Genomic DNA, 57,671 nt, shown 5'->3' on the forward strand with positions numbered 1-57,671 from the left:
GCAGCGCCCGCGCGCGCGCCGGCGCCGCCGCGACGCGCCCCGTCGGCGCAGGATGCGCCGCCTGCGGGTGCGCCGGCCGCGTCAGAGCGCGAACAGACGGTGCGCGTCGACACCAAGCGCCTCGACGCCATCGTCGATCTGGTCGGCGAACTGGTGCTCGCGCGCAACCGCCTCAAGACCCTGCGCGCACGCCTGCGCGACGAGGATCTCGACCGCGCGGTCACGACGCGCGGTCATGCGCACGCGCATGCAGCCGGTCGGCAAGGTGTTCTCGCGATTCCCGAAACTCGCGCGCGACGTCGCCCGGGCGCTGGACAAGGAAGTCGAACTCGAACTGCACGGCGCCGAGACCGAGCTCGACCGCAACCTGGTCGAGGCGCTGGCCGATCCGCTGATCCACCTGGTGCGCAACGCCATCGATCACGGCATCGAGATGCCCGCGCTGCGCGAGGCCACCGGCAAGCCGCGCGCCGGCACCGTGCGGCTGATCGCGCAGCAGCAGGGCGATTACGTCGGCATCGAGGTGCAGGACGACGGCGCCGGCATCGACCCCGAGCGCCTGCGCACGAAGGCGATCGAGAAAGGCCTGATCGACGCCGAAGCCGCCGCGCGTCTCGGCAGCGAGGAATGCCTGAACCTGATCTTCCTCGCCGGGTTTTCCACGCGGACCGAAGTCAGCGACATCTCCGGCCGCGGCGTCGGCATGGACGTGGTGCAGTCGCGCATCCGCGAACTCGCCGGTCAGATCCAGGTGCATTCCGAACTCGGCCGCGGCAGCCGCTTCTCGCTGCGCGTGCCGCTGACGCTGGCGATCCTGCCGGCGCTGCTGGTGCACACCGCCGACGACGCCTATGCGCTGCCGCTGGCCCGCGTGCAGGAAGTGCTGCACGCGCCGGCGCACACGGTGAACTGGTTCGACGGCCGCGCCGCGCTCGACCGCCGCTCGCACACGCTGTCGCTGCTCGACCTGCGCCACTGGCTGGGCCAGCCCGCCCTGCAGGCGCCGCTGCTGACGATCGTGGTGCTGCAGCGCGGCGACAGCCGCTTCGGCCTGGTCGTCGACGAGGTCCGCGGCCGCGAGGAAGTCGTCATCAAGCCGATGCCCAAGGCGCTGCGCGGCCTGCCCGGCTACTCGGGCGCGACGCTGATCGGGGACGGCCGGCTGGCGCTGGTGCTCGATGTCGACGCGCTGCGCATCGCCTGACGGCGCGCGCATCGCGACCTTTCCGTTCAAGTCGACGCCCCCCTCGCCGATACCGTCAGCATGGATATCTTCAGCATCGTCGGACTCGTGCTCGCGCTCATCGCCCTGGTCGGCGGGAGCGTGCTCAAGGGCGCCGGTCTCGCGGCACTGTGGTCCCCGGCGGCGTTCGTCATTGTCATCGTGGGCACGGTCGCGGCGATCCTGCTGCACACGCCGCCCGACGTGTTCAAGCGCGCGATGCGCATCGTCAAGTGGACGATCAAGCCACCGGTCGGCGACCGCGGCGCGCTGGTCGCGCAACTGCTGGAGTGGAGCAACGTCTCGCGCAAGCAGGGCCTGCTGGGGCTGGAGCCGTACGTCGAGGCGCAACCCGATCCCTTCCTGCGCAAGGGCCTGCAGATGCTGGTCGACGGCGTCGAGCCCGAGGCGATCCGCCACATGCTGGAAATCGAACTGCACGGCGAGGAGCAGCAGGATCTCGCCGCGGCGAAGATCTTCGAGAGCATGGGCATCTACGCCCCGACCCTCGGCATCGTCGGCGCAGTGCTCGGCCTGATCGCGGTGATGAAGAACCTCGCCGATCCCAGCAAGCTCGGCCACGGCATCGGCGCGGCGTTCACCGCGACGATCTACGGCATCGCCTCGGCCAACCTGTTCTTCCTGCCGGTCGCGGCCAAGCTCAAGAGCGTGATCCAGCGCCGCTCCGGCGAGCGCGAACTCGCGATCGAAGGCCTGATCGCCATCGCCCAGGGCGAGAACCCGCGCAACATCGAAGCGCGCCTGGCCGGCTTCCTGCACTGATGGGACGCAAGCGCCACCACGAGGAACACGCCAATCACGAGGCCTGGGCGATCCCCTACGCCGACCTGATGACGCTGCTGCTCGCCTTTTTCGTCGTCATGTACGCGATGTCCTCGCTCAACGAGGGCAAGTACCGGGTGCTGGCCGATTCGCTGGCCAATGCTTTCAGCGGCACGCCGCGCACGATCGATCCGATCCAGGTCGGCGAGAACCGCCTGCGCGACGCCAGCCTGACCGAGCCGGTGCCGATTCCCGGGGGCGCCGGCCACGGGCCGGGTTCCTCGTCGCGGGTGCTCGATTCGCCGCTGACCCCGATGCTCGAATCGAAGATGCGCAGCGACCGCATCGGCGACCAGCAGGCCGACGCCGCGTCGATCGCCGCCTCGCGCCGGCAGCTGGCGCGCATCGCGGTCGAGCTGGAAGCGGCGCTGGCCGAGATGGTCGAAGCGAAACAGATCACGATCCGCCGGTCCGAGCTGTGGCTTGAGGTCGAGATCAACAGCGACATCCTGTTCCCCAGCGGCTCGTCCGCGCTGGCGACCGGCGCGCGCGACCTGCTCGGCAAGCTCGCCAACGTGCTGCGCGACCTGCCCAACCCGGTGCGCATCGAGGGCTATACCGACGACCAGCCGATCAACACCGCGCAGTTCCCGTCGAACTGGGAACTGTCGGCGGGTCGCGCGGCCAGCGTCGTGCATCTGTTCGTGCGCGAGCGCCTCGCGCCCGAGCGCCTGGTGATGGTGGGTTACGGCGAATACCGGCCCAAGGCCGACAACGCCAGCCACGACGGCCGCAACGCCAACCGGCGCGTGGTGCTGATGGTGCTCGCGACCCCGGACAGCGAACGTGGCCGCCCGATCGGCGCACCCGCCGTCGCCGCGGCGCCGGCGGCACCGCAAGCCGCACCCCAGGCGCCCGCGGTCGCCGTCGTGATGCCGCCACCCCCGCCTCCCCCACAACCGACCCCGCAAGGAGAGACCTGATGCGCGTCTGGGCGATCGCCAACCAGAAGGGTGGCGTGGGCAAGACCACCACCACGCTGGCCCTCGGCCGGGCGATGGTCGCGCGCGGCCTGCGCGTGCTGCTGGTCGACCTCGATCCGCACGCCTCGCTGACGCTGGCCTTCGGCGTGCCGGGCACGCCGCCGCCGGCCGGCGTGGCCGACCTGTTCGGCACGCCGCCGTCGAGCCTCGCCAGCCTGATGCGCCCGTCGAGCACCGAGGGCCTCGATTTCGTCTGCGCGCAGACCGCGCTGGCGACGATCGAACGTCGCAGCGCGACCCAGCCCGGCCTCGGCCTGGCGATGTCGCAGGCCATCACCCGCCACACCGGCGGCCACGACGCGATCCTGCTCGACTGCCCGCCGACACTGGGCCTGCTGATGGTCAATGCGCTGGCCGCCGCCGACCGCGTCATCGTCCCGACCCAGTGCGAACCGCTGGCGCTGTACGGCCTGGCCGGCATGGTCCGCACCGCGGAGATGGTCGAGCGCTCGCGCCAGCGGCCGTTGCCGGTGTCGGTGATCCCGACGATGTACGACCGGCGCACGCGCATCGGCCGCGACACGCTGGCCCAGCTGCAGGACGAATACCGCGACCGGATCTGGGACCAGGCCGTGCCGGTCGACACCCAGCTCAGCAACGCCGACGCGCTGGCGCGCCAGGTCGTCGACGGTGCGCCCGCCGGACGTGCCCTGTCGGCCTACGGCCGCGCGCTCGACTGGCTGCTGGCCGAAGAGAAGGCCTTGGAGCTGGCGGCGTGAACGCGGCCGGCGTCGTCGACGACTATCTCGGCGTGCTGCTGTCCGGCGCGACGGCGGAACCGGCGCCCGTCGCAGCGCCGCTGCGCGCGGTGCCGGCGGCTACGGTCGACGTCGTGGCCGCACCGATGCCGCCGGCAGCCGCACCGGCCCCGGCGACGCCGCCACCCGCGCCTGCGGCACCGCCGGTCGACACCGGACACGCCGCGACCCCGCCGCTCTCGCGTCCTGCGCTGCCGCCGCGTCGCCTGCCGCCGCGCGGCCGTGCCGGCGAGGCGCAGAATTCCGATGCACCGGCCGCGCCGCTGCGCCGCGCCAACGAACGCAACGGCCGCTGGCTGCGCCTGCGCTGCGGCGACCAGGTCTACGGCGTGGAACTGCTGAAGATCCGCGAGGTCGTGCTGCCGACGCCGTTGCTGCCGCTGCGCGGCGCGGTGCCGAGCGTCGCCGGGATCATGAACCTGCGCGGCCAGGTGGTGCCGGTCATCGATCTCGGCGTGCAGCTGGGCGAACCGCCGATCGGCGAGTCGGCGACGACCCGCGTCGTCGTGCTCGAGGAAGGCGGCGACGTGCTCGGCCTGCGGGTCACCGCGATCGAGGATGTGGTGCTGGTGGCCGATGCCGATGTCGAAGGCACACACACCTCGCGCCTGGCGCCCGTCGGCGGCCACCGCATCCGCGGCATCGCGCGACTCAACGGCGCGGTGATGCTGCTGCTCGACGCCGCCCGGCTGCTGTCGGCGACGCTGCACACGCCGCGCTGAGTCCCTCGGCCCGCTCACGGGCCGTCGGCTAAAGCTCGGCTCACCGGTGCCGCTAATGGCAACGGACCCCCACCGCGGAGACGCGATGAACACGTTGGACCTCGGCGAAGATCTCGGCATCGAAGCGAGCGCGGAACTGCATGCGCGGCTGGCTCCGCACCTGGACGATGCGGTCGAGATCGTACTCGACGGCGCGCGCGTCTCGCGCCTGCACACCGCCGGCGTGCAGGTGCTCTGCGCCTTCTTCGCCAGCCGTCGCAGCAGCGGCCGCGCGACGTCGCTGCAGGGCTGCAGCGATGCGCTGCGCAATGCCGCCGCCCTGCTCGGCGTCGGCACGTCGCTGGGCCTGACCGGCGACGCCCCCCTCATTTCAAACGCAAGCACAGTGGAGAACCCCGCATGAGCGCACGCATTCTGGTAGTGGACGATTCGGCCTCGATGCGCCAGATGGTGTCCTTCGCCCTGACCTCCGCCGGCTTCACCGTCGACGAGGCCGAGGACGGCCAGGTCGCGCTGGGGCGCGCGCAGGGACAGCGGTTCAACGCCGTGGTCACCGACGTCAACATGCCGAACATGGACGGCATCGCGCTGATCCGTGCGCTGCGCGGGATCCCCGACTACAAGTTCACGCCGATGCTGATGCTGACCGCCGAGTCCGCGGCCGACAAGAAGGCCGAAGGCAAGGCCGCCGGCGCGACCGGCTGGCTGGTCAAGCCGTTCAATCCGGACCAGCTCGTCGCCACCGTCCAGAAGGTCCTGGGCTGAGTCAGCCCCGCCCTCCCGCACTCCGATCGCAGGCCGAGTTCCCATGAGCATGGACATGCAGCGCTTTCACGCCACCTTCTTCGAGGAAAGCCGGGAGGGACTCGAAGCGATGGAAGCGGGCCTGCTGCAGCTCGAGCAGGGCGACCGCGACGCGGAACTGATCAACTCGATCTTCCGCGCGGCGCATTCGATCAAGGGCGGCGCCGCGACCTTCGGCTTCGACGCCGTCGCCGCGCTGACCCACGTGCTGGAAACGCTGCTCGACGAACTGCGCGCCGGCAAGCGCGCGGTCACCGGGCCGGCGATCGACGCGATGCTGGCCTCGGTCGACGTGCTGCGCGCCCTGCTCGGCGAAGCGGAGACCGGCCAGCCCGCCGATCCGCAGGCCTCGCAGGCCGTGCAGGCGCGGCTCAATGCCGTGCTCTCGGGCACGGAGGCCCCCGGCCCCGTCGCCGTGGAAGCGACGGCGCCGCCGCAGGCCGACCCCAGCGGCTGGCAGATCGGCTTCACGCCGGCGCCCTCGCTGTTCATGAGCGGCAACGACCCCCTGCGCATCATCCGCGAGCTCGATGGCCTGGGGTCGCTCGCCGTCGCCTGCCGCACGGAACGCCTGCCCGCGTTCGCGCAGCTCGATCCGCTCGAGGCCTACCTCGCCTGGGACCTGGGCCTGGTCGGAGCGGTGCCGCGCAGCGCCGTCGACGAAGTCTTCGCCTGGGTCGAGGACGACTGCGAACTCGACATCCAGCCGGTGTTTCCGGCAGCGGCAGTCGATGCCGGCGTCGCCACCGAAGCCGATCCGGCGAACGCCGCGCCCGGCGCGGCCGATGCGCGTGGCCCGCAGGAACCCGCCGAAAGCTCGATCCGCGTCAGCACCGACAAGATCGACGGCCTGATCAACCTGGTCGGCGAACTGGTCATCACCCAGGCCATGCTCAAGCAGGTCAGCAGCAATCTCGATCCGGTGCTCGCCGAGCGCCTGTTCGAAGGCCTCGACCAGCTCGAACGCAACACGCGCGACCTGCAGGAAGCCGTCATCGGCGTGCGCATGCTGCCGGTCGAGGCGGTGTTCCGCCGCTTCCCGCGCCTGGTCCGCGACCTGTCGGCGCGGCTGGGCAAGCAGGTCCGCCTGCGCACGCTCGGCGAAGGCACCGAGCTCGACAAGGGCCTGATCGAGAAGATCGCCGATCCGCTGGTGCACCTGGTGCGCAACTCGATCGACCACGGCCTGGAACTGCCCGATGCGCGCGTCGCCGCCGGCAAGGACCAGACCGGCACGATCACGCTCGCCGCCTCGCACCAGGGGGGCCACATCGTCATCGAGGTCGGCGACGACGGCCGCGGCCTGGACCGCGAACGCATCCTCGCCAAGGCGGCCGAACGGGGCCTCGCGGTTCCGGAGAAGCCGACCGACGCGCAGGTCTGGGACCTGATCTTCCAGCCCGGTTTCAGCACCGCCGATGCGGTCACCGACCTGTCGGGGCGCGGCGTCGGCATGGACGTGGTCCGCCGCAACATCCAGGCGCTGGGCGGCGAAGTGCAGCTCGAAAGCGTGCTCGGCCGCGGCACGCGCGTCGTCATCCGCCTGCCGCTGACGCTGGCGATCCTCGACGGCATGACGGTCGCCGTCGGCGAGGAAACGATGATCCTGCCGCTGTCGCACGTCATCGAGGCGCTGCAGCCGCAGGCCGAGGACATGCGCACGATGGCCGGCGACGGCCGCGTGCTGCGCGTGCGCGGCGAATACCTGCCGCTGGTCTCGCTCAACACCTATTACCGCTACGGCCAGCCGCGCCGCGAGGACCCGCTGGTCGTCGTCGTCGAAGGCGACGGCCAGAAGCTGGCGCTGGAAGTCGACGAGCTCGTCGGCCAGCAGCAGGTCGTGGTAAAGAACCTCGAGAACAACTACCGCCGCATCGACGGCGTGTCGGGTGCGACGATTCTCGGCGACGGCCGCGTCGCGCTGATCGTCGATGTCGGCGGCCTGGTGCGCTCGTTGCGGGTGCCGCAGGCCGCGTAACGGGGCGTCGCGTCCCGCCAGTTCCCTCCGTCATTGCGCAGTCCGCCACCAGCCGGGACCGGTGGTGGACCCAGTCGCACATCCGGAGACCATATCCATGACACCTCACGCCACCCTTTCGCTGGCCCTGCTGGCCCTGCTGGCGCTCGCCCCCTTCGCCGCCACGGCCGCATCCGACGGCGTCAGCGTCTGGCCGCCGAAGCTCACGACCGCCGCGGGCACCGAATTCGCCGCGACGGGCAACGTCGCCTACGACGGCAACACGTCCGACGGCGACGACTTCGACCGGGGCGCGACGCGCCTCGACGACGCGCACGGCTGGCGCCGCCGGGAATTCGGGGTGTCGCTGAAGCGCAAGGGCGTCTACGAAGCCGGGGTGGCGTTCGACTTCGAGGCCAAGACCTGGATGGACGTGTCGCTGCGGCTCGACAGCCAGGCCTTCCTGGGGCGCGATGCCGGCCGCGTTCGCGTCGGGCAGATGAAGCTGCCGCTCGGGTTCGAAGGCAACACCGCGACCCGCAATGCCAGCTTCATGGAGAACAGCCTCGCCACGCAGGCGTTCTACCAGGGCCGCCGGATCGGCCTCGACTGGGCGTTCGAGCGCCGGCACTACCTGGTCAACGCCGGTTATTACGGCCAGGACCTGCAGGGCAACAATCCCGGCAACACCCTCGCCGCCCGCGCCGCCTGGACGCCGCGCAAAGCGACCGGCGACGTCCTGCACCTGGGCGTGTCGGCCACCCGTGAACGCCTGCGCGGCGAGACCAACGGCCTCGGCGTGGAAGTGCCGCCGTCGGTGCGCTGGCGAGCCAAGCCCGAAGCGTCGCTGGCGCCGTTGCGGCTGGTCGATTCCGGCGCGCTGGCGGGTGTCGGCGACATCCACCGCAGCGGCGTGGAAGCACTGTGGATCCGCGGCCCGGTGTCGCTGCAGGGCGAATACCTGCGCCAGACCAGCGAACGCAATGGCACGCTCGGCGACTATTCGACGGACGGCTACTACCTGTTCGCCAGCTGGCTGGTGACCGGCGGATCGCGCAGCTACAGCGGCGGCAACGTCAGCAATCCCGGGCCCGGCTCGGTCGAGCTGCTGCTGCGCCACAGCCACATCGACCTCGACAGCGACGGCATCGCCGGCGGCCGCGAGCGCAACTGGACCGCGGGCGCGAACTGGTATCCGTGGCGGCACCTCAAGCTGCAGGCCAACGTGGTATTCGTCGACGCCACGCGCGGGCCCCGCACCACCCGCGGACACGTCGGCGAGCTGCGCGCGCAGTTCAGCTTCTGAGCCGCCGACGCGGCGCACGCGCGACCCGCGTGTCCGCGCCACGCGGCGGGTTCGCGCACGGGTCCGACGACGCCGGGCGCACCGCGCCTCAAGCATTCCTTCACGCGGCCGTTACTGGAGTGCAGACCCGCCACACGCACCACCACGCGTACGCATCCCGCACTGGCGACACGGGGCATCCGCCTGTCTGCGGATTGATCGTTCCATCGCCCGTTCCCGGAGATGTCCCATGCAGTGGTTCCAGAATCTCGCCATCGGCCGCAAGCTCGCCGTCGCCTTCACCCTGACCTCGCTGATGACGATCGCACTGGGCGTGTTCGCCCTGCTGCAGTTGCGCGCGCTCAACACCCAGTTGCAGAACGTCAGCGGACACGACGTCCCCGCCATGCAGTACACCGGCGAAATCCGGGCGCAGCTCGGCGAGTTCCGCACCTTCGAAATGGCCCAGCTGACCCGACTCGACGAACCGGACGCGATCCTCGATTACGACAAGCGCATGGCCGACAGCAAGGCCATCGTGCAGGCGCAGCAGGCGCTCTACGAGGCGCTGCCGCTGACGGCCGACGAACGCACGCTGTATGCCGACGTGACCGAGAAGCTGGCCGCCTACTTCGGCGCGCACGACGAGATCGCGGCGGCGCTCGCCGCCGGCGATCCGGTCGCGGCGCAGGCCGTGTCCGACGACAAGTCGCGCCCGATGCGGCGCGACCTGTTCGCCTCACTCAAGGAACTCGGCGAGCAGACCACGACCAAGCTGCACGGCGACATCGCCGAGACGGACGCGCTGTACAGCACGAGCAGCCAGGCGATCCTCGCCGGCATCGTGGCCCTGAGCGTGCTCGCCGGCCTGATGGGCTGGTTCATCGCACGTGCCATCGTCGTGCCGGTGCGCGATGCGGTGCGCGTCGCCAACGACGTGTCCGCCGGCAAGCTCGGCGGCGCGATCGACACCACGCGCCGGGACGAGGTCGGCCAGCTGCTGGGCGCGATGCAGGCGATGCAGACGCAGGTGCAGTCGGTGATCACCGCCCAGAGCGACATGGCGGCCCGGCACGACGCGGGCGAGATCAGCTACCGCATGGACGACAGCCGGTTCCCCGGCGAGTACGGCCGCATGGTGCGCGACACCAACACGCTCGTCGGCGCGCACATCGACATCGAGATGCGCATGGTCGACATCATGCAGCGCTACGCGATCGGCGATCTCACCGTCGACATGGAAGCGCTGCCCGGCGAACAGGCCCGGCTGACCGAGGCCATGGTCACCACCAAGCGCAACCTGCTCGCGATCAACCACGAGATCCGCCATCTGGTCGATGCCGCGGCCGGTGGCGACTTCACCGTGCGCGGCGACGAGGCCGCGTTCCAGCACGACTTCCGCCTGATGGTCGAAGGCCTCAACGGCCTGATGGGCACGACCGACGCCAATCTCGCGGCCGCGTCCGCGCTGCTGCAGGGCATCGCGCGCGGCGACCTGACCGTGCGCATGGACGGCGAGTTCCACGGCGTGTTCGCCGCGATGCGCGACGACGCCAACGCCACAGTCGCCCAGCTGACCGGCATCGTCGCGCGCATCCAAGGCGCCTCCGATGCGATCGGGACCGCATCGTCCGAGATCGCCGCCGGCAACGACGACCTGTCGCGGCGCACCGAACAGCAGGCGGCGAACCTCGAAGAGACCGCCGCGTCGATGGAAGAGCTGACGTCCACCGTGCGCCAGAACGCAGACCACGCCCGCGAAGCCAACCAGCTCGCCATCGGTGCGGCCTCGGTCGCGTCGCAGGGCGGCGACGTGGTCAGCCAGGTCGTCACCACGATGGCCGACATCGAGAAGTCCTCGCGCAAGATCGGCGACATCATCTCGGTCATCGACGGCATCGCCTTCCAGACCAACATCCTCGCGCGCAACGCCGCGGTCGAAGCGGCACGTGCCGGCGAGCAGGGGCGCGGCTTCGCGGTCGTCGCCTCTGAGGTCCGCACGCTGGCACAGCGCAGCGCGCAAGCCGCCAAGGAGATCAAGCAGCTGATCGACGACTCGTCGCACAAGGTGACCGATGGCGCGTTTCTGGCGGGTCAGGCCGGCAAGACGATGGGCGAGATCGTGTCGTCGGTGCAGCGCGTGACCGACATCATGGCCGAGATCGCCGCGGCGTCGCAGGAACAGGCCGCCGGGATCGAGCAGGTCAACCAGACCATCACCCAGATGGACGAGACCACGCAGCAGAACGCCGCGCTGGTGGAAGAAGCCTCGGCCGCCGCGCGTGCCATGGAAGAACAGGCCGCCGGCCTGACCGAGACGGTCTCGGTCTTCCGCATCGACACGACGACGGTGCGGCTCGACACCGTGGCGCCGGCGGACCGGGACGCGCCGGTGATGCGGGCCGCTGCCTGAGACGGGGACGCGGGCGTGCTGCGCCCGCGTCGCCGGCAGGTGTTCTGAGCGAGTGACACGGAAGGGGGATCACCCGCGCGCATCGGATCGACACCGCAACGGAATTCACACCGTCAGCACGTTGCCGTCCGAGACATGAATCACATTGTGCGTTCCACCGGCATCTCATTCAGAGCGCGTCCGCCGCGCCGTTATGGGATCCGACCGGTATGCCCGACGGTCGGCAGCGTGGCTGCACGCATCGGGTGCTCACGATGGATTCCTCCCCATGAACTTCGGCAACCTCCGGATCGGCCAGCGGCTCGCGATCGGGTTCTCCTGCGTCATCCTGCTGATGGTGGTGCTCACCGCGATCGGCATCCACCGCGTCGGTCGCATCAGCGACGGCCTGCACACGATCAACGACGTCAACAGCGTCAAGCAGCGCCACGCGATCAACTTCCGCGGCAGCGTGCACGACCGTGCGATCGCATTGCGCGACGTGGTGCTGGCCGACGGCCCGGACGCCGTCGCCGCGGCCGAAGCGCAGATCGACACGCTGGCCGGCTTCTATGCGGATGCCGCCGCGCCGCTCGATACGCTCGTCGCAGGCTCGACCGACCAGCAGGAACGCGTGCTGCTCGACGGCATCCGGGCGATCGAGGCCGAAGCCCTGCCGCTGATCGCCCAGGTGCGGGCCCTGCGCGAGGCCGGTGACGCCGCCGGCGCGCAGCAGCTGCTGATGGCCGAGGCCGCGCCCGCGTTCGTCACCTGGCTGGCGCGCATCAACGCCTTCATTGATCTGCAGGAAGGCAAGAACCAGCAGGAAGCCGCCGCCGCGGTCGCGACGGCCGACGGATTCGCGCTGCTGATGCTGGCCCTGGCCGGCGTGGCGCTGGTCGCCGGCGGCACGATCGCCTGGCTGCTCACGCGCGGCATCACCCGCCCGCTCCGCCAGGCGCTGGACGCGGCGGACCGCGTCAGCCGCGGCGAACTGGCCGCACCGATCGAACGCGGACGCGGCGACGAGACCGGCGACGTGCTCGCCGCGATGCAGCGCATGCAGGACCAGCTGCGCGCAGTGATCGCCGCCCAGCGCGGGATGGCCCGCGAACACGACGCCGGCACGATCAGCTACCGCATGGACGCCGCCGCGTTCCCCGGCGAGTACGGCACCATGGTCGCCGGCACCAACGACCTCGTCGACGCGCACATCGCGGTCAAGATGCGCCTGGTCGACGTGATCCAGCGCTACGCGGTCGGCGACCTGCGCCAGGACATGGACCGCCTGCCCGGCGAGAAGGCCGTCATCACCGAGACCATGGACACCGCCAAGGCCAACCTCACCGCGATCAACGGCGAGATCCGCCGGCTGGTCGCGGCCGCGGCGCAGGGCGACTTCGCGGTGCGCGGCGATGCGGCGCGGTTCGAACACGACTTCCACGACATGGTCGACGGCCTCAACCGCCTGATGCGGACCGCGGACGGCAACCTCGCCAGCGTATCCGGCGTGCTGCAGGCCATCGCCCGCGGCGACCTGACCGCGCGCATGGACGGGGACTTCCACGGCGTGTTCGCCGCGATGCGCGACGACGCCAACGCGACCGTCGCCCAGCTGACCGGCATCGTGTCGCGCATCCAGGACGCTTCGGGCGCGATCGGGACGGCATCGTCGGAAATCGCCGCCGGCAACCACGATCTGTCGCAGCGCACCGAGCAGCAGGCGGCAAACCTCGAGGAGACCGCGGCGTCGATGGAGGAACTGACCTCCACCGTCCGCCAGAATGCCGACAACGCCCGCCGCGCCGACCAGCTGTCGGCGAGCGCCGCGCAGGTCGCGTCGCAGGGCGGCGAGGTCGTCGGCCAGGTCGTCACCACGATGGCCGAGATCGAGCAGTCCTCGCGCCGGATCGGCGACATCATCTCGGTCATCGACGGCATTGCCTTCCAGACCAACATCCTCGCGCTCAACGCCGCGGTCGAGGCGGCGCGCGCCGGCGAGCAGGGCCGCGGTTTCGCGGTCGTCGCCTCGGAAGTCCGCACCCTCGCCCAGCGCAGCGCGCAGGCGGCCAAGGAGATCAAGCAGCTGATCGATGACTCCACCGGCAAGGTGTCGGAAGGCGCGGCGCTCGCCGGCCAGGCCGGCCGCACGATGGGCGAGATCGTCGCCTCGGTGCAGCGCGTGACCGACATCATGGCCGAGATTTCGGCGGCCTCGCAGGAACAGGCGGCCGGCATCGAACAGGTCAACCAGACCATCACCCAGATGGACGCGACCACGCAGCAGAACGCCGCGCTGGTGGAAGAAGCCTCGGCGGCCGCGCGCGCGATGGAAGACCAGGCGGCCGCGCTGACCGACACCGTCGCCGTGTTCCGCCTCGACGCGACGACGACGCTGCTGCAGTCGATGGCCGGCGACGCGCGACGTCCGGTGGCCGAAGCGGCCTGACCGGCGGGCGGCACGCGCGCCTCAATTTCCGGGGCGCGCTGCCGATACCGCCAGCGACTGGACCTTTCCGCCTGGACGATGACTGTCGCCGACGCACACTCGCTTCTGCTGGACGACGCCGAACAATCGCCCTTCGCGCTGCGCGAGCCGCGCGAGGTGGCCCAGGTGCTGCGGGCGCTGGTCAACGCCCGCGCGATGATCAGCGCCAGCCTGCTGCCGGGCGGCCACCCCTGCCCGACCGCGCTGCTGGCGGTCCACGACGACGGCACGATGATCCTCGACGGCAACCGCCACGAGGGCATGAACCGCCGCGTCGCCGCGGCCACCCGACTGGTCTGCAGCACCCAGCTGGACCTGGTGCCGATCCGCTTCCGCCTGCCGACGCCGCTGCGCATCACCTGGGAGGGTTACCCGGCCTTCACCGTGCCCTGGCCCGAGACCCTGCTGCGCCTGCAGCGCCGCGAGATGTACCGCCTGCAGGTGTCGCCCACCGCGCCGGCCATCGTCCACGTCGGCGACGACGACACCCCGCCCGACCCCGGCCAGCCCGGCCTGCGCGTGCTCGACATCAGCGGCGGCGGCATCGCGATCGCCGTGCCCGACGGCAGCGAGCACCATTTCGCCGCGCAGACCCGCCTGCGCGCGTGCCTGCTGCGGCTGGCCGAGGCCGACCCCATGCCGGTCGTGCTCGACGTCGTCCACATCGGCCGGTTCGACGTGCGCGGTGCGCCGCACTGGCGGGCCGGCTGCCATTTCGTCGACATGCCCGGCGCGCACGAGAAGCGCGTGCTGCAGTACATCTTCCAGGTCGAGCGGCAGCGCAACGCGCGCCAGCGCCGCGGCGGCTGAGCCGCCCTAAAGTTGTGGCCGCACCGGCCGATCTCCTGCAGGTCACCCTCGCCGCACCGATCGCGGCACCGCAGCAGGAGCGCCCCGCATGACCCGATCCACGCCCAGCGTCGCCGGCGAATATCTCAGCTTCACCCTCGGCGACGAGCATTACGGCGTCGACATCCTCAAGGTGCAGGAGATCCGCGGCTACGACGCGGTCACGCGCCTGCCCGACGCCCCGGACTACATCAAGGGCGTCATCAACCTGCGCGGCACCATCGTGCCGGTCATCGACCTGCGCCTGAAACTGCGCCTGGCCGAAGCGCGCTACGACAGCTTCACCGTGATGATCGTGCTCAACGTCGAGAACCGCGTCGTCGGCATCGTCGTCGACAGCGTGTCCGACGTCGTGCCGCTGGCCGATGAGCAGGTACGCGCGACGCCCGAGTTCGGCGCCGCGGTCGATACCCGCTTCATTGCCGGCATCGGCACGCTCGACGACAAGATGCTGATCCTGCTCGACATCGAGACGCTGCTCGACAGCGCCGACCTCGTCGACACGGCCGCGCTCGAGGACGCCGCCTGAGTTGCCGACCGCCTCTAAAGTTCGTCGCCGCGTGGCCGCTAGTAGGGCAACGGGCGCGCCGAACGTGTCGCCCGATATCCCCTGACTGGAGTAGATCGCAATGTTGTCCAAGACCACGACCCGCCTGCTGGCCGCGCTGCTGCTGAGCGGCGCCGCGTCCGTCGCCACCGCCCAGGATCCGATCCGCCCCGACCAGGCTGTCCGTTTCGTCGGTCAGAGCGGCATGGTCTGCGGCAAGGTGGAGAAGACCCGCTACGCCGAGAATTCCGAAGGCCAGCCGACCTTCCTGTACATGGGCGGCGCCTTCCCGCGCCACACGTTCTCCGCCCGCATCGGCAACGACCAGCGCGGCAAGTTTAGCCCGTCGCCGGAAGAACTCGAAGGCCGCGACATCTGCGTGCTCGGCACGATCCAGCGCGACGCGGGTCGCGCCGAAATCGCGGTCCGCACGCCGAACGACGTCAAGCTCGCCACGATCAAGTAAGACCCCGGCCCGGTCGCCCACGCGACCGGGCTTTTTTCCATCCCGTCAGAGGGACACCGCACCATGCACTGGTTCTCGAATCTCAAACTCGCGCCCAAGCTGATGCTGGCTTTCGGCGTCGTCCTGCTCATCATGCTCATCCAGGGCATCGGCGCGTACACCGGCCTGCGCTCGATGGACGGCGTGACGACCAATCTCACCGCCGACGTGCTGCCCAGCGTGACGCTGACCGGCGAGACCCGCGGCCTGCTCGGCGAATACCGCACCGCCTCCTACCGCAGCCTGGTCCGCGCCAGCGAGGCGTCGAAGCAGCAGGCCCGCGAGCGCGCGGTCCAGATCGAGGGCCAGCTGGCCGAGAATTTCCAGGCCTACGGCCAGTACGCCAAGACCGACGAACAGCGCCGCCTGCTGATGGAGCTGGTCACCGCGTGGGACGCGGCCCGCGCCTCGTACGCATCGGTCAACGAAATGCTGGAACTCGAGCTGCCGGACGACGCGCTCGACACCTTCATCGGCGAGACCAGCGAACTGCACGACGCCACCAGCGCCGCCCTGGCCGCCCTGGCCGACGAGGCCAACCGCGTCGCCGCCGCCTCGCAGGAAGACGCCGACAGCGCCTACGCCACCTCCAGTGCACTGCTGGCGATCCTGCTGCTGGCCGGCATCGGCGGCGGCTTCGTCGTCGCCTGGTGGATGGCCCGTAGCCTGACCTCGTCGATGCGCGAAGCGGTCGGCGTGGCCGAGGACGTGGCCGGCGGCAAGCTCGACACCGTCATCGACACCAGCCGCGCCGACGAGATCGGCGACCTGCTGCGGGCGATGCAGCGCATGCAGCGCGACCTGCGCGAGCGCATCGAACGCGACCAGGCGGTCGCCGGCGAGAACCTGCGCATCCGCACCGCGCTCGACAGCTCCGGCACCAGCGTCATGATCGCCGACCCGGACCGCAACATCATCTACGCCAACGGCGCGGTCACCCGCCTGCTGCAGCAGTACGACGAGCAGATCCACGTCGCGCTGCCCGAGTTCGAACTCGACGGCCTGCTCGGCACCCGCCTCGACACCTACCAGCCGCAGCCCGAACGCGTCGCCGCCCTACTCGAGCAGCTGGAAGGCGTGCACCACGACGAACTGACGATGGGCGAGGCGCACTTCGGCCAGACCGTCGCCCGCGTCGACGACACCGACGGCAACCTGCTGGGCTACGTCGTCGAGTGGCGCGACCGCACGCCGCAGGTCAACGTGGAAGTGGAACTGGCCCGCGTCATCCAGGCCGCCGCGGCGGGCGATCTGTCGCACCGCATCGGCCTCGAAGGCAAGGAAGGCTTCTACCTGCAGCTCGCCGAGCAGCTCAACGGCCTGCTCGACGCCAATGCCGCCAGCCTGGAGCAGGTCTCCAACGTGCTGACCGCACTCGCCGACGGCGACCTGACGGTGCGCATGGACGGCGATTTCCACGGCGTGTTCGCGACGATGCGCGACAACGCCAACGCGACCGTCGCCCAGCTGACCGGCATCGTCTCGCGCATCCAGGACGCCTCGGGCGCGATCGGCACCGCGTCGTCCGAGATCGCCTCGGGCAACAACGATCTCTCGCGCCGCACCGAGCAGCAGGCGGCGAACCTCGAAGAGACCGCCGCGTCGATGGAAGAGCTGACGTCCACCGTGCGCCAGAACGCCGACCATGCCCGCCAGGCCAACCAGCTGGCGATCGGTGCGGCCTCGGTCGCGTCGCAGGGCGGCGACGTGGTCAGCCAGGTCGTCACCACGATGGCCGACATCGAGAAGTCCTCGCGCAAGATCGGCGACATCATCTCGGTCATCGACGGCATCGCCTTCCAGACCAACATCCTCGCCCTCAACGCGGCGGTCGAAGCGGCCCGCGCCGGCGAACAGGGGCGCGGCTTCGCGGTCGTCGCCTCGGAAGTCCGCACCCTCGCCCAGCGCAGCGCGCAGGCGGCCAAGGAGATCAAGGGTCTGATCGACGATTCCACCGGCAAGGTCGCCGACGGCGCGGCGCTCGCCGGCCAGGCGGGCAAGACGATGGGCGAGATCGTGTCGTCGGTGCAGCGCGTGACCGATATCATGGCCGAGATCGCCGCCGCGTCGCAGGAGCAGGCCTCGGGCATCGAGCAGGTCAACCAGACCATCACCCAGATGGACGAGACCACGCAGCAGAACGCCGCGCTGGTGGAAGAAGCCTCGGCCGCCGCACGCGCGATGGAAGAACAGGCGGCCGGTCTGGCGCAGACGGTCTCGGTGTTCCGCATCGAAGCCGTGCAGGCCGCGATGCAGGCCGCGATGACGGGACAGCGGGTGGCACCCGCCGCGCCGATCCCGCGTCGTGCGGCAGCGCCGGCCCGCCCCGTGGCCATCAAGGCAGTGCCGCCGGTGGCGGAGACGGACTGGGCGGAATTCTGACGACCCGCTCCATCGCAACACGTCCAACGCCCCGGTCCCCGACCGGGGCGTTGTCGTTTCGGGCCAGGCAGTGGGTTCAAGGCGCGTCGTGCCACACCGCGCAGCGCGCAGTCCAGGGAAACACGCGGGGCGTTGCGCCAGGCCGTCCGGAAGGCTGACGCCGCGACACCGACCTGCGGGGGCCCGTGCGGGCGTCCCTGCCCCGCCCGCCATTCGAAGGCGACGCGACGGACGCCGCCTGCCCGCGTGGCGAGACCCGTTCGCCAGGTGGCGCCCGTGCATCCCGCAAGCGACGCTACGTCGATCGCGGCCTGTTGGATCCCCGGAGAGCCCGCACGTATCGTTCTGTTCGTGGCTCCTCAGGCGCCTTACCGCGTGCCGTTATTCCATCCGGACCGGAACGCCCGACGGTCCCGTAGATGGCGGTACGCACCGGGTGCAACGACGAGACCACCATGCACATCGGACACCTCCGGATCGGACAGCGCCTCGCTGCCGGCTTCTCATTCCTCATCCTGCTGATGCTCGTACTGACGGTCGTGGGCATCCAGCGCGTCAACCGCATCAGCGACAGCCTGCACGCGATCAACGAGGTCAACAGCGTCAAGCAGCGTCACGCGATCAACTTCCGCGGCAGCGTGCACGACCGCGCCATTGCGCTGCGCGACGTGGTGCTCGCCGATGGACCCGAGGCGGTCGCGGGCGCCGAGGCGCAGATCGAGGCGCTCGCGGGCTTCTACGCCGAGTCCGCAGCGCCGCTCGACGCCCTGGTCGCGGCGTCCACCGATGCGCGCGAGGCCGAGATCCTCGCCGGCATCCGGGCCATCGAAAGCGAGGCGCTGCCGCTCACCGCCCAGGTTCGGACCCTGCGCGAGGCCGGCGACGTTGCCGGCGCGCAGCAACTGTTGATGACCGAGGCCGCGCCGGCCTTCGTCACCTGGCTCGCGCGGATCAACGCGTTCATCGATCTGCAGGAACGCAAGAACCAGCAGGAAGCCGTAGCGGCCGTGCAGGCAGCGGACGGGTTCGCGATGTTCATGCTCACGCTCACCGTTCTGGCGCTGGTGGCGGGCGGCGTGATCGCCTTCATGTTGACGCGGAGCATCACGCGTCCGCTGCAGCGCACGCTGGTGGCCGCCGAGCGCGTCAGCCGCGGCGAACTGGATGCGCCCATCGAAGTCGGCCGGCGGGACGAGGTGGGCCAGGTGCTGGCCGCGATGGCGCGCATGCAGGACCAGCTGCGCGCGGTGATCGCCGCCCAACGCGAGATGGCGCGCGAGCACGACGCCGGCGCCATAAGCTACCGGATGGACGCGGCGGCGCTGCCGGGCGATTACGGGGTGATGGTCGCGGGCACCAATGCGCTGGTCGCCGCGCACATCGCAGTGAAGATGCAGGTGGTCGAACTGGCCCGCCGGTATGCGATCGGCGACCTGTCGCAGGACATGGACCGCCTGCCCGGCGAGAAGGCGGTGATCACCGAGACCATGGATGCGGTCAAGTCCAACCTGACGGCGATCAACGTGGAGATCCGCCGCCTGGTCGAGGCCGCCGCGCGCGGCGACTTCAGCGAACGCGGCGACGCGGACCGGTTCGAGTTCGAATTCCAGGACATGGTCGACGGCCTGAACCGGCTGGTGCAGACCGCGGATGCCAACCTGGCGGACGTCTCCGCCGTCCTGCGGGCGATCGCCCGCGGCGATCTCACCGCGCGCATGGAAGGCGATTACCAGGGCGTGTTCGCCGCGATGCGCGACGACGCCAACGCGACCGTCGCCCAGCTGACCGGAATCGTCTCGCGCATCCAGGACGCCTCGGGCGCGATCGGCACGGCATCGTCGGAAATCGCCGCCGGCAACCACGATCTGTCGCAGCGCACCGAGCAGCAGGCGGCGAACCTCGAGGAGACCGCGGCGTCGATGGAGGAACTGACCTCCACCGTTCGCCAGAATGCCGACAACGCCCGCCGCGCCGACCAGCTGTCGGCGAGCGCCGCGCAGGTCGCGTCGCAGGGCGGCGAGGTCGTCGGCCAGGTCGTCACCACGATGGCCGAGATCGAGCAGTCCTCGCGCCGGATCGGCGACATCATCTCGGTCATCGACGGCATCGCCTTCCAGACCAACATCCTGGCGTTGAACGCGGCGGTCGAAGCGGCGCGCGCCGGCGAACAGGGGCGGGGCTTCGCGGTCGTCGCCTCGGAAGTCCGCACCCTCGCCCAGCGCAGCGCGCAGGCGGCCAAGGAGATCAAGCAGCTGATCGACGACTCCACCGGCAAGGTGTCGGAGGGCGCGGCGCTCGCCGGCCAGGCAGGCCGCACGATGGGCGAGATCTTCGCCTCGGTGCAGCGCGTGACCGACATCATGGCCGAGATCTCGGCGGCCTCGCAGGAACAGGCGGCCGGCATCGAACAGGTCAACCAGACCATCACCCAGATGGACGAGACCACGCAGCAAAACGCCGCGCTGGTCGAGGAAGCCTCGGCCGCCGCGCGCGCGATGGAGGACCAGGCGGCCGCACTGACCGAGACGGTCTCGGTGTTCCGCATCGAAGCTGAGCAGGCCGCGATGCAGGCCGCGATGAACGCACCGCGTCCGGCCCCGGCCGCGGCCCGGCGTCCCGCGCCGGCTCGCCGGCCCGCGATCGAGTCGGCCCCGGCGGTGGCGGTGACCGACTGGGCCGAGTTCTGAGGCCCCGCGTCACCGCGCGTCGGCGTGTATGCGGCGTGCGTCGACGCGCCGCCCGCCCGCCACCAACCCGGTCATCGGTCGTGACCCGGATCACGGAAAGGAATCGCTCAAGCCGCTCCGTCACGCGCCGATAACAAAGGCGTCCATCCAACACGGCCAGGCTGGCCGGAGCGCACACCATGACCCGACCCCTCCAGCACGCATCGATCGGCACCAAGCTGTCGATCGCCGCCGCCCTTGCCGCGGGCCTCTGCCTGCTGCTGCTCGCGGTCATCGTCTACCGCGATTCCGCCGACGTCTACGAACGCGAAGCCAGCCTGGCGCTCGCCGATGCAGCCGGCGCGGTCGGCGAGAGCGTCGCCCTCTACGAAGGCACCCTGGTCGACAACACCGAGCGGCTGGGCAGCGCGTTCGCGGCGATGCTCCCGGCCGAGGCGCCGACGCTGGATGCGGACCGCACGGTGCTGGTCGCCGAGCGCGACACCCCGCGCCTGGCCTTCGGTCGCCATGTCGCCAACCTGGACTTCGCCAGCGTCGACCGCTTCACCGGCAACACCGGCGCGGTGGCGACGATCTTCGCCCGCGACGCCGACGACTTCGTCCGCGTGACCACCTCGCTGACCAACGACGCCGGCGAGCGCGTCGTCGGCACCGCGCTCGACCTCGCGCACCCGGCGCACGCGCGCCTGCTCGCCGGCGAGTCCTACACCGGCCGCGCGCGCCTGTTCGGCCGCGACTACATGACCCACTACCGGCCGTTGCTCGACGCGGAAGGCGCCATCGTCGGCAGCCTCTTCATCGGCCTCGACTACACCGAAGGCCTGGCGGCGTTGACCTCGCGCCTGCGCGAGACCCGCATCGGCGGCGACGGCTACATCGTCGTCGTCGACCGCAGCGGCGAGACCCCGGTGCTCGTCTCCCACCCCGCCGGCACCGAAGGTGATCCGCTGGCACTCGCGACCCCCGACGGGCACGAGGCCCTGAGCGCCCTGTTGGCCGCGGCCGAGGGCGATGCGCGCCTGGCGTTGTCGCCCGACGGCGCCGCGCCGGCGGCCGCTGCCGACCTGCACGCCGCCGCGTTCGCGCCGTGGAACTGGGTGCTGCTGGCAGTCAAGCCGCGGCAGCACGCGGAAGCCGCGTTGGCCGCGATGCGCTGGAAGATCGCCGGCGTGTCGCTGCTGGCCCTGGTCGCACTGGTGATCGCCATCGTCGTCGTCAGCCGCCGGCTGGTGTCGCGCCCGCTCGGCCGCGCGATCGCGATCGCGGACCGCGTCGCCGAGGGCGATCTCGACACCGCGATCGTCGCGTCCGGCCACGACGAGACCGCGCACCTGCTGCAGGCGCTGGCGCGCATGCAGGACGGACTGCGCCAGCGCGCCGAGCAGGACCAGGCGAGCGGACGCGAGAGCCTGCGCATCCGCACCGCGCTCGACAGCGTGACCACGCACGTGATGATCGCCGACACCGCGCGCGACATCGTCTACGTCAACCGGCCGCTGCAGCGCATGCTCGCCGAGGCCCAGGACGACCTGCGCCGCGACCTGCCCGCGTTCGACGCGAGCGCGCTGGTCGGCAGCAACATCGACGGTTTCCACAAGGCGCCCGAACACCAGGCGACGATGCTGGCGCGACTGCGCGACACCCACCGCGCGCAGATCCGCATCGGCGGCCGCACGATGCAGCTCATCATCAGCCCGATCCTGGACGCCAAGGGCACGTCGGAAGGGTTCGTCGTGGAATGGGCCGACCGCACCGCCGAGGTCCAGGTCGAGGCGGAAGTGTCGCGGATCGTCGCCGCCGCTGCGGCCGGCGACCTGTCGGGCCGCGTGCGCACCGACGACAAGCACGGCTTCCTGCTGCAGCTCGCGCAGCAGCTCAACGGCCTGCTGGACGCGAATGCGACCAGCCTCGACCAGGTGTCGGGCGTGCTGACCGCACTCGCCGAGGGCGACCTCACCGCGCGCATGGACGGCGATTTCCACGGCGTGTTCGCGACCATGCGCGACGACGCCAACGCGACCGTCGCCCAGCTGACCGGCATCGTCTCGCGCATCCAGGACGCCTCGGGCGCGATCGGCACCGCGTCGTCCGAGATCGCCGCCGGCAACAACGATCTCTCGCGCCGCACCGAGCAGCAGGCGGCGAACCTCGAGGAGACCGCGGCGTCGATGGAGGAACTGACCTCCACCGTGCGCCAGAACGCGGATCACGCCCGCCAGGCCAACCAGCTGTCGCTGAGCGCCGCGCAGGTCGCGTCGCAGGGTGGCGAGGTAGTCGGTCAGGTGGTGGAGACGATGGCCGACATCGAGAAGTCCTCGCGCAAGATCGGCGACATCATCTCGGTCATCGACGGCATCGCCTTCCAGACCAACATCCTCGCGCTCAACGCGGCGGTCGAAGCGGCACGTGCCGGCGAACAGGGCCGCGGCTTCGCGGTCGTCGCCTCGGAAGTGCGCACCCTGGCCCAGCGCAGCGCGCAGGCCGCGAAGGAGATCAAGGGCCTGATCGACGACTCCACCGGCAAGGTCTCGCAGGGCGCGGCCCTCGCGGGCGAAGCCGGCAGGACGATGGGCGAGATCGTGTCGTCGGTGCAGCGCGTGACCGACATCATGGCCGAGATCGCCGCCGCGTCGCAGGAACAGGCCGCGGGCATCGAACAGGTCAACCAGACCATCACCCAGATGGACGAGACCACGCAGCAGAACGCCGCCCTGGTCGAGGAAGCCACCGCCGCCGCACGCGCGATGGAAGAACAGGCCGCCGCGCTGACCGAGACGGTGTCGATCTTCCGCACCGACGCGCTCGCCGCACCGGTGCTGCCCCCCGCACCCCTGCCTGCGACGCGCCCCGCACCGCCGGCACCGGCGCGCCGCGCCGCGCCGTCGGCACGTCCCACCCGCGTCGCGGCGGCACGCCCTGCGGTCGCCCTCGCCGAGGCGGACTGGGCGGAATTCTGACCACCGCCACGCGTGACGCGTGATCCCGGCCCCGGCACGGTCAACTTTCCGTCGCCGGGGCCGATACCCCTGCAGGCACCTTGCGCGAATCCGGCCCCATGTCAGCGACCTTCCTGCCCCACCCGCCGATCGGCAAACGCGATTTCACGTTCTCGGATCGCGATTTCCGCCGCATCTGCCAGCTGATCCACGACCGCGCCGGCATCGCCCTCGTCGACAGCAAGCGCGACATGGTCTACGGCCGCCTGTCGCGACGCCTGCGCGCGCTCGGGCTGACCGGGTTCGGCGATTACCTCGACCAGCTCGAACGCGATCCCGACGGCGAGGAATGGCAGGCGTTCACCAATGCACTGACGACCAACCTGACCGCGTTCTTCCGCGAGCCGCACCATTTCGACCACCTGCGGGCGCAGCTCGAGAGCAGCGGCGCGACCGCGCGTGCGCCGCTGACGCTGTGGTCGAGCGCGGCATCGACCGGCGAGGAGCCCTACTCGATCGCGATCACCGCCTGCGAGGCCTTCGGCACGATGACGCCGCCGGTGCGCATCCTCGCCACCGACATCGACACCCAGGTGCTGGCGACGGGGCAGCGCGGCGTCTACCCGGTCGAACGCGTGGCGGGGCTCGATGCCGAGCGCCGTCGTCGCTTCTTCCAGCGCGGCACCGGGCCGAACGAGGGCCAGTGCCGCGTGCATCCCGCGCTGCAGGCGCTGATCGACTTCCGTCCGCTGAACCTGCTGAGCCCCCGCTACGACATCGGCGGCCCGTTCGCGGCGCTGTTCTGCCGCAACGTGATGATCTATTTCGACAAGCCGACCCAGCGCGGCATCCTCTCGCGCCTGGTCACGCACATGGATGCAGGCAGCCTGCTCTACACCGGCCATTCCGAGAACTACCTGCACGCCGCCGACCTGATCCGCCCCTGCGGCCGCACGCTCTACCGCCGCAACTTCGGGACGGACGCGCCGTGACCCGCGCGGCAGTGCGCGAGGACGAGGTGCTGCGGTATCGCGATCCGCAGTTCAAGGTGCCGGCCGCGAAACTGCTGCCGACCCAGTACCTCGTCGTCGACGACGCCACCGCACTGGTGACCGTGCTCGGGTCCTGCGTCGCCGCCTGCGTGCGCGACCCGCTGCTGCAGCTCGGCGGCATGAACCACTTCATGCTGCCCGAGGGCAACGTCGGCGACGGCGCGCCCGCGCGCTACGGCAGCTACGCGATGGAACTGCTGATCAACGAGCTGCTCAAGCGCGGCGCCAGCCGGCGCCGGCTCGAGGCCAAGGTCTTCGGCGGCGCCAACGTGCTGCGCGGCTTCACCAGCAATCCGGTCGGCAGCCGCAATGCCGAGTTCGTGCGCGCCTACCTGCACGCGGAACAGATCCCGATCGTCGCCGAGGACCTGTGCGGCATCCATCCGCGCAAGGTCTGGTTCTTCGCCGACACCGGCCGCGTCGTCGTCAACCGCCTGCCGCATGCGCACGAGGCGGAGGTCGCGGCGACCGAGTCCGCGGTCCGCGCCCGCCTGTCGCGCGCGCCGGTCACCGGCGGCGTGGAACTGTTCGAATGACCGCCGCCCCGCCCTGCCGGGTGCTGATCGTCGACGATTCCGCAGTGGTCCGGCAGATGCTGACCGAGATCCTCGGCAACGACCCGGACATCGAGGTCGTCGGCACCGCCGCCGATCCGCTACTCGCGCGCGAGAAGATCAAGCGCCTGCGGCCGGACGTGATCACGCTCGACGTGGAAATGCCGCGCATGGACGGCCTGGCCTTTCTCGAGAACCTGATGCGCCTGCATCCGATTCCGGTGGTGATGGTGTCGTCGCTGACCGAACGCGGCGCCGACATCACCCTGCAGGCGCTGGCGCTCGGCGCGGTGGATTTCGTCTCCAAGCCCAAGCTCGACGTCGCCCGCGGCCTGCAGGGATACGCCGACGAGATCACCGCCAAGGTGCGGATGGCGGCGCGGTCGCGCGTGCGCGCCCTGGTCCGTCCGGCCGCGCCGCGGATCACCCTGGACGCCGCCGCGCCGCCCGCCGCGCCCGCGCTGCGCTTCCGCACCACCGACCGCCTGATCGCGATCGGCGCCTCCGCCGGCGGTACCGAAGCCCTGCGCGTCGTGCTCGAAGCGATGCCGCCCGACGCCCCGGCGATCGTCATCACCCAGCACCTGCCGGCGGCCTTCAGCACGCCGTTCGCCGAACGCCTGGACCGGCATTCGGCGATGTCGGTCCGCGAAGCGCACGACGGCGAGGCGGTCGTGCCGGGCCACGTCTACCTGCCGCCCGGCGGTCGCCATCTGCGCATCATCCGCGACGGTGCCCGCTGGCGATGCCGCGTCGACGACGGTCCGGCGATCAACCGGCACAAGCCGGCGGTCGACGTGCTGTTCCGTTCGGTGGCGGGCAGCGCAGGCGCCAATGCCATCGGCGTCATCCTCACCGGCATGGGCGACGACGGCGCGCGCGGCCTGCTCGAACTGCGCAACGCCGGTGCGCCGACGCTGGTGCAGGACGAAGCCACCAGCGTCGTCTGGGGCATGCCCGGCAGCGCGGTGCGCCTGGGCGCGGCGGAAGAACAGGTGCCGCTGGACAAGATCGCGGCGCGCCTGATGGCGCTCGCACGCGCCTAGTGCGCGATGCAGACAGTCAAGTTCTCCTGACGACCTAGCGCCCAGCCTTCTGGTTGCCGGACAGCCCGATGCTGCCAGCGGCATTCCGAGCCGTCGCGTCGCGAAGGCCATCGGCCCCATGAAAAACCCGGCACCAGGCCGGGTTTTTCATCTCCGCAAACCGCTGCCGTCAGGCCGCGGTCTTCTCGCCCGCGTCGACGTACTCCGGAATCTGGTCGAAGTTCATGTAGCGGTAGACCCCGTTCGCGGCGGAATCTTACACGCCGACGTCGGCCATGTACTCGGCCTTGGTCGGAATGCGGCCCAGGCGCGAGCAGATCGCGGCGAGTTCCGCCGAACCCAGATACACGTTCGAGTTGCGGCCCAGACGGTTGGGGAAGTTGCGGGTCGACGTGGAAAACACCGTCGCGCCTTCCTTGACCTGCGCCTGGTTGCCCATGCACAGCGAGCAGCCCGGCATTTCCATGCGTGCGCCGGCCGTGCCGAAGGTGCCGTAATGGCCTTCTTTGGTCAGCTCCGCGGCATCCATCTTGGTCGGCGGCGCGACCCACAGCTTGGTCGGGATGTCGCGCTTGCCCTCGAGCAGCTTGGACGCGGCGCGGAAGTGGCCGATGTTGGTCATGCACGAACCGATGAACACTTCGTCGATGACCGCGCCGGAGACGTCGGACAGCGTCTTGACGTCGTCCGGATCGTTCGGGCACGCGACGATCGGCTCGTGCACGTCGGCCAGGTCGATCTCGATGACCGCGGCGTACTCGGCATCGGCATCGCCCTGCAGCAGCTGCGGATCGGCAAGCCAGGCGTCCATCTTCTCGATGCGGCGGGCCAGCGAGCGCGGGTCCTGGTAGCCCTCGGCGATCATCCACTTCAGCAGGGTGATGTTGCTGGTGATGTATTCGATGATCGGCGCCTTGTCGAGGTGCACGGTGCAGCCGGCGGCGGAGCGCTCGGCCGAGGCGTCGGACAGTTCGAACGCCTGCTCGACCTTCAGATCCGGCAGGCCTTCGATCTCGAGGATGCGGCCGGAGAAGATGTTCTTCTTGCCCTGCTTGGCCACCGTCAGCAGACCGGCCTTGATCGCGTACAGCGGAATCGCGTTGACCAGGTCACGCAGGGTGACGCCGGGCTGCATCTTGCCCTTGAAGCGGACCAGCACCGATTCGGGCATGTCGAGCGGCATGACACCGGTCGCGGCCGCGAACGCGACCAGGCCCGACCCCGCCGGGAACGAGATGCCGACCGGGAAGCGCGTGTGCGAGTCGCCGCCGGTGCCGACGGTGTCGGGCAGCAGCATGCGGTTGAGCCAGCTGTGGATCACGCCGTCGCCGGGACGCAGCGAGATGCCGCCGCGGGTGGAGATGAATTCCGGCAGCGTGTGGTGGGTCTTGACGTCGACCGGCTTCGGATACGCGGCGGTGTGGCAGAACGACTGCATCACCAGATCCGCGGAGAAGCCCAGGCACGCGAGGTCCTTGAGTTCGTCGCGGGTCATCGGACCGGTCGTGTCCTGCGACCCCACCGAGGTCATCTTCGGCTCGCAATAGGTCCCGGGACGCACGCCCTGGCCTTCCGGCAGACCGATCGCACGGCCGACCATCTTCTGCGCCAGCGAGAAGCCCTTGCCGGTATCGGCCGGCTGCTGCGGCAGGCGGAACAGTTCCAGCGTCGGCAGGCCCAGCGACTCGCGCGCCTTGGCGGTCAGGCCGCGGCCGACGATCAGCGGAATGCGGCCACCGGCGCGCACTTCGTCGAACAGCACTTCGGACTTGACCTGGAATTCGGCGATCACATTGCCGTCCTTGAGTGCCTTGCCGTCGTAGGGACGCAGCTCGATCACATCGCCCTGCTCCATCTGCGACACGTCGAGTTCGATCGGCAGCGCGCCGGCGTCCTCCATCGTGTTGTAGAAGATCGGCGCGATCTTCGAGCCCAGGCAGACGCCGCCGAAGCGCTTGTTCGGAATGAAGGGAATGTCCTCGCCGGTCCACCACAGCACCGAGTTGGTCGCGGACTTGCGGCTCGAGCCGGTGCCGACGACGTCGCCGACGTAGGCGACCAGATGGCCCTTGTCCTTGAGATCGCGAATGGCCTGGATCGGGCCTCGCTTGCCGTCTTTCTCCGGTACGAAGGGCGCACGTTCGCGCGCGTTGTTCAGCATCGCCAGCGCGTGCATCGGGATGTCGGGACGCGTGGTCGCGTCGGGCGCCGGCGACAGGTCGTCGGTGTTGGTCTCGCCCGGCACCTTGAACACCGTCAGCGTCATCGACTGCGGCACTTCCGGCTTGCTGGTGAACCACTCGGCGTCGGCCCAGCTCTGGATCACGGCCTTGGCGTGGGCGTTGCCCGCCCTGGATTTCTCTTCGACATCGTGGAACGCGTCGAACACCAGCAGCGTGTGCTTCAGGCCTTCGGCGGCGATCGCGCCGACCTCGGCATCGTCGAGCAGATCGACCAGCGGCTGCACGTTGTAGCCGCCGAGCATCGTGCCCAGCAGTTCGGTGGCGCGCGCGCGGGTGATCAGCGCGCTGCGCTCGGTGCCGAAAGCGATCGCGGCGAGGTACGAGGCCTTGACCTTGGCGGCGTCGTCGACGCCGGCCGGCACGCGGTGGGTCAGCAGGTCGAGCAGAAACGCCTGCTGGGACGCATGGTCCCCGCCCGCCGGCGGCGCCTTCAGCAGCTCGATGACCTCGGCGGTCTGCTGCGGCGTCAGCGGCAGCGGCGGGATGCCGAGCGCGGCGCGCTCGGCTTCGTGGTGGCGGTAGGCTTCCAACATGCGGGGAACTCCAGATCGAGCAGTGGGTGCGCGCCCTCGCGGGCGGCGCGGATAACGGACGTCAGGCCGAAGGAACGATCAGCCTGAGGCCCTTGAAATAGGTGCGGAAGAACGCGTCGTCGCGTGTGATCAGTCCATTGCACTGGAGCAGCGCGTGCGCGCCGACCAGAAAATCGGGCACCGCGCGCACCAGTCCGTCGTTGCGGCGCCAGTACCGGCGCTGCATCTCGCCGGCGCGCAGCGCGGACTTCGCCTCGATGCCGCTGAAGCGCACGCCCATGTCCTCGAGCACGGCCATGGTTTCGTCGCCGTCGTGCAGCGCGCTGCAGATCTCCGACAGCGCGATGTCGCAGACGACCACGGGCCCGCTGCTCAGGTGCTGGCGCAGGCAGGCCTCGGCGGCATCCGCGTTGGGGCCGTCGACCAGCAGGTCGATCAGCACCGGGGCATCGACGGCGATCACGGGTCAGTCGTCCGCGGGGCCGCCGGCGGCCGGATCGGCATCGGGCGGGGTGCCCTCGTGGCCGCGCGCCGCGCGCATCGCCGTATCGGTGGACGCGAACCCTTCGAGCCGGAAGCGGCCGCGTGCGCGCGACACCGCATCGTCGACACTTTTCCGCAGCACGATACGGCTACCCTCGAGCTCGACCTTCAGGATCGTGCCCTTGCTGAGGCCCAGCGCATCGCGAACCGCCTTCGGCAGGGTGATCTGGCCGCGCTCGGCAACGGTGGCTTCCATCGGACGACCCCTGTACGGTATGCATGAATCTTACATACTTCACCGTCCATACTCAATCCGGCGGGCTCGTACTGAACGGGCTGAACACGTCGCGTTGACGACAATGCTGTTTTCGCGGCGCCCGGTCCTGGACGTCGCCAGCCACAGGAGCCTCCCATGAGCGATTCCTTCGCCACCCGCACCCACCTCGACATCAACGGCACGCGCTATCGCTACGCCAGCCTGCCCGCCCTGGGCAAGCGCTTCGACATCGCCCGCCTGCCTTATGCGATGAAGATCCTGCTGGAGAACCTGCTGCGGCAGGAAGACGGCGAGTCGGTCACCGCGGCGCACATCGAGGCAGTCGCGACGTGGGATCCGAAGGCGGTGCCGGACACCGAGATCGCGTTCATGCCGGCGCGCGTCGTGCTGCAAGACTTCACCGGCGTGCCCTGCGTCGTGGACCTGGCGGCGATGCGAGACGCGGTGGTGAAGCTGGGCGGCAAGCCCGAGCAGATCAACCCGCTGATTCCGTCCGAGCTGGTCATCGACCATTCGGTGCAGGTCGACGTGTTCGGCCGGCCGGACGCGCTCGACCTCAACGGCAAGATCGAATTCCAGCGCAACAAGGAGCGCTACGGTTTCCTGCGCTGGGGCCAGAAGGCGTTCGACAACTTCAAGGTCGTTCCGCCGAACACCGGCATCGTCCACCAGGTGAACCTGGAGAACCTCGCGCGTGTGGTCATGACCTCTGACCGCGATGGCGAGACCTGGGCCTATCCCGATACCGTCTTCGGCACCGATTCGCACACCACGATGATCAACGGCATCGGCGTGCTCGGCTGGGGCGTCGGCGGCATCGAGGCGGAGGCTGCGATGCTCGGTCAGCCGTCTTCGATGCTGATTCCACAGGTGGTCGGCTTCAAGCTCAAGGGCCGCATGCCGGAAGGCGCGACCGCGACCGACCTGGTGCTGACCGTGACCGAGATGCTGCGCAAGCATGGCGTCGTCGGCAAGTTCGTCGAGTTCTTCGGCGAGGGCCTGCAGCACCTGCCGCTGGCCGATCGCGCGACGATCGGCAACATGGCGCCGGAATACGGCGCGACCTGCGGCATCTTCCCGATCGACCAGGAGTCGCTGAACTACCTGCGCCTGTCGGGCCGCAGCGAGGAGCAGATCGCGCTGGTCGAGGCCTACGCGAAAGCGCAGCAGCTGTGGCACGAGCCCGGCGCGCCCGAGGCTGAGTACAGCAGCGTGCTGGAGCTGGACATGGCCGACGTGCGCCCGTCGCTCGCCGGCCCGAAGCGTCCGCAGGACCGCGTGTTGCTGGAGAAGGTGCAGCAGAACTTCCGCGACAACCTGGGCCCGCTGATCGCCAACCGTGGCAAGGCCGGCAGTGAGGATCCGCAGGTCGACCGCTTCGAAAAGGAAGGCGGCGACCAGCCGCAGGCGGAGCGCCTCGCCGCCAAGCCGGTGTCGACGATCACGCTCGACGACGGCGAGCACGAACTCACCGACGGCTCGGAGGGCATCGCCGCGATCACCTCGTGCACGCCGGCCTGCTCGCGCGCAAGGCCGCGGCCAAGGGGCTGAAGGCGGCGCCGTGGGTCAAGACCTCGCTCGGGCCGGGCTCGCTGGTGGTGACCGATTACCTGGAAAAAGCTGGGGTCATGGACGATCTCGAAGCGCTGGGCTTCTACGTCGTCGGCTACGGCTGCACCACCTGCATCGGCAACTCCGGCCCGCTGCCCGAGGCGGTGTCGAAGGGCATCGCACAGAACGATCTTGCGGTGGCGTCGGTGCTGTCGGGCAACCGCAACTTCGAAGGCCGCATCCACGGCGAGGTCAAGATGAACTACCTCGCCTCGCCGCCGCTGGTCGTCGCCTACGCGATCGCCGGCACCGTCGACATCGATCTGACCCACGATCCGCTGGGCAAGGACCAGGACGGCAATCCCGTCTATCTGCGCGACATCTGGCCGACCAACAAGGAAATCGGCGACTTCATCGCCAAGACCATCGGGCCGGAGATGTTCAAGAAGAACTATGCCGACGTGTTCAAGGGCGACAGCCGCTGGAACGCGATCGAATCGCCGGACGGCGATCTCTATGCCTGGGACGAGGCGTCGACGTACATCAAGAACCCGCCCTACTTCGACGGCATGACGATGGACGTCGGCAACATCGACGACATCCGCGGCGCGCGCGTCATGGGCCTGTTCGGCGATTCGATCACCACCGACCACATCTCACCCGCGGGCAACATCAAGAAGGAATCGCCGGCGGGCGAATTCCTGCAGTCGCGCAACGTGCAGCCGGCGGACTTCAACAGCTACGGCTCGCGCCGCGGCAACGACGATGTGATGGTACGCGGCACCTTCGCCAACATCCGCATCAAGAACCTGTTCTTCGGCGGCGAGGAAGGCGGCAATACCCACTACTTCGGCGCCGGCGGCGCCGAGAAGATGCCGATCTACGACGCGGCGATGAAATACAAGGCCGACGGCATCCCGCTGGTGGTGTTCGCCGGCAAGGAATACGGCACCGGATCCTCGCGCGACTGGGCGGCGAAGGGCACCAACCTGCTGGGCGTCAAGGCGGTCATCGCCGAGAGCTTCGAGCGCATCCACCGCTCCAACCTCGTCGGCATGGGCGTGCTGCCCTGCCAGTTCAAGGAAGGCGAGAACGCACAGACGCACGGGCTGGATGGGTCGGAGACGATCGACATCACCGGTCTCGAGGACGGCAAGTCGAAGACCGCGACCCTGGTCGCGACCAGGACCGATGGCAGCGAGATCCGCTTCGACGTGCACGTGCTGCTGCTGACGCCCAAGGAGGTGGAGTACTTCCGCCACGGCGGTCTGCTGCATTACGTGCTGCGTCAGCTCGCGGCGAAGAAGTAACCGCTCCGCGTCTGTTTCAGCGGAAGCCCCGCCCGGCGCAGCGCGCCGGGCGTTCGGCGCATCGCGCGGCAATGCCGCGCAGGCGATGCGCCTCACCCACCACGGCGGTCTGCTGCATTACGTGCTGCGTCAGCTCGCGGCGAAGAAGTAACCGCTCCGCGTCTGTTTCAGCGGAAGCCCCGCCCGGCGCAGCGCGCCGGGCGTTCGGCGCATCGCGCGGCAATGCCGCGCAGGCGATGCGCCTCACCCACCATGGCGGTCTGCTGCATTACGTGCTGCGTCAGCTCGCGGCGAAGAAGCAACCGGTCCCGTTTTCGGACTACAACGCCGGTTCCCAGCGGATGCTGAGCATCCGCCAGGTGTCGCCACGGCGCCGCCAGGTGCTGTCGACGCGGTAGGCACGCGCGTTGTCGGGCAATAGCCGTCCGCTGCCACCTGTCAGGGCCGCCGTGGTGCGGACGGTCGCGCTGTCCTCGCCCTGCAACTGCACATCGAGCGGGCCTGCCGTGACGCCGATAGCCTGCTGCCGCATCAGCATCAGGGTCGCCATGCGGCGCGCTGCCCGGCGGTCCATGCCGTCGGGACCGATGAAGTCCTCGTCGAGCAGCGCTTCCAGCGCCGACGCGTCGCGCGCTTCGAGACTCTGCTGCAGTGCAGCGACCTGCGCACGCAAGGCCTCTTCCGGCGGCGCCCTCGCGCAACCGGCCGCGAATGCGAGCACGAGCAGCGCGAACACGGTCGCCGCCATCCGCCGCACGTGCGGAATCTCGTGGCACATACCGGCTCGTTCGGAACAGGACATCAGCGCGTCTCCCCGCGTTGCGACAGACACCGATTATCCACGCGCGCGAGCGGCCCGCGCTGCCTTGCCACTCCCTGGCCCCTATGCTCCAATCGATCGAATTGCACAGGTATGCGCACCGCATCGAGTGCCGACCTTCAATCTCTGGGAGAGGATTGCATGACCGAACAACGTCCGTGGCTGGCGAACTATCCTGCGGGCATTCCTGCGGAAATCGATCCGGAGCAGTACAGTTCGGTCCCTGCGATCCTCGACGAAGCGATCGCCCATCACCGCGACCGCCCCGCGTTCTCGAACATGGGCCGCACGATCACCTACGGTGAGCTCGATGCGCGCAGCCGTGATTTCGCCGCCTATCTGCTCGGCGAACTCAAACTCAAGAAGGGCGATCGCGTCGCGATCATGATGCCCAACTGTCTGCAGTACCCGATCGCGACGTTCGGCATCCTGCGCGCCGGACTGACGGTGGTGAACACCAATCCGATGTACACCGCGCGCGAGTTGCGCCATCAGCTGTCGGATTCCGGCGCCGCCGCGATCCTGGTCATGGACAATTTCGGCAAGACCGTCCAGGACGTGCTCGCCGACACGCAGATCAAGCAGGTGATCACGACCGGTCTCGGCGACCTGCTCGGATTCCCGAAGGGCCCGATCGTCAATTTCGTGCTGCGCTACATCAAGAAGATGGTGCCGGAGTACACGATCCACGGCGCCGTGCGTTTCCGCGACGCGCTGTCGCTGGGCGCGAAGCACCAGCTGCCCGAGGTCTCGATCACGCTGGAGGACATCGCGTTCCTGCAGTACACGGGCGGCACCACCGGCGTGGCCAAAGGCGCGATGCTGACCCATCGCAACCTGGTCGCGAACATGCAGCAGGCGTCTGCGTGGGTCGGCACCAACGTCAAGCCTGGCCAGGAAACCATCATCACGGCGTTGCCGCTGTACCACATCTTCGCGTTGACGGCGAACGGCCTGGTCTTCATGAAGTTCGGCGCCAAGAACGTGCTGATCACCAATCCGCGCGACATGCCCGGCTTCGTCAAGGAGCTCAAGCGCGAGCCGTTCACCGCGATCACCGGCGTCAACACCCTGTTCAACGGCCTGCTCAATACCCCGGGGTTCGCCGACATCGATTTCTCGCCGCTGCACCTCACGCTCGGCGGCGGCATGGCCGTGCAGCGTTCGGTCGCCGAGCGCTGGCAGAAGGTCACCGGCACGACGCTCGGCCGCCTGCATCAACCCGATGACGCTGGCCGAGTACAACGGCGCCATCGGCCTGCCCGTGCCGTCGACGGAAGCCTGCATCAAGGACGAGGACGGCAACGCATTGCCGGTTGGCGAAGTCGGCGAGCTGTGCATCCGCGGTCCGCAGGTGATGAAGGGCTACTGGCAGCGCCCCGAAGACACGGCCCAGGCGATCGACGCCGACGGCTGGCTGCACACGGGCGACATGGCACGGATGGATGAAGGCGGCTTCTTCTACATCGTCGACCGCAAGAAGGACATGATCCTGGTCTCGGGCTTCAACGTGTATCCCAACGAGATCGAGGACGTCATCGCGATGATGCCGGGCGTGCTCGAGGTCGCGGCGATCGGCGTGCCCGACGAGAAGTCCGGCGAGGCGGTGAAGGTCGTCATCGTGCGCAAGGATCCGTCGCTGACCGCCGAGCAGGTCAAGGCCCATGCGCGGGAGCAGCTGACCGGCTACAAGCACCCGCGGATCGTCGAATTCCGTGACGAGCTTCCCAAGACCAATGTCGGAAAAATCCTGCGTCGCGAACTCCGCGACGAGCCGGCGCCAAAAAAGTGACGTAATTCTCACTTTAGTGGGAACTGGTCGGTATTCGACCCCCAGGTCATTGAAATCCTTGCCCTTGTCATCGTTTGAGCGCATAGAAGCATGCATCGGGCGATAGATGAATAGATGGGGCTCCGTCGGATGCCCGGCCGGCGCGGCCCCTTCCCCAGGGGATCCAACACCATGACCAACGTCGAAATGCTGCACCGCGTCCGCCCGTATCCGACCATGCGCGTCGAGTCGGACCCGTCGAACCAGACACACTGGATGTACATGCACAGCAATCTCTCGGCAGGCGGCCGACCCTGTTTCCGCCCCGAGCTGATGGCCGACATGTGGAGTTTTCTCAACACCATCACCCTGCGCGAGAGCCAGCGGGAGCCCGGCAAGCTCCGGCACGTCGTGGTCGCGTCCGATGCCGACGCCTTCAACCTCGGCGGGGACCTCGCGCTGTTCGCGCAACTGATCCGCGAAGGTGACCGCGAGCATCTGCTCGCGTACGCACGCCAGTGCATCGACGGCGTGCATCACATCCACACCGGCCTGGGCGGCGACGTGCGCATGATCGCGTTGCTGCAGGGCGATGCGCTGGGCGGCGGTTTCGAACTCGCCCTCGCCTGCCAGACGATCGTCGCCGAGGAAGGCATCGACATGGGGCTGCCGGAGGTGCTGTTCGGCCTGTTCCCCGGCATGGGCGCGTATTCGTTCCTGTGCAAGCGCGTCGCGCCGCAGCTGGCCGAACGCATCATCCTCGAAGGCAACATCTTCACCAGCGAGCAGATGCATGCGATGGGCGTGGTCGACGTGCTGGTGCCCAAGGGCCACGGCGAAGCCGCGGTCGAGGATCTGATCCGCCGCCAGCAGCGCGCGCCGCATGCGCACGTCGCACTCAACGCGGTTCGGAATCTGTCCCAGCCCGTGGGCTACGACGAACTGATGGGGATCACCGAGGTCTGGGTCGACACCGCGCTGGCGCTCGGCGACCGGTCGCTGCGGACGATGGACCGCATCGTCAAGGCGCAGTCGCGGCGCACCTACGCGCTCAAGGCGAGCGGCACGGGCGGCTGAGCCCGCGGGTCAGGGCTCCCGGCCTTGATCGCGCGCGACGGAATTCCGTCCGCGCGCGTTCAAGGCGATCCGCCCCAGATCGAGTTGCGCGTCCAGCACCGTCAACCGCTGGCGCCACTCGCGGCGCATCTGCCATTCGGCCATGCGCATCAGCTCGCCGCTCAGGTTCGACAGTTTCACCAGACCGACATTGCTGGCCACGCCCTTCAGGGCGTGCGCGTGATCCCGCATCGCCGCCCAGTCTTCGGCCGCGCCCGCACGCTCGACGGCGGCCAGGCAGGTCTGCGCATCTTCCAGGCACTGGAGGATGAACCTGACGACGAAATCGTCGCCCATGCCCAGCGACGCGAGCTCGTCGAGCACATCGTCGTCGAGCAGTTCGTCGCTGCCGGCGCTCGCTACCGGCAGTGGATCCGGAACCGAAATGCGGGCGCCGGGCGTCGCGATGTCCGCCAGCAGATCCAGCAGCTTCGATGCGACGACCGGCTTGGCGAGGAATGCGTGTGCGCCCGCCTTGCGACAGCTGCCGATCGACTCGGGCGTCACATCCGCACTGAGCACGATGACCGGCGTGCGCGTCGCGCCGGCCTGCAGCGTCCTCAGCTCGCGCAGCATGTCCAGCCCGCTGACGCCCGGCATGTGCAGATCGACGACGATCGCGTCGTAGTCGCGGCCCGCGACCGCATCGAGCACGGCTTCCCCGCCCTCCACGCTGACCACGCTGTGGCCGGCCTTCTGCAGCAGGCGTTCGAGCACCATGCGGTTCGCCGCGTGATCGTCGGCGATCAGCACCTGCAGGCTGCGGACCCGCGCGCGATGGCGCAGGAAGGGGTCGCTGAACGCGATGACGTTGACCGCGCTGCGCGCGCCGCCGGCGGAACGCGCCGAGAACGTGTCGGACCGCCGTTCCGGCGCCGCCTCGGCCTCCATCGCCTCGACGTCGGCGAGTGCGAACGGCAACTCCACCCAGAACCGGCTGCCCGCATGCTCGGTGCTTTCGAAACCGATGGTGCCACCCATCGCCTCGGTCAGACGCTTGGCGATACTGGTGCCCAGGCCGGTACCGCCGAAGCCACGCGACAGGGTGGTATCCACCTGCTCGAAGGCTTCGAAGAGGCGATCACGGGCCGACGCCGGGATGCCGATGCCGGTGTCGGTCACCGTGAACTTCAGGCGCGTCCCGGTGCCCGCCTCCGACGAGGCCTCGACGTCCAGCCGCACCGCGCCTTCGTGGGTGAACTTCACCGCATTGCCCACGAGGTTCGTCAGCACCTGGCGCAGATGCGCGGGATCGCCGCGCAGCAGATCCGGCACCGCGTCGGCGACATGTGACGCGTAGGCCAGCCGCTTGCCCCGCGCCGTGGGCTGCAGCATCAGATCGACGCCCTGGATGAGCTCGCGCACCGAGAACGGCTGGTCGGTCAGCTTGAGCTTGCCGGCCTCGATGGCCGAGATGTCGAGCACGTCCTCGACGATCGCCAGCAGGCTCCCGGTGGAGGCGCGGATCGTGGCGAGATATTCGCGTTGCTCGGGATCCAGGCGCGTCGTCGCCAGCAGTTCGGACACGCCCGCCAGCCCGTTCAGCGGCGTGCGGAATTCGTGGCTCATGTTCGCGAGGAAACGACTCTTCGCCTCGCTCGCGCGCCTGGCCTCGTCGGTCGCGCGGGTGAGCTCGCGCAGCAGGCCGGACAGGTAAAGGGGAATCGCCGCCAGCCCGATCAGCAGGCCGATTCCGAGACTGAGGTTCGCGTGCCAGTACGGGCTGAGGACGATCGCGGAGCCGAAACTCACGACTGCCATGGTCATCGCGGCATACAGGTAGCGATTGCCGTAGCGAAGCCCGTTGCCGACCGTGACCCAGAGGATGAGCACGTAGACCCAGGCGATGGGACCGCCCATGACCGCCATGGCCGCCCCCATCAGGCCGTAGTCCGACAACATGCCCGCGATGCGGCGCGGGTGCGAGGTGCCGGGCGACGCCAGCAGCCACCCCACCAGTGCGGCGCCGACGCTGAAGCCGACGACGACCATGGTCATGACTTCGACGTAGGCCGGCGGGCGTGTGCCGCTCGAGTCGACCCACAGCAGGAACAGCAGCACGACGAACAGCAGCGCCAGGCGGATCAACGCCTGCCCGTGCTCGCTGTCCGGACGCCTGGCGAGACGCGCCTGCATCCATTGCAGCAGCGACGTCATCGCCGGGCGCTCACTGCAGCGAACCGGCGACCGGACCGCCGTAGAGCGCGCTGATCTCGCGCAGCCGCTGGGTATTGCGCAGCATCGCATCGACACAGCGCGGATCGAAATGCCGGCCGCTGTTCTCGCCGATGTAGGCCAGCGCCTCTTCGATGGACCACGCGCGCTTGTACGGGCGCTTGGACATCAGGGCGTCGAAGACGTCAGCGATCGCGACGATGCGCGCCTCCAGCGGGATCTCGTCGCCGGCCAGGCCGTCCGGATAGCCGCTGCCGTCGTAACGCTCCTGGTGGCGGAGTGCGATCAGCGCGCTGAGCTGGATGAACCGGTTCTGGCTGTCGGCCAGCAGGTCGTAGCCGATCTGCGGATGCTGGCGCATCGTCTCGGTTTCCTCGGCCGTCAGCGGACCGGGCTTCATCAGGATCGCATCGGGAATCGCGATCTTGCCGATGTCGTGCAGCGGCGCGGCGAGCTCGATCATCCGCACTTCTTCTTCGCTCAGGCCCAGTGCGTCGGCGACCATGCCGGCGACCGCAGCCACGCGTTCGAGATTCGCGCTGGTGCTGGCGTCCCGATAGGCGATCGCGCGGGCGAGCCGGATCAGGGTCTCGCGTTCGCGCTCCTCGACCTCGTGCATGCTCGCCAGCAGCCGCTGCTCCAGCGACAGTGCCCGCTGCTTGATCGACTCCGACTGCTGGCGCAGCTGCAACAGGTTGCGGCAGCGGGCGCGCAGCTCGCGCGGCCGCACCGGCTTGACCAGGAAATCGATGACCCCGGCCTCGAGCGCCGCCTGGCGGATCGGCTCGTCGCCGACCACGGTGACCAGGACGATCGGCACGTCGCGATGCAGCATCGGCCGACGGAAGCGCCGCGCGAACTCCAGCCCGTCGACGACCGGCATGCGGTAGTCGAGCAGCAGCAGGTCGGGACGATTGTCGTCACACCACTGCAGGGCGGTCTCGGGGTCGCCGAAATCGAACACTTCCATCTCGGGACTGATGTCCTCGAGGATGTGGCGCAGCATCGTCCGGGCGGACGTCTGATCATCGACGATGACGATGTTCAAGGCAGGCCTCTCCTGTTCCCCTGCACTGCCGGTGGCAGCGCGTGCGCACGATCTTAACGTGAAGCAAGCTCCGGGCCAGCCCTCGGGCGCGCCGGGGATGTGACGCCATCCCCATTCCAACGGGAAACGTGGGCGATGTCAGGCCAGCGCACCGCCGGCGCCGGCGTCGGAAACCGACGTCAGGCGTCGTTCTGCGGCCGCATGTAGGGGAACAGCAGCACGTCGCGGATCGACGAGGACCCGGTCAGCAGCATCACCAGACGGTCGATGCCGACGCCGAGCCCGCCGGTCGGCGGCAGGCCGACCTCGAGCGCGCGGATGTAATCGGCGTCGTAGTGCATGGCTTCGTCGTCGCCGCCTTCGCGGGCGTCGACCTGGGCGCGGAAGCGGGCGGCCTGGTCTTCGGGATCGTTGAGCTCGGAGAAGCCGTTGGCGATTTCCTTGCCGCCGATGAAGAGCTCGAAGCGGTCGGTGATGCCCGGCTCGCCGTCGGATTCGCGCGCCAGCGGCGAGACCTCGACCGGGTAATGGGTGATGAAGGTCGGCTGGATCAGGCCGGTCTCCACGGTCTTCTCGAACAGCTCCAGCAGCAGCTTGCCCCAACCATAGCCGGCCTTCACGTGCACGCCGAGGCGCACGCAATGCGCGGCCAGGGCTTCGCGATCGCGGCAGTCGGCGACGCTGATCTCGGGATTCAATTCGCGCACGGCTTCTTCGAGTTTCCAGCGCCGGAACGCCGGGCCGACATCGATCGCGTTGCCGTCCCACGCCAGCGCCGTGGTGCCGACGGCCTGCAGCGCGACATCACGGATCAGGTGTTCGGTCAGGTCCATGACCTCTTCATAGGCCACGTAGGCCTCGTAGAGCTCGAGCATCGTGAACTCGGGATTGTGCCGTGTCGACACGCCCTCGTTGCGGAAATTGCGGTTGATCTCGTAGACGCGCTCGAACCCGCCGACGACCAGGCGCTTGAGATACAGCTCGGGCGCGACGCGCAGGAACAGATCGAGGTCCAGCGCGTTGTGATGCGTGGTGAACGGCTTGGCCGCGGCGCCGCCGGCGATGTAATGCATCATCGGCGTCTCGACTTCGAGGAAGTCGCGAGTGTCGAGCCACTGCCGGATCGCGCCGATGATGCGCGAGCGCTTGACGAACACCGCGCGCGCCTCGGGCGAGACGATCAGGTCGACGTAACGCTGGCGATAGCGCTGTTCCACGTCGCTCAGGCCGTGCCACTTGTCCGGCAACGGCCGCAGCGACTTGGTCAGCAGCCGCAGCGATTCCGCCTTGATCGACAATTCGCCCGTCTTGGTGCGCATCATCGTGCCTTCGGCCGCGACGATGTCGCCGACGTCCCAGCCCTTGAATGCGTCGTAGCGCTCACCGAGTGTCGCCGACTGCAGGAACAGCTGGATGCGGCCGCTGACGTCCTGGATCTGCGCGAACGCGGCCTTGCCCATGATCCGCTTCGCCATCAGACGCCCGGCCACGGCGACGCGCGCGCCATCGGCCTCCAGCGCCTCGCCCGTCCAGCGCTCGGCATCGGCGTAGGTCGCCTGCAGGGCACCGGCCTCGTCGCGACGGCGGAAGTCGTTGGGGAACGCGATGCCCTGCCCGCGCAGCGCGCCGAGTTTGCCGCGACGCTCCGCGATCAGGGCGTTCTCGTCGGCGGGCGTCTGCGGTGCGGGGGCGTCGGTCATGGGTGCGGTTCGTCAGTGTGCGAAGAGGAATCACGCGCGACCGGAGCGGCCGGTCGTGCCGGGCCGACGCGGCGCGTCGGCGGGTGGAGCGATCAGACGGCGTCGCTGCGTTTGGCGCCGGCCTCGAGGCCGGACTTCAGGCTGGCCTCGACGAATTCGTCGAGATCACCGTCCAGCACCTTCTGCGTATCGCTGCGCTCGACGCCGGTGCGCAGATCCTTGATCCGGCTCTGGTCGAGCACGTAGTTGCGGATCTGGCTGCCCCAGCCGATGTCGGACTTGGTGGCTTCCAGCGCATCCTTCTCGACGTTGCGCTTCTGCACTTCCAGCTCGTAGAGCTTGGCGGCGAGCATCTTCATCGCGGTGTCGCGGTTCTGGTGCTGGCTGCGGCCGGTCTGGCAGGCGACGACGGTATTGGTCGGAATGTGCGTGATGCGCACCGCCGACTCGGTCTTGTTGACGTGCTGGCCACCGGCACCGGACGCGCGGTACACGTCGGTCCGCAGATCCGCCGGATTGATGTCGATCTCGATGTTGTCGTCGACTTCCGGCGACACGAAGACCGAGGTGAAACTGGTGTGGCGGCGGTTGTCCGAGTCGAACGGCGACTTGCGCACCAGCCGGTGCACGCCGATCTCGGTCTTCAGCCAGCCGAACGCGAACTCGCCCTCGACGCGCACGGTCGCCGACTTGATGCCCGCGACTTCGCCGCCGCTGACTTCCATCAGTTCGGTCTTCCAGCCGCGGTGCTCGGCCCAGCGCAGGTACATGCGCAGCATCATCTCGGCCCAGTCCTGGGCCTCGGTGCCGCCGGCGCCGGCCTGGATGTCGACGAAGCAGTTCGCCGAATCGAGTTCGCCGGAGAACATGCGCTGGAACTCCAGCTTGTCGACCTCGGCGGCGAACCCGTCGACATCGTCGACGACGGCCTGCGCGGTGTCTTCGTCGCTTTCGGACTCGGCCAGTTCGAGCAGCTCGCTGGCGCCTTCCAGACCTTCGGTCAGGCTGCGGATGCCGTTGACGGTCTTGTCGAGCATCGAACGCTCGCGACCCAGCGCCTGGGCGCGCTCGGGATCGTTCCAGACGGTCGGGTCCTCGAGCTCGCGCTCGACTTCTTCCAGACGCTCGCGACGGGCGTCGTAGTCAAAGATACCCCCTGAGCGCATCCAGCCGACAGCGGAGGTCGACGATGCGCTGGCGGACGGGATTGAGTTCGATCATGAAATGGGAACCGCGGAAAACCGTGGATTCTAACAAGTCCCCGTCCCCGCCGCGTCGCGTGCGGCCGGGCCGCGTCGATCCGGTAGACTCCCCGTCGCCATTGGGGGCACTGGCCACATCCACGACAATATTTAGACGCATGCAGACACTTGGTGGGCGGATGTTCTGGCTGATCGCGACGCTGGCGCTGGGGAGCGCGGCGTCGATGCCCGTGGCGATCGCCGCGGTGGTGCCGCCCGTGGACGCGACGGCGACCGGCACGGCCACCGACGGGATCGACCGCTGCTTCGCGCTGCGGCAGACCGATCCGGCCGCCGCGCTGCGGGTGGCCGACGAGGTGCTGGCGCGTGGCGCCCTGGCCCACGACGACGAAATGAAGCTGCAGAGCTGCCTGGGCCGCGCCGCCGCGCTGCTCGGCGACAGCGCCCGCGCGGTCGCGTCGGTCGACCGGATCGACGCGCTGCTGCTGGCGCATCCGATGCCGCCGGATTTCGCGCTGCGGGCACTGTCCAATGCCGGCGCCACCCTGCACATGATCGGGCAGGTCCCGCGCGCCCTGGAGTTCTACGCCCGCGCCTACGAAGCCGCACAGACCGATGCCTCGCAGGAGGCGCAGGTCGCGATGCTGATCAATGTCGGCAGCATCCACAGCGAGGAACTCGAAGCCTTCGAGGCCGCCGAGCGCTTCTATGCCCAGGCGCAGGCGCTCGCGGCCGCGCACGACATCCGCAACCCGGTGCTGGCCTACAACCGGGGCACCAACCATGCGCGGATGGGCAACGACCTGGCCGCGCTCGCCGCGTTCGATACCGCGGCCCAGCTCGCGACCGGCGCGGATGTCGCCCTCGTCCACGACCGCATCCGGGCCGAACGCGTCGCCGCGCGTGCGCGGCTGGCGCCGGATCCGTCCGCGCGCGACATGCTGGTCGCGATGGCCCGCGACCAGCGCGACGCAGGCGATCCCTCCGGCGCGGCGACCACGCTGGTGCGCGCCTCGGCCCTGGCGCTGCGTGAGGGCGACGCGGCGGATGCGCTACGCCGTGCGGACGAGGCCCTGGCCGTCGTCGGCACGGGCGCGTTCCGCATCGAATACCGCGACGCGGCGCGCGCGCGGATCGCCGCCCTGCGCGCTGGGGGTGCGTTCGAGGACGCGCTCGACGCGCAGCAGGCGCTGCTGGCGCGCGAGCTCGGTGCACTGCGCGCGCAGAACCTCGAAAGCCTGGCCGGCCTGCAGGCGCAGTTGCAGGACAAGTCCAGCCAGCAGGAAGTGATGTCGATGCGCGAGGCCCGCCGGCTGGAAGCGGACAACCTCAGCAAGACCCAGCGCCTGCGCAACGCCGCGGTGCTCGGCTTCGTGCTGCTGGCGCTGGCGATGGTCGCGTTCGCGTTCTACCAGCGCAGGGTCAACCGGCGCCTGCACCAGCTGGGCTCGGTCGATGCGCTGACCGGCCTGGACAATCGCGGCGCCGCCACGCGCCGCCTGCGCGCGATGCCGGTGCCGACCGCGCCCGCGCTGCGCAATGCGGTGTTCCTCATCGATGTCGACCACTTCAAGCACAGCAACGACCGCCACGGACACGGCACCGGCGACGAGATCCTGACCCAGATCGCCGCCCGCCTCGGCGAGTGCTGCCGACCGGGCGACATCGTCGCGCGCTGGGGCGGCGAGGAATTCCTGGTCGCCTGCCCCGGCCTCGACCTCGAGATCGCCACCCAGATCGCCGAGCGCCTGCGCAAGCGCATCGGCGACACGCCGTTCGCGATTCCCGAGGTGGGCGCCGTGCCGCTGACCATCTCGCTCGGCTTCGCCTGCTGGCCGTTCCTGCGCGACGGCGCCGACGGCAGCGGTGGCTGGCAGGAAGCCGTGGCGCTGGCGGACCGGGCGCTGTACGCCTCCAAGCGCGGCGGACGCGATGCGTGGACGGCGCTCTGGAGCGGCACGACGGCCGATGCGACGATCGCCGGAATCCTGCGCGACCCGGAGCCGGCCGTCGCCAGCGGCGGCGCACGCGCACTCAGCAGCCGCATGCCGATCCGCTGGCGCAGCGGCGACAGCGCGCCGGACGGCAGCGCCTGACGGCAACCGCAGCGCGAACGACACCTCGCCGGGCCGTCCAGCAAAAAGCCGCCGCATCCTGCGATGCGGCGGCTTCTGCGTGGTCGACGCCGGTCGTACGGCTCAGCGGCGATCGATGCCGATCGTGTAGCGGCCGGTCGCGCCGGAATCCACCGACGTCGCTTCGATGACGTAGTCGCCGGGCTCGAGCCGGTGCTGGATGCGCGCATGCAGCGCGCCGCCGCCGTCGTCGTCCGATGCGACCTCCTCGGTGCCGCGCAGCAGCCGCAGGTGGCTGTCGAGGTCGTCGGCGCGCATGTCGACGGTGTAGTCGCCGGCGCTGCGCACCGACACCGTGTAGCGGTCGGTCATGCCGGGCAGCAGCGTGGCGTCGGTGCTGCGTCCGATCGCCAGGGGGCCGCCACCGACGTTGGCCGGCACCTCGGTCGCCGACAGCGCCAGCGTGAACAGCCCGGCGCCTTCCGTCGCCGTGCCGACCTCGAGATCGTAGTCGCCGGGCTCGAGCAGCATGACGATGCGCGAATCGAGCCCGTCGCCGCCGTCGTCGTCCTGCTTCTCGATGCCATTGCCGCGCAGCGTCAGCATCGAATCGAGTTCGCTGCTGCGCATGTCGATGCGCACCAGACGCCGCGCCGGCAGCGAGAACCGGAAGCGCTGCGCGCTGCCCTGGTAGAGCCCGGTGGCCTCGGTACCGAGTTCGATCGCCCCGCCGGCCGACAGGCCGCCTTCGGGCAGCTCGCGGCTCGCGACGCGCAGCTGGTACATGCCGTTGACCGAGCCTTCGTAGCCGTCGGCGGTCAGCGTATAGCGGCCCGGCTGCAGCTGCATGCTGATGCGCGCGTTGGTGCCGTCGCCGCCGTCGTCGTTGTTGAGCGACACGCCCTGGCCTTCGAGGGACAGCTTCGCGTCGAAGTCGTCGGACAGCATGTCGATGACATAGAGCCCCGCAGTGTCGATCTGCAGCGGCAGGCGACGCGGACCGTCGACCCAGTCGCTGATCGACGCGCCGACCTGCAGCGTGCCGCCGTCGTAGGCTTCGATCGCCTTGGCGCTCAGCGTGAACGGACCGAACGCATTCGCGTCCAGGCCGCTGACCGCCAGCGTGTGCGCGCCGCTGCGCCTGGCGCGCACGACCAGCGTAGGATTCTCGTTGCCTTCGGGCGAGGCGCCGAGCAGCTCGCCGTCATGGAAGGCCGACAGCCGCGCGCGCAGCGGGCCGCTGGCCTGGAACGACACGACCTGGCCTTCGCGCAGGTCGACGCGGTACAGCGCGCTGCGCGAGCCGTCGCGGTAGTTGATCGCGGTGCGCGAGGTGATCTCGCCGCGCGTCTCGCTGCCGATGCTCAGCGACGCGGTCGCGGGTTCGGCGGCCTGCAGCGGTGCGCCCGTGCCGATCGCGAGCGCGATCCCCAGAGCCAGCGTATGGAATGCCTTCAAAGCGGATTCTCCTCATCCTGATGAGGCACGGCGCAATCGCGCGTGCCGGGCGCCCCCGGCGATCCGGCGGCGTCACATTCTGCCACCCGCATTCATCGAAAGGTGACGTGCGCGCGCGTCAGCGGGTGGCGAGCGGTTCCCGATGCTCGACGACGAGCTGCACGGCGTCGCCGCCGCGATAGTCGTCCGGGGCCAGACGGTAGACGACACGTTCGCGGGCAGCCGGTGCGAGCTCGCGCCAGCCGCCGAAGTGGATCGCCGACAGCGGTGCGCGACCGCCGTCCAGACGCAAGGTCAGCTTGAGGTGGCGCTGGCCGACGATGCGCCAGTCGACGACGGCGAACTCGCCGTCGAACAGCGGCTCGGGAAAGCCCTGTCCCCACGGCCCGGCGTCGCGCAGCCCGGCCGCGTGGACGATGTCGAACTCGTGCGGCGCCAGCGGGCCATCCGTGACCAGCTCGGCGCGCAGCAACGCGGGGTCGAGCATCGCCGACACCGCGGCGCGGAACGCGGCCGAGAACGCGTCGAGCAGGTCGGCGCGCAGGGTCAGGCCGGCGGCCATCGCGTGGCCCCCGAAACGCTCGATCAGGCCCGGATGCGCGCTGTCGACCGCCGCCAGCACGTCGCGGATGTGCAGCCCGGGAATCGACCGGGCGGAGCCGCGCAACTGCGGGCTGCCCGGTTCCGCCGGCGCGAACGCGATGACGGGCCGGTGCAGCGCGTCCTTCATCTTCGAGGCGACGAGACCGACGACGCCCGGGTGCCAGTCGGGATCGTGCAGACAGACGCCGGCATCCGAGGGATCCACCGGCGGCTGCCGCGCGACGGCCAGCTCGGCATCGTCGAGCATCAGCTGCTGCACCGCGCGACGCTCGGCGTTGATCGCATGCAGCAGGCCCGCCAGCTCGCGCGCCTGCGCCGGGTCGTCGGTCAGCAGGCACTCGATGCCGATCGCCATGTCCTCCAGCCGGCCGGCGGCATTGATCCGCGGGCCGATCGCGAAGCCGATGTCGGTTGCGGTCAGGCGCGCGGCATCGCGGCCGGCGACCTCGATGAGGGCGCGCAGGCCGGCGCACCCCTGCCCCGCCCGCAGCCGACGCAGACCGGCGGCGACCAGCGCCCGGTTGTTCGCGTCGAGCGGCACGAGATCGGCGACGGTGCCGACGGCCACCAGATCCAGCAGCGTCGTCAGGTCCGGCACGTCGCGACCCGCGAACGCACCGGCGTCGCGCAGACGTCGCCGCAGCGCCAGCAGCACGTAGAAGATCACACCGACACCGGCCAGGGTCTTGCTCGCGAACGCGTCGCCGGCCAGGTTCGGATTGACGATGACATCCGCGCCGGGCAGCGCGTCGCCCGGCAGGTGGTGATCGGTCACCAGCACGCGCCAGCCACGCGCCTTCGCCGCGGCGACGCCGGCGTGGCAGGCGATGCCGTGATCGACGGTCACCAGCAGGTCGGGCGCCAGCGGCGCGAGGGTCTCGACCAGGCCCGGCGACAGGCCGTAGCCATGGGTCACGCGGTTCGGCACGGCGTGCACGACATCGACCGCGCCAAGCATGCGCAGCCCGCGCACCGCGACCGCACAGGCCGTCGCACCGTCGCAATCGAAGTCGCCGACGACGAGGATGCGCTGGCCGGCGGCGACGGCGTCGGCGAGCAGCGCGGTGGCGGCATCGATATTGGTCAGCGCGTCGGGCGGCAGCAGGCGCGCGAGTCGCGGCTGGGCGGCCTCGACATCGTGGGCGCCGCGCGCGGCGTAGATCCGGCGCAGCAAGGGCGGCACGGTGTCCGGCCAGCCGGCACCGACGTCGCAGTCGCGACGGCGGATCGTCGGGGACGTTGCGCTCACGGCGCGGCCGGCGGCGTAACGACGCGCGCGCGGCGCCAGAGCCGCCACCGGTGCCGGCGCCGCAGATGCAGCACCTGGCCGTCTTCGTCGTCGACCGTCAGCGTGCGGAGCTCGCCCCGCGCCACGGCCGCGATCGCGGGCTGCAACCAGGCGGCCTGCAGCTGGCGCAGATCGCGCAGGCTGCTCAGGTCGGACAGCGTGTCGCCGTCGTCCGGCGTCCAGGAATCCGGCAAGCCCCCGACCTGCGCGACCGGCGATGCCAGCGCCTGCAGGGTCGCGTCGTCCGTCCGCACCGCGGCATAGCGGCCATCGGAGGCGGACCGCGCATCCGGCAGCGGCCCGCCGCCCCAGAACCACAGCGCATTGACCGGCGGCTTGCCGGCCGCAATCCGCGCCGCGTTCCAGGGATGGTTGTGCAACAGGATCTGGGCTTCGGTGCCGAGCGCGCGCCAGCGCCGCGCCTCGACGCTGTCGTCGTCCTCGTAACCGGCGAGGTCGGTGCCCAAGGCATCGCCGGGATCGGGAAAGTCCGGCAGCCGACTGGCGCGGCTCAGCCGCAGATACCAGCGCGACGGCACCGGCGCATCGAGCTGGAAACCGGCGTCGCCGAACACCGGCCGCAACACCGGCAGCAGCGCATCGCAATCGGCCCGGGTCAATCCCAGCGCATCGCCGTGCGCCATCAGCCGCACGCCGTTGATGTCGGGACGCAGCCACGCGGGATCGGCGCGCAACCACGCCGACTCGAGCGTGGCCGCATCACCGGCATCCACCTGCCGCGACAACGCCGCCAGCGGCCAGCGTCCGGCGGGAAGATCGAGGTGCCGGGCGAGCTGCGCGCGACGGCCGGCCGCCTGCGTGGCCGCATCCGCGCGCCCGAGCGCCTGCGCGATCTCCGGCAGCCAGCGCTGCGCGCCGAAGCGCGCGACCGCGGGCAGCAGGAACGTCGCCGCTGTCACCGGCTCAGCCGAGATACTCGACGCTGACGATGTCGTATTCGCGCGTTCCGGCCGGCGCATCGATGCTGACGCTGTCGCCTTCGAGCTTGCCGATCAGCGCACGCGCGACCGGCGACGAGATCGCGATCAGGCCCTGCTTGATGTCGGCTTCGAGGTCGCCGACGATCTGGTAGCGCTTTTCCTCGTCGGTCTCGACGTCGGCGATCGTCACCGTGGCGCCGAACACCACCTTCGAGCCCGCGTTGAGCTTGCTGACGTCGATGAGTTCGGCATGCGAGAGCTCGCCTTCGAGCTGCTTGATGCGGCCTTCGATGAAGCTCTGCTGTTCGCGCGCGGCGTGGTATTCGGCGTTCTCCTTCAGGTCGCCGTGCGCGCGCGCTTCGGCGATCGCCTCGATGACCGCCGGTCGCTTCACTGACTTCAGTTCTTCCAGTTCCGCACGCAGGCGCACGGCGCCCTGCGTTGTCATGGGTGCGCGCATGGCGTCCCTCCTTCAGTTCGTGGGTTGGACAGCCGCACCGCGCAACTGCGCGTGCAGCTCCTGCAGCGACCACACCGGGCCGCTGCCGCGGAATTCGAGCGAGTGCAGCAGCGCCTTGGCGCCGGCGACCGTCGTCGAGTACGTGACCCGGTGCTGCAGGGCCTCGCGCCGGATCGAGAACGAGTCGGCGATCGCCTGCTTGCCCTCGGTCGTGTTGACGATGTACGCGATCTCGCCGTTCTTGATCAGGTCGACGACGTGCGGACGGCCCTCGACCACCTTGTTGATCTGCTCGCACGCGATGTCGTGCTCGCGCAGCCACTTCGCGGTGCCGGCGGTTGCGACGATCGTGTAGCCACGCGCGATGATGTCGCGGGCGACGGGCAACACCCGCTTCTTGTCGGGATCGCGCACGGACACGAACACCTTGCCGCTGGTCGGCGGGGTCTTGATGCTCGCCGCTTCCTGCGCGCGTGCGAACGCCGCGCCGAAGCTTTCGCCGACGCCCATCACTTCACCGGTCGAACGCATCTCCGGTCCGAGGATCGGATCGACGTTCTGGAACTTGGCGAAAGGGAAGATCGCTTCCTTGACCGAGTAGTACTCGGGCACGATCTCGGTGGTCGCGCCCTGTTCGGCCAGCGTCTTGCCGGCCATGCAGCGCGCCGCGATCTTGGCCAGCGGAATGCCGATCGCCTTGGACACGAACGGCACCGTGCGCGACGCACGCGGGTTCACTTCCAGCAGGAAGATCGTATCCACGCCGTCGTCGTCGGTCTGCACCGCGAACTGGGTGTTCATCAGGCCGATCACCTTGAGCTTGCGCGCCAGCGCGACGACCTGCTCGCGCAGGCGCGCCTGCACCTCGCTCGACAGCGAATACGGCGGCAGCGAACACGAGGAATCGCCCGAATGCACGCCGGCTTCCTCGATGTGCTCCATGACGCCGCCGATCAGCACGTTGCCTTCACGATCGGCGATGACGTCGATGTCGACCTCCACCGCATTGTCGAGGAAGCGGTCGAGCAGCACCGGCGAATCGTTCGAGACCTTGACCGCATCGCGCATGTAGCGCGCGAGATCACTGTCGGCGTGCACCACTTCCATCGCGCGGCCACCGAGCACGTAGCTCGGACGCACGACCAGCGGATAGCCGATCTCGCGCGCCAGCACCAGCGCTTCCTCGGGGTTGCGCGCAGTGCGGTTCGGCGGCTGCTTGAGGCCCAGCTCGTCGACCAGCTTCTGGAAGCGCTCGCGGTCCTCGGCCAGGTCGATCGAGTCCGGCGAGGTGCCGATGATCGGCACGCCGTTGGCTTCGAGCGCACGCGCGAGCTTGAGCGGAGTCTGGCCGCCGTACTGCACGATCACGCCCTTGGGCTTCTCGACCTCGACGATCTCCAGAACGTCCTCGAGGGTCAGCGGCTCGAAGTAGAGGCGGTCGGAGGTGTCGTAATCGGTCGACACGGTTTCCGGGTTGCAGTTGACCATGATGGTCTCGTACCCGTCATCGCGCAGTGCCAGCGCGGCGTGCACGCAGCAGTAGTCGAACTCGATGCCCTGGCCGATCCGGTTGGGACCGCCGCCGAGGATCATGATCTTGTCGCGGCTGGTCGGCTGCGCCTCGCACTCGTCCTCGTAGGTCGAATACAGATAGGCGGTATCGGTGGCGAACTCGGCCGCGCAGGAGTCGACCCGCTTGTAGACCGGGCGCACACCGAACGCGCGGCGCAGTGCGCGCACCGCCTGTTCGTCGGTGCCGAGCAGCTGCGACAGACGCGCGTCGGAGAAACCCATGCGCTTGAGCGCGCGCAGGCGCGCCTTGTCGAGCGCGTCGATGCCGGCGGCGGCGACGTCGGCCTCGGTCGTGATCAACTCTTCGATCTGGTCGAGGAACCAGTGGTCGACGTACGACAGCGCGTAGACGTCCTCCACCGACAGGCCGGCACGGAACGCATCGGCCAGATAGAACAGGCGCTCGGGACCCGGCTCGCGCACTTCGCGGCGCAGCGTCGCCATGTCGTCTTCATCGGTCAGGTCCAGACCCGTGGGGTCGAAGCCGACCTTGCCGGTTTCCAGACCGCGCAGCGCCTTCTGCATCGATTCCTGGAAGGTTCGGCCCATCGCCATGACTTCGCCGACCGACTTCATCTGCGTGGTCAGGCGGGCATCGGCCTGCGGGAACTTCTCGAACGCGAAGCGCGGAATCTTGGTGACCACGTAGTCGATCGACGGCTCGAACGAGGCCGGCGTCTTGCCGCCGGTGATCTCGTTCTTGAGTTCGTCGAGCGTGTAACCCACGGCGAGCTTGGCCGCGACCTTGGCGATCGGGAAGCCGGTCGCCTTCGATGCCAGCGCGGACGAACGCGACACGCGCGGATTCATCTCGATGACGACCACGCGGCCGTCCTTCGGATTGATGCCGAACTGCACGTTCGAGCCGCCGGTGTCCACGCCGATCTTGCGCAGCACCGCGACCGACGCGTTGCGCAGGCGCTGGTATTCCTTGTCGGTCAGCGTCTGCGCCGGCGCGACGGTGATCGAGTCGCCGGTGTGCACGCCCATCGGATCGAGGTTCTCGATCGAGCAGACGATGATGCAGTTGTCCGCGGTATCGCGGACCACTTCCATCTCGAATTCCTTCCAGCCCAACACCGATTCCTCGACCAGCACTTCGGTCGTCGGCGACAGCTCGAGACCGCGGGTCACGATGTCGACCAGTTCCTCGCGGTTGTAGGCAATGCCGCCGCCCGAACCGCCGAGGGTGAAGCTCGGACGGATGATGGTCGGATAGCCGACGCGCGTCTGGATGTCGATCGCTTCCTCGAGCGTGTGCGCCACTTCGGCGCGCGGGCATTCGAGATCGATCTCGCCCATCGCCACGCGGAACAGCTCGCGGTCTTCGGCCATGCGGATCGCGTCGCGCTTGGCGCCGATCAGCTCGACGTTGTACTTCTCGAGCACACCGTGATCGGCGAGATCGAGCGCGCAGTTGAGCGCGGTCTGGCCGCCCATCGTCGGCAGCAGCGCGTCGGGCTTTTCCTTGGCGATGATCTTCTCGACCGTCTGCCAGTTGATCGGCTCGATGTAGACCGCGTCGGCCATGTCCGGGTCGGTCATGATCGTCGCGGGATTGCTGTTGACCAGAACCACGCGATAGCCCTCGTCGCGCAGCGCCTTGCACGCCTGCGCGCCGGAGTAGTCGAACTCGCAGGCCTGGCCGATGACGATCGGTCCGGCGCCGATGATGAGGATGGTCTGGATATCAGTGCGCTTCGGCATGTCAGCGGCTCCCGGCGTTCGTGTTGTGCTGCATGGACGCGACGAACCGATCGAACAGCGGCGCGACATCGTGGGGACCGGGCGAGGCTTCCGGATGGCCCTGGAAGCTGAAGGCGGGCGCATCGGTGAGTTCGATGCCCTGGTTGGTGCCATCGAACAGCGAGCGATGGGTCACGCGCACGTTGCCCGGCAGCGAGGCTTCGTCGACGGCGAAGCCGTGGTTCTGCGAGGTGATCATCACCTTGCCCGGGCTTCCATCAGGCCCGCTGAGGTCCTGCACCGGATGGTTCGCACCATGATGGCCGTGCGGCATCTTCAGCGTCTTCGCGCCGGCGGCGAGCGCCAGCAACTGGTGGCCGAGGCAGATGCCGAAGGTCGGCACTTTGGCGTCGATGAAGCTGCGGATCGCGTCGATCGCGTAATCGCAGGGTTCCGGATCACCGGGGCCGTTCGACAAGAACACGCCGTCGGGCTTCAGCGCGAACACATCGGCGGCGGGCGTCTGCGCCGGCACCACCGTCAGTTCGCAGCCGCGCTCGGCCAGCATGCGCAGGATGTTCGTCTTCACGCCGTAGTCGTAGGCCACGACCTTGAACTTCGCCGGCGCGGTGACGAAGGCGTTGCGGTCGAGATCGAGCTGGCCATCGCTCCAGCCGTAGCGCTCGGTGGTGCTGACGACCTTCGCCAGGTCCATGCCCTTCAGGCCGGGGAACTTGCGCGCGGCCTCCAATGCCTGTTCGACATCCACATCACCCGCCATCACCGCACCGTTCATCGAACCGCGGTCGCGCAGCAGGCGCGTCAGCTTGCGGGTGTCGATCTCGGAAATCGCGACGATGCCGCGTGCGCGCAGCCACTCGGGCAAGGACACCTGGCTGCGCCAGCTGCTCGGGCGGCGCGGCACGTTGCGCACGATCAGTCCGGCCGACCAGATCTTCGACGCTTCGTCGTCCTGGTCGGTGCAGCCGGTGTTGCCGATGTGCGGATAGGTCAGCGTCACCAGCTGGCGCGCGTACGAGGGGTCGCTCAGCACTTCCTGGTAGCCGGTCATCGCGGTGTTGAACACCACTTCGCCGACGGACAGGCCAACGGCGCCCACGGAAACGCCCTCGAATACGGTGCCGTCTTCAAGGACGAGGATTGCGGAATCTGTCACGAGGTCTTCGCCTACGTCAGGTTGCAGGAAACCGCCAGAGCGGTGGAGACCGGTCCGGAGGTTATGGGTTCAGGCGAGCGAGAATTGTACCGATGCACCCCACCCGGCGCCAGCGACCCGCGCGCCTCGTTCAGTGCCGATGGCGCCGCTCAGGCCCCGGAGCCGCCCAGCAGGTCCGCGATGGCGTAGCGGCCCGGCGCGCGTCCGGCCAGCCGCCCGGCCACGTGCAGCGCACCGCCGGCGAAGATGTCGCGGTTGGTGGCCCGGTGCACCAGCTCGATGCGCTCGCCGGCGCTGGTGAACTGCACCAGATGCTCGCCGACGATGTCGCCGGCGCGGATCGACGCGTAATGCGGCGTCGCGCCCTGCCCCGCGGCGGCGTCGCCGAGGGTCAGCGCGGTGCCGGACGGCGCATCCAGCTTGCGCGTGTGATGCGATTCGACGATGTCGCAGTCCCAACCGGGCAACACCGCCGCCGCGCGCGCGACCAGATCCTGCAGCACGGCGACACCGAGACTGAAGTTCGATGCCCACACGAGCGGAATCGTCGCGGCGGCCGCATCGAGTGCGCGGCGCTGCGCATCGTCGAGCCCGGTGGTGCCCGACACCAGCCCGGCGCCGCGCTTGGTGCACAGCGCCAGCAGCGGGTCGAATCCGGCCGGCAGGCTGAAATCGATCGCGACGTCGAACGGCGGCGCCCCACCCAGTTCGGACGCGCCGAAATACGGCACGCCGTCGATGACCCGCTGCTTCGGCGCACGTCCCGAGACCGCTGCGACGATGGCGAGGTCCTCGCGTCCAGCGGCCAGCCGCAACAGCGCCTGGCCCATGCGCCCCGACGCACCGTGCACGAGGATCCGGGGTCGCGCGCTCATGCCTGCGGCTCCATCGAGGGGATGCGGCGCGCGCGGTGCGGGACGACGGAGGGTGCGGACCGGGGTCGGAAGATGCTCATGCCTCGCATTCTAGCGATGCGCCCCGAGACGGGAAGATGGCGCGCGCCGGGAGCCGGGGAGTCCGGACAGCCGGGCGTTACGCTGGCGCTCCCCTTGCCGCGAGTCCTGCCATGCAGCTGTCCGACCAGATCGTCCTCGTCACCGGCGCCGGCCGCGGTCTCGGCCGCGAGATTGCCCTCGCCTTCGCCCGCGAAGGCGCGCGCGTCGTCGTCAACTACCGGCGCAGTCGCGAGGCCGCCGAGGCGCTCGCCGCGCAGCTCGGCGACCGCGCGATCGCGCTGCAGGCCGATGTCACCGTCCGCGCCCAGGTCGACGCGCTCCATGCGCAGGCGCGCGCGTACTTCAACGCCGACCTCACGACGGTCGTCAACAACGCGCTGGTCGATTTCGCCTTCGACGGCGATGCGCGCGCGCATGCGGACACGATCGACTGGCCGGCATTCGCGACGCAGTTCGAAGGCAGCGTGCGCGGCGCTTTGAACACCGTGCAGGCCGCATTGCCGGGCATGCGCACGCAGCGCTTCGGCCGCGTCATCAACATCGGCACCAACCTGTTCCAGAACCCGGTCGTGCCCTACCACGACTACACCGCGGCCAAGGCCGCCCTGCTGTCGCTGACCCGCACGCTGGCCGGCGACCTCGGGCCGGACGGCATCACCGTCAACATGCTCTCCGGCGGCCTGCTGCGCACGACCGATGCCAGCGCCGCCACGCCGGACGCGGTGTTCGACTACATCGCCGCGAACACGCCGTTGCGCAGCGTGACCACGCCGGCCGAGTTCGCCGACGCCGCGCTTTTTTTCGCATCGCCCTGGTCGCGCGCGATCACCGGCCAGAACCTCGTCGTCGACGGCGGACTGGTCCGCGACTGAGCGGCAGGCGCGACGCGTGTCGAAACGCGTCCCGGGTCGCTGAAGAACGACGGATGCGCAAGTCAAGCGTCATCGGCGGCGCATCCGGACGCGCTGGCTAGATTTTGACCAGAGCTCCGCTCCCCGCTGGCGGCGCGCCTTCGGCCCGCTTATCCACACGTTTGTCATCCAACCATCCACACCGGCTGTGGATGACGGCGCGGCTAGACCCTGCGGACACGCCGGTCAAGCGGTGTGTTCGCGTCGCCCATGGGCGACATCGCGCATCGATCGTTGGAAACCAGCGCGACCCCCAGACGCGTGCGCAGGTCAAGCCCGATGTGCCGCGCCTTCGCATCACCTGGTCAAGAATTGACCACTCGCAATGCGCACGCTCGTGGCGCGGTTGCGGGCGCTTATCCACAGTTTTGTCGACTGACGATCCACACCGCCTGTGGAGAACCCGCGGACTAGCGCGTCGGCGATGCCGGGTCAAACGCCGCGTTGGATCCCGGCGATCGGGTCGACTGCCCGCAGCTCGCGCCGAGGCAAGCACGCACGCGACGAGCGGACGCAGGTCGAATCGGCGTCTGCGCGCGCCGCACGCGGTGCAGAGAATTCCGCCACACGCGCATGGCTGCGCAAGTCAAGCGCGACGATGGCCCGATTCCACGCCACTGGCGAAACTTTGACCACCCTGGAACGACCCGGTCGCCGCACGGCTTCGTGACGCTTATCCACACCTTTGTCATTCGTTGATCCACACCTGCTGTGGATCGATCCGCGACTAGCCGACCCGGGCAACGCAGTCAAACGCGACCCGGTCGACACGCGCCCCACGCGACCGCCGGATACGACGACGCCCGGCATCGCCGGGCGTCGTGGTGTTGAAGCGAGTGACGTGCGCTCAGGAGGTCATGCGTTCCCAGAAGCTCTTGACGCCGTCGACGAAGGTGCTCGAACGCGGCGAATGCCGGCGTGCGTTCTCGCCCGTGAACGTCGCCTCGAACTGGTCGAGCAGCTCGCGCTGGTCCGACGTCAGGTTGACCGGCGTTTCCACGACGACCTTGCAGTACAGGTCGCCCGACGCGCGGCTGCGGACCGACTTGACGCCCTTGTCGCGCAGACGGAACACCTTGCCGGTCTGGGTCTCGGCCGGCACGCGGATCTCGGCCTCGCCGCCCAGCGTGGGCACGCGGACCGTGGCGCCGAGCGCGGCCTGCGACAGCCGGATCGGCACTTCGCAGTGCAGGTCGTCGCCATCGCGTTCGAAGATCGGATGCGGACGCACGCGCACTTCGACGTAGAGGTCGCCCGGCGGCGAGCCGGCCGGCCCGGCCTCGCCCTCGCCGGTCAGGCGGATGCGATCGCCCGAATCGACGCCGGACGGAATCTTGACCGACAGGACCTTCTCTTCCTCGACCCGGCCGGCGCCGTGGCAGGACTTGCACGGGTGGGCGATGATCTGCCCCTGCCCGCCGCAGTGCGGACACGCCTGCTGCATCGTGAAGATGCCGCGCTGCATGCGCACCTGGCCGCGGCCCGCGCACGTCGAACAGGTCTCGCGCCGACCGTCTTCCGAGCCCGTGCCCTTGCACTCGCCGCAGCCGACCAGCGTCGGCATCTCGATGCGCTTCTCGACGCCGGCCACGGCTTCCTCAAGATCCAGCTCCATCACGTAGCCGACATCGGCGCCGCGACGCGGACCGCCGCGCCCGCCGGCGCCCGCGCCGAAGATGTTGCCGAAGATGTCGCCGAAGATGTCGCCCATGTCGGCACCACCGCCGAAGCCGGGGCCTGCATTGCCGCCGCCCATGCCGTGCTCGAACGCGGCGTGGCCATGCTGGTCGTACATGCGGCGCTTGCCGCCGTCCGACAGCACTTCATAGGCTTCCTTGCACTCCTTGAACGCAGCCTCGGCATTGGCATCGCCGGGATTGCGGTCGGGGTGGTGCTTCATCGCGCAGCGGCGATAGGCCTTCTTGAGTTCGTCCTCGCTGGCGCTGCGGGTGACACCGAGCACCTCGTAATAGTCGCGTTTGCTCATGGGGAACCGGTCGCTGGGGTCGCCTGTCCGACGACCTCGATAAAAACGGAAGCCGGTCGCCCGGCACCGGTCCGCATCGCGTGCGTCACCGGTGCCGGGGTTCCGGCCGAAACGCCGCGGGACCGAGCCCGCGGCGGCAATGGCTTACTTCTTGTCGTCGTCCTTGACCTCGGTGAACTCGGCATCCACCACGTCGTCGGACTTCGGCGCGTCGGCGCCCGGCCCCCCATCGGCCTGACCGGCCGCACCGGCAGCGGCGAACAGCTGCTGCGCCACTTCTTCCAGCGCCTTCGACTTGGCTTCGATCTGGCCCTTG

General features: G+C 69.5%; 38 protein-coding genes and 4 pseudogenes (1 of these 42 running past the window's edge). 25 read left to right on the top strand and 17 right to left on the bottom strand.

All coding sequences use genetic code 11. From position 1 onward, the window contains the following. The 20 genes and pseudogenes from CJ022_RS00465 to CJ022_RS00560 all read left to right on the top strand — a co-directional run. Positions 1–1,204: pseudogene (locus tag CJ022_RS00465) on the top strand (chemotaxis protein CheA); the annotation flags it as partial. A gap of 60 nt (positions 1,205–1,264) precedes the next feature. Beyond that, positions 1,265–2,005, top strand: a complete 741-nt coding sequence (locus CJ022_RS00470) for a flagellar motor protein (protein ID WP_101924760.1) — start codon at positions 1,265–1,267, stop codon at positions 2,003–2,005. Further along, the gene (gene motD / locus CJ022_RS00475) at positions 2,005–2,988 is read left to right on the top strand and encodes a flagellar motor protein MotD (RefSeq protein ID WP_101924761.1); all 984 of its coding nucleotides are present in this window, start codon (positions 2,005–2,007) and stop codon (positions 2,986–2,988) included. The genes CJ022_RS00470 and motD overlap by 1 nt, the downstream gene beginning before the upstream one ends. Then, positions 2,988–3,767, top strand: coding sequence for a ParA family protein (locus CJ022_RS00480; RefSeq protein ID WP_101924762.1), 780 nt, complete (start codon positions 2,988–2,990; stop codon positions 3,765–3,767). Before motD ends, CJ022_RS00480 begins: the two co-directional genes overlap by 1 nt. Continuing rightward, on the top strand, positions 3,764–4,528 hold the full coding sequence (locus CJ022_RS00485; protein ID WP_143703843.1) for a chemotaxis protein CheW: 765 nt from the start codon (positions 3,764–3,766) through the stop codon (positions 4,526–4,528). The genes CJ022_RS00480 and CJ022_RS00485 overlap by 4 nt, the downstream gene beginning before the upstream one ends. Before the next feature lie 85 nt (positions 4,529–4,613). Beyond that, positions 4,614–4,931 carry an STAS domain-containing protein gene (locus CJ022_RS00490; protein ID WP_101924764.1) on the top strand — a complete coding sequence of 106 codons (318 nt, stop codon included), beginning with the start codon at positions 4,614–4,616 and terminating at the stop codon, positions 4,929–4,931. After that, positions 4,928–5,293, top strand: coding sequence for a response regulator (locus CJ022_RS00495; protein ID WP_101924765.1), 366 nt, complete (start codon positions 4,928–4,930; stop codon positions 5,291–5,293). Before CJ022_RS00490 ends, CJ022_RS00495 begins: the two co-directional genes overlap by 4 nt. Positions 5,294–5,336: 43 nt before the next feature. Then, positions 5,337–7,310, top strand: a complete 1,974-nt coding sequence (locus CJ022_RS00500; protein WP_101924766.1) for a chemotaxis protein CheA — start codon at positions 5,337–5,339, stop codon at positions 7,308–7,310. 97 nt (positions 7,311–7,407) lie between these two features. Continuing rightward, positions 7,408–8,595: an OprO/OprP family phosphate-selective porin gene (locus tag CJ022_RS00505; protein ID WP_101924767.1), complete on the top strand. Its 1,188-nt coding sequence runs from the start codon at positions 7,408–7,410 to the stop codon at positions 8,593–8,595. A gap of 229 nt (positions 8,596–8,824) precedes the next feature. Further along, a complete protein-coding gene (locus CJ022_RS00510; protein WP_101924768.1) occupies positions 8,825–10,987 on the top strand; it encodes a methyl-accepting chemotaxis protein in 2,163 nt (720 codons plus the stop codon). A 268-nt stretch (positions 10,988–11,255) separates the two neighbouring features. Continuing rightward, a complete protein-coding gene (locus CJ022_RS00515) occupies positions 11,256–13,415 on the top strand; it encodes a methyl-accepting chemotaxis protein (RefSeq protein WP_101924769.1) in 2,160 nt (719 codons plus the stop codon). 78 nt (positions 13,416–13,493) lie between these two features. After that, on the top strand, positions 13,494–14,264 hold the full coding sequence (locus CJ022_RS00520; protein ID WP_101924770.1) for a flagellar brake protein: 771 nt from the start codon (positions 13,494–13,496) through the stop codon (positions 14,262–14,264). Between the two features lie 88 nt (positions 14,265–14,352). Beyond that, positions 14,353–14,832 (top strand): chemotaxis protein CheW, encoded by a 480-nt coding sequence (locus tag CJ022_RS00525; protein WP_101924771.1) that lies wholly within the window; start codon positions 14,353–14,355, stop codon positions 14,830–14,832. Between the two features lie 100 nt (positions 14,833–14,932). Continuing rightward, entirely contained in the window at positions 14,933–15,316 is a 384-nt protein-coding gene (locus CJ022_RS00530; protein WP_101924772.1) for a hypothetical protein, read from the top strand. 63 nt (positions 15,317–15,379) lie between these two features. After that, positions 15,380–17,737, top strand: a complete 2,358-nt coding sequence (locus CJ022_RS00535; protein WP_101924773.1) for a methyl-accepting chemotaxis protein — start codon at positions 15,380–15,382, stop codon at positions 17,735–17,737. A gap of 455 nt (positions 17,738–18,192) precedes the next feature. Continuing rightward, positions 18,193–20,424, top strand: a complete 2,232-nt coding sequence (locus CJ022_RS00540; protein ID WP_101924943.1) for a methyl-accepting chemotaxis protein — start codon at positions 18,193–18,195, stop codon at positions 20,422–20,424. A gap of 179 nt (positions 20,425–20,603) precedes the next feature. Next, positions 20,604–23,381, top strand: coding sequence for a methyl-accepting chemotaxis protein (locus CJ022_RS00545; protein WP_101924774.1), 2,778 nt, complete (start codon positions 20,604–20,606; stop codon positions 23,379–23,381). 98 nt (positions 23,382–23,479) lie between these two features. Beyond that, positions 23,480–24,352, top strand: coding sequence for a CheR family methyltransferase (locus CJ022_RS00550; protein WP_101924775.1), 873 nt, complete (start codon positions 23,480–23,482; stop codon positions 24,350–24,352). Then, the gene (gene cheD / locus CJ022_RS00555) at positions 24,349–24,948 is read left to right on the top strand and encodes a chemoreceptor glutamine deamidase CheD (protein WP_101924776.1); all 600 of its coding nucleotides are present in this window, start codon (positions 24,349–24,351) and stop codon (positions 24,946–24,948) included. Before CJ022_RS00550 ends, cheD begins: the two co-directional genes overlap by 4 nt. Then, a complete protein-coding gene (locus CJ022_RS00560) occupies positions 24,945–26,012 on the top strand; it encodes a protein-glutamate methylesterase/protein-glutamine glutaminase (protein WP_101924777.1) in 1,068 nt (355 codons plus the stop codon). The genes cheD and CJ022_RS00560 overlap by 4 nt, the downstream gene beginning before the upstream one ends. A gap of 169 nt (positions 26,013–26,181) precedes the next feature. On the opposite strand, the pseudogene CJ022_RS00565 reads toward CJ022_RS00560, so the two are convergent. The 3 genes and pseudogenes from CJ022_RS00565 to CJ022_RS00575 all read right to left on the bottom strand — a co-directional run bounded on the left by CJ022_RS00565 (position 26,182) and on the right by CJ022_RS00575 (position 29,527). Continuing rightward, positions 26,182–28,788: pseudogene (locus tag CJ022_RS00565) on the bottom strand (bifunctional aconitate hydratase 2/2-methylisocitrate dehydratase). Positions 28,789–28,849: 61 nt separating this feature from the next. Further along, positions 28,850–29,251: a type II toxin-antitoxin system VapC family toxin gene (locus CJ022_RS00570; protein WP_101924778.1), complete on the bottom strand. Its 402-nt coding sequence runs from the start codon at positions 29,249–29,251 to the stop codon at positions 28,850–28,852. A gap of 3 nt (positions 29,252–29,254) precedes the next feature. Continuing rightward, entirely contained in the window at positions 29,255–29,527 is a 273-nt protein-coding gene (locus CJ022_RS00575; protein ID WP_101924779.1) for an AbrB/MazE/SpoVT family DNA-binding domain-containing protein, read from the bottom strand. 390 nt (positions 29,528–29,917) lie between these two features. On the opposite strand from CJ022_RS00575, the pseudogene acnA reads away from it, so the two are divergent. Beyond that, positions 29,918–32,409 (top strand): annotated as a pseudogene (acnA, locus tag CJ022_RS00580) (aconitate hydratase AcnA). 319 nt (positions 32,410–32,728) lie between these two features. On the opposite strand, the gene CJ022_RS00585 reads toward acnA, so the two are convergent. After that, positions 32,729–33,187: a nuclear transport factor 2 family protein gene (locus CJ022_RS00585; protein WP_233198547.1), complete on the bottom strand. Its 459-nt coding sequence runs from the start codon at positions 33,185–33,187 to the stop codon at positions 32,729–32,731. Between the two features lie 183 nt (positions 33,188–33,370). On the opposite strand from CJ022_RS00585, the pseudogene CJ022_RS00590 reads away from it, so the two are divergent. Continuing rightward, positions 33,371–35,021 (top strand): annotated as a pseudogene (locus tag CJ022_RS00590) (AMP-binding protein). Positions 35,022–35,192: 171 nt separating this feature from the next. Further along, a complete protein-coding gene (locus tag CJ022_RS00595) occupies positions 35,193–36,077 on the top strand; it encodes a crotonase/enoyl-CoA hydratase family protein (RefSeq protein ID WP_101924781.1) in 885 nt (294 codons plus the stop codon). A 9-nt stretch (positions 36,078–36,086) separates the two neighbouring features. On the opposite strand, the gene CJ022_RS00600 is transcribed toward CJ022_RS00595, so the two are convergent. The 4 genes from CJ022_RS00600 to prfB all read right to left on the bottom strand — a co-directional run bounded on the left by CJ022_RS00600 (position 36,087) and on the right by prfB (position 42,205). Then, complete coding sequence (locus tag CJ022_RS00600; RefSeq protein ID WP_101924782.1) at positions 36,087–38,273, bottom strand: ATP-binding protein; 2,187 nt, start codon at positions 38,271–38,273, stop codon at positions 36,087–36,089. Positions 38,274–38,283: 10 nt separating this feature from the next. Continuing rightward, entirely contained in the window at positions 38,284–39,339 is a 1,056-nt protein-coding gene (locus tag CJ022_RS00605; protein WP_101924783.1) for a response regulator, read from the bottom strand. Positions 39,340–39,518: 179 nt separating this feature from the next. After that, the gene (gene lysS / locus CJ022_RS00610; protein WP_101924784.1) at positions 39,519–41,039 is read right to left on the bottom strand and encodes a lysine--tRNA ligase; all 1,521 of its coding nucleotides are present in this window, start codon (positions 41,037–41,039) and stop codon (positions 39,519–39,521) included. A 92-nt stretch (positions 41,040–41,131) separates the two neighbouring features. After that, on the bottom strand, positions 41,132–42,205 hold the full coding sequence (gene prfB, locus CJ022_RS00615) for a peptide chain release factor 2 (RefSeq protein WP_101924785.1): 1,074 nt from the start codon (positions 42,203–42,205) through the stop codon (positions 41,132–41,134). A 194-nt stretch (positions 42,206–42,399) separates the two neighbouring features. Here prfB and CJ022_RS00620 point away from each other — a divergent pair, with 194 nt between their 5' ends. Beyond that, positions 42,400–44,337: a GGDEF domain-containing protein gene (locus CJ022_RS00620; protein ID WP_158238320.1), complete on the top strand. Its 1,938-nt coding sequence runs from the start codon at positions 42,400–42,402 to the stop codon at positions 44,335–44,337. Positions 44,338–44,439: 102 nt separating this feature from the next. On the opposite strand, the gene CJ022_RS00625 is transcribed toward CJ022_RS00620, so the two are convergent. The 7 genes from CJ022_RS00625 to dapB all read right to left on the bottom strand — a co-directional run bounded on the left by CJ022_RS00625 (position 44,440) and on the right by dapB (position 54,376). After that, positions 44,440–45,774: a hypothetical protein gene (locus CJ022_RS00625; RefSeq protein WP_101924787.1), complete on the bottom strand. Its 1,335-nt coding sequence runs from the start codon at positions 45,772–45,774 to the stop codon at positions 44,440–44,442. Between the two features lie 118 nt (positions 45,775–45,892). After that, positions 45,893–47,626 carry a single-stranded-DNA-specific exonuclease RecJ gene (gene recJ, locus CJ022_RS00630; protein WP_101924944.1) on the bottom strand — a complete coding sequence of 578 codons (1,734 nt, stop codon included), beginning with the start codon at positions 47,624–47,626 and terminating at the stop codon, positions 45,893–45,895. Then, positions 47,623–48,585: a phosphoglycerate mutase gene (locus tag CJ022_RS00635; RefSeq protein WP_101924788.1), complete on the bottom strand. Its 963-nt coding sequence runs from the start codon at positions 48,583–48,585 to the stop codon at positions 47,623–47,625. The genes recJ and CJ022_RS00635 overlap by 4 nt, the downstream gene beginning before the upstream one ends. 4 nt (positions 48,586–48,589) lie before the next feature. Continuing rightward, positions 48,590–49,054, bottom strand: coding sequence for a transcription elongation factor GreA (gene greA / locus CJ022_RS00640; protein ID WP_199171402.1), 465 nt, complete (start codon positions 49,052–49,054; stop codon positions 48,590–48,592). Positions 49,055–49,078: 24 nt separating this feature from the next. Continuing rightward, positions 49,079–52,345: a carbamoyl-phosphate synthase large subunit gene (gene carB, locus CJ022_RS00645; RefSeq protein WP_101924790.1), complete on the bottom strand. Its 3,267-nt coding sequence runs from the start codon at positions 52,343–52,345 to the stop codon at positions 49,079–49,081. A gap of 1 nt (position 52,346) precedes the next feature. Continuing rightward, positions 52,347–53,501: a glutamine-hydrolyzing carbamoyl-phosphate synthase small subunit gene (carA, locus tag CJ022_RS00650; protein ID WP_101924791.1), complete on the bottom strand. Its 1,155-nt coding sequence runs from the start codon at positions 53,499–53,501 to the stop codon at positions 52,347–52,349. 149 nt (positions 53,502–53,650) lie between these two features. Beyond that, complete coding sequence (dapB, locus tag CJ022_RS00655; RefSeq protein ID WP_101924792.1) at positions 53,651–54,376, bottom strand: 4-hydroxy-tetrahydrodipicolinate reductase; 726 nt, start codon at positions 54,374–54,376, stop codon at positions 53,651–53,653. 191 nt (positions 54,377–54,567) lie between these two features. Here dapB and CJ022_RS00660 point away from each other — a divergent pair, with 191 nt between their 5' ends. Then, positions 54,568–55,329 carry a 3-oxoacyl-ACP reductase gene (locus tag CJ022_RS00660; protein ID WP_101924793.1) on the top strand — a complete coding sequence of 254 codons (762 nt, stop codon included), beginning with the start codon at positions 54,568–54,570 and terminating at the stop codon, positions 55,327–55,329. Positions 55,330–56,215: 886 nt separating this feature from the next. On the opposite strand, the gene dnaJ is transcribed toward CJ022_RS00660, so the two are convergent. Together dnaJ and dnaK are read right to left on the bottom strand one after the other, a co-directional pair. Next, complete coding sequence (gene dnaJ, locus CJ022_RS00665) at positions 56,216–57,355, bottom strand: molecular chaperone DnaJ (RefSeq protein WP_101924794.1); 1,140 nt, start codon at positions 57,353–57,355, stop codon at positions 56,216–56,218. Between the two features lie 144 nt (positions 57,356–57,499). Beyond that, positions 57,500–57,671 carry the 3' portion of a molecular chaperone DnaK gene (gene dnaK, locus CJ022_RS00670; protein WP_101924795.1) on the bottom strand. It continues 1,742 nt past the right edge of the window, so 172 of the gene's 1,914 nt are visible here — the last part of the coding sequence; the start codon falls outside the window, past its right edge — the gene reads right to left on this strand; its stop codon occupies positions 57,500–57,502.

The organism is Luteimonas rhizosphaerae, from assembly GCF_002849595.1.
Taxonomy (GTDB): domain Bacteria; phylum Pseudomonadota; class Gammaproteobacteria; order Xanthomonadales; family Xanthomonadaceae; genus Luteimonas; species Luteimonas cellulosilyticus.

Bases quoted from the DNA above. Each gene is read 5' to 3' on its own strand.
- dapB (WP_101924792.1), bottom strand. From the start codon at position 54,376: ATGAGCGCGCGACCCCGGATCCTCGTGCACGGTGCGTCGGGGCGCATG.
- CJ022_RS00560 (WP_101924777.1), top strand. From the start codon at position 24,945: ATGACCGCCGCCCCGCCCTGCCGGGTGCTGATCGTCGACGATTCCGCA.
- CJ022_RS00505 (WP_101924767.1), top strand. From the start codon at position 7,408: ATGACACCTCACGCCACCCTTTCGCTGGCCCTGCTGGCCCTGCTGGCG.
- CJ022_RS00550 (WP_101924775.1), top strand. From the start codon at position 23,480: ATGTCAGCGACCTTCCTGCCCCACCCGCCGATCGGCAAACGCGATTTC.
- CJ022_RS00575 (WP_101924779.1), bottom strand. From the start codon at position 29,527: ATGGAAGCCACCGTTGCCGAGCGCGGCCAGATCACCCTGCCGAAGGCG.
- greA (WP_199171402.1), bottom strand. From the start codon at position 49,054: ATGACAACGCAGGGCGCCGTGCGCCTGCGTGCGGAACTGGAAGAACTG.
- CJ022_RS00510 (WP_101924768.1), top strand. From the start codon at position 8,825: ATGCAGTGGTTCCAGAATCTCGCCATCGGCCGCAAGCTCGCCGTCGCC.
- CJ022_RS00585 (WP_233198547.1), bottom strand. From the start codon at position 33,187: ATGTGCCACGAGATTCCGCACGTGCGGCGGATGGCGGCGACCGTGTTC.
- lysS (WP_101924784.1), bottom strand. From the start codon at position 41,039: ATGACCGACGCCCCCGCACCGCAGACGCCCGCCGACGAGAACGCCCTG.
- CJ022_RS00530 (WP_101924772.1), top strand. From the start codon at position 14,933: ATGTTGTCCAAGACCACGACCCGCCTGCTGGCCGCGCTGCTGCTGAGC.
- CJ022_RS00495 (WP_101924765.1), top strand. From the start codon at position 4,928: ATGAGCGCACGCATTCTGGTAGTGGACGATTCGGCCTCGATGCGCCAG.
- CJ022_RS00515 (WP_101924769.1), top strand. From the start codon at position 11,256: ATGAACTTCGGCAACCTCCGGATCGGCCAGCGGCTCGCGATCGGGTTC.
- CJ022_RS00525 (WP_101924771.1), top strand. From the start codon at position 14,353: ATGACCCGATCCACGCCCAGCGTCGCCGGCGAATATCTCAGCTTCACC.
- CJ022_RS00545 (WP_101924774.1), top strand. From the start codon at position 20,604: ATGACCCGACCCCTCCAGCACGCATCGATCGGCACCAAGCTGTCGATC.
- CJ022_RS00500 (WP_101924766.1), top strand. From the start codon at position 5,337: ATGAGCATGGACATGCAGCGCTTTCACGCCACCTTCTTCGAGGAAAGC.
- CJ022_RS00480 (WP_101924762.1), top strand. From the start codon at position 2,988: ATGCGCGTCTGGGCGATCGCCAACCAGAAGGGTGGCGTGGGCAAGACC.
- carB (WP_101924790.1), bottom strand. From the start codon at position 52,345: ATGCCGAAGCGCACTGATATCCAGACCATCCTCATCATCGGCGCCGGA.
- CJ022_RS00470 (WP_101924760.1), top strand. From the start codon at position 1,265: ATGGATATCTTCAGCATCGTCGGACTCGTGCTCGCGCTCATCGCCCTG.
- CJ022_RS00535 (WP_101924773.1), top strand. From the start codon at position 15,380: ATGCACTGGTTCTCGAATCTCAAACTCGCGCCCAAGCTGATGCTGGCT.
- CJ022_RS00660 (WP_101924793.1), top strand. From the start codon at position 54,568: ATGCAGCTGTCCGACCAGATCGTCCTCGTCACCGGCGCCGGCCGCGGT.
- dnaJ (WP_101924794.1), bottom strand. From the start codon at position 57,355: ATGAGCAAACGCGACTATTACGAGGTGCTCGGTGTCACCCGCAGCGCC.
- CJ022_RS00540 (WP_101924943.1), top strand. From the start codon at position 18,193: ATGCACATCGGACACCTCCGGATCGGACAGCGCCTCGCTGCCGGCTTC.
- motD (WP_101924761.1), top strand. From the start codon at position 2,005: ATGGGACGCAAGCGCCACCACGAGGAACACGCCAATCACGAGGCCTGG.
- CJ022_RS00595 (WP_101924781.1), top strand. From the start codon at position 35,193: ATGACCAACGTCGAAATGCTGCACCGCGTCCGCCCGTATCCGACCATG.
- prfB (WP_101924785.1), bottom strand. From the start codon at position 42,205: ATGCGCTCAGGGGGTATCTTTGACTACGACGCCCGTCGCGAGCGTCTG.
- CJ022_RS00520 (WP_101924770.1), top strand. From the start codon at position 13,494: ATGACTGTCGCCGACGCACACTCGCTTCTGCTGGACGACGCCGAACAA.
- CJ022_RS00620 (WP_158238320.1), top strand. From the start codon at position 42,400: ATGCAGACACTTGGTGGGCGGATGTTCTGGCTGATCGCGACGCTGGCG.
- CJ022_RS00490 (WP_101924764.1), top strand. From the start codon at position 4,614: ATGAACACGTTGGACCTCGGCGAAGATCTCGGCATCGAAGCGAGCGCG.
- CJ022_RS00600 (WP_101924782.1), bottom strand. From the start codon at position 38,273: ATGACGTCGCTGCTGCAATGGATGCAGGCGCGTCTCGCCAGGCGTCCG.